General features: G+C 41.7%; 48 protein-coding genes, 6 pseudogenes and 1 CRISPR repeat array (1 of these 55 running past the window's edge). Of the genes and pseudogenes, 27 read left to right on the forward strand and 27 right to left on the reverse strand.

Annotated features, from left to right (window positions below; genetic code table 11):
- Positions 1-74 precede the first annotated feature (74 nt).
- Positions 75-353, forward strand: coding sequence for a hypothetical protein (locus tag V7L12_RS01715; RefSeq protein ID WP_335081553.1), 279 nt, complete (start codon positions 75-77; stop codon positions 351-353).
- Here V7L12_RS01715 and V7L12_RS33070 read toward each other — a convergent pair.
- The 3 genes and pseudogenes from V7L12_RS33070 to V7L12_RS01735 all read right to left on the reverse strand — a co-directional run bounded on the left by V7L12_RS33070 (position 325) and on the right by V7L12_RS01735 (position 4500).
- Positions 325-1200 (reverse strand): annotated as a pseudogene (locus tag V7L12_RS33070) (IS982 family transposase). The gene V7L12_RS01715 and the pseudogene V7L12_RS33070 overlap by 29 nt on opposite strands.
- Before the next feature lie 150 nt (positions 1201-1350).
- Positions 1351-2025: a CRISPR direct-repeat array (repeat unit 36 nt; unit sequence GTTTCAATCCCTAATAGGGATTTTAGTTGATTACGA).
- Between the two features lie 253 nt (positions 2026-2278).
- Positions 2279-3046 carry a circadian clock KaiB family protein gene (locus V7L12_RS01730; RefSeq protein WP_335081558.1) on the reverse strand — a complete coding sequence of 256 codons (768 nt, stop codon included), beginning with the start codon at positions 3044-3046 and terminating at the stop codon, positions 2279-2281.
- A 170-nt stretch (positions 3047-3216) separates the two neighbouring features.
- Positions 3217-4500: a type IV pilus twitching motility protein PilT gene (locus tag V7L12_RS01735; RefSeq protein WP_335081559.1), complete on the reverse strand. Its 1284-nt coding sequence runs from the start codon at positions 4498-4500 to the stop codon at positions 3217-3219.
- Positions 4501-5231: 731 nt separating this feature from the next.
- On the opposite strand from V7L12_RS01735, the gene V7L12_RS01740 reads away from it, so the two are divergent.
- Complete coding sequence (locus tag V7L12_RS01740) at positions 5232-5603, forward strand: hypothetical protein (RefSeq protein ID WP_335081561.1); 372 nt, start codon at positions 5232-5234, stop codon at positions 5601-5603.
- A 261-nt stretch (positions 5604-5864) separates the two neighbouring features.
- Positions 5865-6995, forward strand: a complete 1131-nt coding sequence (wecB, locus tag V7L12_RS01745) for a non-hydrolyzing UDP-N-acetylglucosamine 2-epimerase (RefSeq protein WP_335081563.1) — start codon at positions 5865-5867, stop codon at positions 6993-6995.
- Positions 6996-7220: 225 nt separating this feature from the next.
- On the opposite strand, the gene V7L12_RS01750 is transcribed toward wecB, so the two are convergent.
- The 7 genes and pseudogenes from V7L12_RS01750 to V7L12_RS01780 all read right to left on the reverse strand — a co-directional run bounded on the left by V7L12_RS01750 (position 7221) and on the right by V7L12_RS01780 (position 11263).
- Positions 7221-7811 carry a peptidoglycan-binding protein gene (locus V7L12_RS01750; protein WP_335081565.1) on the reverse strand — a complete coding sequence of 197 codons (591 nt, stop codon included), beginning with the start codon at positions 7809-7811 and terminating at the stop codon, positions 7221-7223.
- 243 nt (positions 7812-8054) lie between these two features.
- Positions 8055-8486, reverse strand: coding sequence for a response regulator (locus tag V7L12_RS01755; RefSeq protein WP_335081567.1), 432 nt, complete (start codon positions 8484-8486; stop codon positions 8055-8057).
- A gap of 209 nt (positions 8487-8695) precedes the next feature.
- Positions 8696-9406 (reverse strand): Crp/Fnr family transcriptional regulator, encoded by a 711-nt coding sequence (locus V7L12_RS01760; RefSeq protein WP_335081569.1) that lies wholly within the window; start codon positions 9404-9406, stop codon positions 8696-8698.
- A gap of 176 nt (positions 9407-9582) precedes the next feature.
- Positions 9583-10328: pseudogene (locus V7L12_RS01765) on the reverse strand (Crp/Fnr family transcriptional regulator).
- 189 nt (positions 10329-10517) lie between these two features.
- The gene (locus V7L12_RS01770; RefSeq protein ID WP_335081571.1) at positions 10518-10715 is read right to left on the reverse strand and encodes a hypothetical protein; all 198 of its coding nucleotides are present in this window, start codon (positions 10713-10715) and stop codon (positions 10518-10520) included.
- A gap of 15 nt (positions 10716-10730) precedes the next feature.
- On the reverse strand, positions 10731-11081 hold the full coding sequence (locus V7L12_RS01775) for a Crp/Fnr family transcriptional regulator (protein ID WP_335081573.1): 351 nt from the start codon (positions 11079-11081) through the stop codon (positions 10731-10733).
- Positions 11081-11263, reverse strand: coding sequence for a hypothetical protein (locus V7L12_RS01780; RefSeq protein WP_335081575.1), 183 nt, complete (start codon positions 11261-11263; stop codon positions 11081-11083). The genes V7L12_RS01775 and V7L12_RS01780 overlap by 1 nt, the downstream gene beginning before the upstream one ends.
- Before the next feature lie 1242 nt (positions 11264-12505).
- Here V7L12_RS01780 and V7L12_RS01785 point away from each other — a divergent pair.
- The 3 genes from V7L12_RS01785 (at position 12506) to V7L12_RS01795 (ending at position 15976) form a co-directional block, all read left to right on the forward strand.
- Positions 12506-13543, forward strand: coding sequence for an NADP(H)-dependent aldo-keto reductase (locus tag V7L12_RS01785; protein ID WP_335081578.1), 1038 nt, complete (start codon positions 12506-12508; stop codon positions 13541-13543).
- Between the two features lie 123 nt (positions 13544-13666).
- Positions 13667-14794 carry an aryl-sulfate sulfotransferase gene (locus V7L12_RS01790; protein WP_335081580.1) on the forward strand — a complete coding sequence of 376 codons (1128 nt, stop codon included), beginning with the start codon at positions 13667-13669 and terminating at the stop codon, positions 14792-14794.
- Positions 14795-15304: 510 nt separating this feature from the next.
- Positions 15305-15976, forward strand: a complete 672-nt coding sequence (locus V7L12_RS01795; RefSeq protein WP_335081583.1) for a glutathione S-transferase family protein — start codon at positions 15305-15307, stop codon at positions 15974-15976.
- A gap of 102 nt (positions 15977-16078) precedes the next feature.
- On the opposite strand, the gene V7L12_RS01800 is transcribed toward V7L12_RS01795, so the two are convergent.
- The 3 genes and pseudogenes from V7L12_RS01800 to V7L12_RS01810 form a co-directional block, all read right to left on the reverse strand.
- Positions 16079-17098, reverse strand: a complete 1020-nt coding sequence (locus V7L12_RS01800) for a zinc-dependent alcohol dehydrogenase family protein (RefSeq protein ID WP_335081585.1) — start codon at positions 17096-17098, stop codon at positions 16079-16081.
- A 177-nt stretch (positions 17099-17275) separates the two neighbouring features.
- Complete coding sequence (locus tag V7L12_RS01805) at positions 17276-18298, reverse strand: tetratricopeptide repeat protein (protein WP_335081587.1); 1023 nt, start codon at positions 18296-18298, stop codon at positions 17276-17278.
- A gap of 442 nt (positions 18299-18740) precedes the next feature.
- Positions 18741-18872 (reverse strand): annotated as a pseudogene (locus tag V7L12_RS01810) (ATP-binding protein); the annotation flags it as partial.
- 278 nt (positions 18873-19150) lie between these two features.
- Here V7L12_RS01810 and V7L12_RS01815 point away from each other — a divergent pair.
- The 4 genes from V7L12_RS01815 (at position 19151) to V7L12_RS01830 (ending at position 24414) form a co-directional block, all read left to right on the forward strand.
- Entirely contained in the window at positions 19151-21031 is a 1881-nt protein-coding gene (locus V7L12_RS01815; protein WP_335081589.1) for an ABC transporter ATP-binding protein, read from the forward strand.
- Between the two features lie 906 nt (positions 21032-21937).
- Complete coding sequence (locus tag V7L12_RS01820) at positions 21938-22174, forward strand: ATP-binding protein (protein WP_335081591.1); 237 nt, start codon at positions 21938-21940, stop codon at positions 22172-22174.
- 307 nt (positions 22175-22481) lie between these two features.
- The gene (locus V7L12_RS01825) at positions 22482-23984 is read left to right on the forward strand and encodes a GAF domain-containing sensor histidine kinase (RefSeq protein WP_335081594.1); all 1503 of its coding nucleotides are present in this window, start codon (positions 22482-22484) and stop codon (positions 23982-23984) included.
- 220 nt (positions 23985-24204) lie between these two features.
- Positions 24205-24414 carry a hypothetical protein gene (locus V7L12_RS01830; RefSeq protein WP_335081596.1) on the forward strand — a complete coding sequence of 70 codons (210 nt, stop codon included), beginning with the start codon at positions 24205-24207 and terminating at the stop codon, positions 24412-24414.
- Positions 24415-24464: 50 nt separating this feature from the next.
- Here the strand turns inward: V7L12_RS01830 and V7L12_RS01835 are convergent, their stop codons facing one another.
- The 3 genes from V7L12_RS01835 to V7L12_RS01845 form a co-directional block, all read right to left on the reverse strand.
- The gene (locus V7L12_RS01835; RefSeq protein WP_335081598.1) at positions 24465-25103 is read right to left on the reverse strand and encodes an acetoacetate decarboxylase family protein; all 639 of its coding nucleotides are present in this window, start codon (positions 25101-25103) and stop codon (positions 24465-24467) included.
- Positions 25104-25237: 134 nt separating this feature from the next.
- Entirely contained in the window at positions 25238-27166 is a 1929-nt protein-coding gene (dnaK, locus tag V7L12_RS01840; RefSeq protein WP_334823839.1) for a molecular chaperone DnaK, read from the reverse strand.
- A gap of 457 nt (positions 27167-27623) precedes the next feature.
- Positions 27624-28442, reverse strand: a complete 819-nt coding sequence (locus V7L12_RS01845; protein WP_335081600.1) for an SDR family oxidoreductase — start codon at positions 28440-28442, stop codon at positions 27624-27626.
- A gap of 188 nt (positions 28443-28630) precedes the next feature.
- Between V7L12_RS01845 and V7L12_RS01850 the strand changes: the two genes are divergently transcribed.
- Together V7L12_RS01850 and V7L12_RS01855 are read left to right on the forward strand one after the other, a co-directional pair.
- A complete protein-coding gene (locus V7L12_RS01850; protein WP_335081602.1) occupies positions 28631-30343 on the forward strand; it encodes an ATP-binding protein in 1713 nt (570 codons plus the stop codon).
- Positions 30344-30541: 198 nt separating this feature from the next.
- A complete protein-coding gene (locus V7L12_RS01855) occupies positions 30542-32083 on the forward strand; it encodes a sensor histidine kinase (protein ID WP_335081604.1) in 1542 nt (513 codons plus the stop codon).
- A gap of 321 nt (positions 32084-32404) precedes the next feature.
- On the opposite strand, the gene V7L12_RS01860 is transcribed toward V7L12_RS01855, so the two are convergent.
- From V7L12_RS01860 to V7L12_RS01880, 5 genes are all read right to left on the reverse strand, one after another.
- Complete coding sequence (locus tag V7L12_RS01860; RefSeq protein WP_335081606.1) at positions 32405-33793, reverse strand: hypothetical protein; 1389 nt, start codon at positions 33791-33793, stop codon at positions 32405-32407.
- Positions 33794-34323: 530 nt separating this feature from the next.
- Positions 34324-35562 carry a M20 family metallopeptidase gene (locus tag V7L12_RS01865; protein ID WP_335081608.1) on the reverse strand — a complete coding sequence of 413 codons (1239 nt, stop codon included), beginning with the start codon at positions 35560-35562 and terminating at the stop codon, positions 34324-34326.
- 235 nt (positions 35563-35797) lie between these two features.
- On the reverse strand, positions 35798-36544 hold the full coding sequence (locus V7L12_RS01870; RefSeq protein ID WP_335081610.1) for a phycoerythrobilin:ferredoxin oxidoreductase: 747 nt from the start codon (positions 36542-36544) through the stop codon (positions 35798-35800).
- 50 nt (positions 36545-36594) lie between these two features.
- A complete protein-coding gene (locus V7L12_RS01875; protein WP_335081612.1) occupies positions 36595-37329 on the reverse strand; it encodes a 15,16-dihydrobiliverdin:ferredoxin oxidoreductase in 735 nt (244 codons plus the stop codon).
- A 219-nt stretch (positions 37330-37548) separates the two neighbouring features.
- Positions 37549-38127 (reverse strand): phycobiliprotein lyase, encoded by a 579-nt coding sequence (locus V7L12_RS01880; protein ID WP_335081614.1) that lies wholly within the window; start codon positions 38125-38127, stop codon positions 37549-37551.
- Positions 38128-38242: 115 nt separating this feature from the next.
- Here V7L12_RS01880 and V7L12_RS01885 point away from each other — a divergent pair, with 115 nt between their 5' ends.
- Positions 38243-39106 carry a pentapeptide repeat-containing protein gene (locus tag V7L12_RS01885; protein WP_335081616.1) on the forward strand — a complete coding sequence of 288 codons (864 nt, stop codon included), beginning with the start codon at positions 38243-38245 and terminating at the stop codon, positions 39104-39106.
- Positions 39107-39228: 122 nt separating this feature from the next.
- Here V7L12_RS01885 and V7L12_RS01890 read toward each other — a convergent pair whose 3' ends face one another.
- Together V7L12_RS01890 and V7L12_RS01895 are read right to left on the reverse strand one after the other, a co-directional pair.
- Positions 39229-39429: a hypothetical protein gene (locus V7L12_RS01890; protein ID WP_322732424.1), complete on the reverse strand. Its 201-nt coding sequence runs from the start codon at positions 39427-39429 to the stop codon at positions 39229-39231.
- Between the two features lie 351 nt (positions 39430-39780).
- Entirely contained in the window at positions 39781-40443 is a 663-nt protein-coding gene (locus tag V7L12_RS01895; protein ID WP_335081619.1) for a HEAT repeat domain-containing protein, read from the reverse strand.
- On the opposite strand from V7L12_RS01895, the gene V7L12_RS01900 reads away from it, so the two are divergent.
- The 12 genes from V7L12_RS01900 to V7L12_RS01955 all read left to right on the forward strand — a co-directional run bounded on the left by V7L12_RS01900 (position 40442) and on the right by V7L12_RS01955 (position 54443).
- Positions 40442-41212 carry a phycobilisome protein gene (locus V7L12_RS01900; protein ID WP_335081620.1) on the forward strand — a complete coding sequence of 257 codons (771 nt, stop codon included), beginning with the start codon at positions 40442-40444 and terminating at the stop codon, positions 41210-41212. The genes V7L12_RS01895 and V7L12_RS01900 overlap by 2 nt on opposite strands.
- A 447-nt stretch (positions 41213-41659) precedes the next feature.
- Entirely contained in the window at positions 41660-42592 is a 933-nt protein-coding gene (locus V7L12_RS01905; RefSeq protein ID WP_335081622.1) for a phycobilisome linker polypeptide, read from the forward strand.
- 474 nt (positions 42593-43066) lie between these two features.
- On the forward strand, positions 43067-43825 hold the full coding sequence (locus V7L12_RS01910) for a phycobilisome rod-core linker polypeptide (protein WP_335081624.1): 759 nt from the start codon (positions 43067-43069) through the stop codon (positions 43823-43825).
- Positions 43826-44034: 209 nt separating this feature from the next.
- Positions 44035-44571, forward strand: a complete 537-nt coding sequence (locus V7L12_RS01915) for a phycobiliprotein lyase (protein ID WP_335081626.1) — start codon at positions 44035-44037, stop codon at positions 44569-44571.
- Positions 44572-44670: 99 nt separating this feature from the next.
- Complete coding sequence (locus V7L12_RS01920; protein WP_335081628.1) at positions 44671-45297, forward strand: chromophore lyase CpcT/CpeT; 627 nt, start codon at positions 44671-44673, stop codon at positions 45295-45297.
- The gene (locus tag V7L12_RS01925; RefSeq protein ID WP_104906295.1) at positions 45291-45629 is read left to right on the forward strand and encodes a CpeR family transcriptional regulator; all 339 of its coding nucleotides are present in this window, start codon (positions 45291-45293) and stop codon (positions 45627-45629) included. The genes V7L12_RS01920 and V7L12_RS01925 overlap by 7 nt, the downstream gene beginning before the upstream one ends.
- 347 nt (positions 45630-45976) lie before the next feature.
- Complete coding sequence (locus V7L12_RS01930; protein WP_335081631.1) at positions 45977-46984, forward strand: phycobilisome rod-core linker polypeptide; 1008 nt, start codon at positions 45977-45979, stop codon at positions 46982-46984.
- A gap of 774 nt (positions 46985-47758) precedes the next feature.
- Positions 47759-48724 carry a hypothetical protein gene (locus tag V7L12_RS01935; RefSeq protein ID WP_335081633.1) on the forward strand — a complete coding sequence of 322 codons (966 nt, stop codon included), beginning with the start codon at positions 47759-47761 and terminating at the stop codon, positions 48722-48724.
- A complete protein-coding gene (locus V7L12_RS01940) occupies positions 48709-49644 on the forward strand; it encodes an AAA family ATPase (RefSeq protein WP_335081634.1) in 936 nt (311 codons plus the stop codon). Before V7L12_RS01935 ends, V7L12_RS01940 begins: the two co-directional genes overlap by 16 nt.
- Before the next feature lie 10 nt (positions 49645-49654).
- A complete protein-coding gene (locus tag V7L12_RS01945; RefSeq protein ID WP_335081636.1) occupies positions 49655-51247 on the forward strand; it encodes a hypothetical protein in 1593 nt (530 codons plus the stop codon).
- Entirely contained in the window at positions 51244-54198 is a 2955-nt protein-coding gene (locus V7L12_RS01950) for a pentapeptide repeat-containing protein (RefSeq protein ID WP_335081638.1), read from the forward strand. Before V7L12_RS01945 ends, V7L12_RS01950 begins: the two co-directional genes overlap by 4 nt.
- Before the next feature lie 47 nt (positions 54199-54245).
- Entirely contained in the window at positions 54246-54443 is a 198-nt protein-coding gene (locus V7L12_RS01955) for a hypothetical protein (RefSeq protein WP_335081640.1), read from the forward strand.
- Positions 54444-54494: 51 nt separating this feature from the next.
- Here the strand turns inward: V7L12_RS01955 and V7L12_RS01960 are convergent.
- A pseudogene (locus V7L12_RS01960) lies at positions 54495-54662 on the reverse strand (transposase family protein); the annotation flags it as partial.
- A 114-nt stretch (positions 54663-54776) separates the two neighbouring features.
- Between V7L12_RS01960 and V7L12_RS01965 the strand changes: the two are divergent.
- Both V7L12_RS01965 and V7L12_RS01970 read left to right on the forward strand, forming a co-directional pair.
- Positions 54777-55271: a helix-turn-helix domain-containing protein gene (locus V7L12_RS01965; protein ID WP_335081642.1), complete on the forward strand. Its 495-nt coding sequence runs from the start codon at positions 54777-54779 to the stop codon at positions 55269-55271.
- Between the two features lie 332 nt (positions 55272-55603).
- On the forward strand, positions 55604-55834 hold the full coding sequence (locus V7L12_RS01970) for a transposase (protein WP_335081644.1): 231 nt from the start codon (positions 55604-55606) through the stop codon (positions 55832-55834).
- A 52-nt stretch (positions 55835-55886) separates the two neighbouring features.
- Here V7L12_RS01970 and V7L12_RS01975 read toward each other — a convergent pair.
- From V7L12_RS01975 to V7L12_RS01985, 3 genes and pseudogenes are all read right to left on the reverse strand, one after another.
- Positions 55887-56367 (reverse strand): annotated as a pseudogene (locus V7L12_RS01975) (transposase); the annotation flags it as partial.
- A gap of 142 nt (positions 56368-56509) precedes the next feature.
- A pseudogene (locus V7L12_RS01980) lies at positions 56510-56935 on the reverse strand (transposase); the annotation flags it as partial.
- A 57-nt stretch (positions 56936-56992) separates the two neighbouring features.
- Positions 56993-57671, reverse strand: partial view of an LLM class flavin-dependent oxidoreductase gene (locus tag V7L12_RS01985; protein ID WP_335081647.1) — the 3' portion only. It continues 377 nt past the right edge of the window; 679 of the gene's 1056 nt are visible here — the last part of the coding sequence; the start codon falls outside the window, past its right edge — the gene reads right to left on this strand; it ends in the stop codon at positions 56993-56995.

The raw sequence follows: 57671 nt of genomic DNA on the forward strand, positions 1-57671 counted from the left end.
ATGTACTTTTTTACCATGCATGCTACTCTCTGATTTTTCAGTAGCTTATCAAAAACAGGGGCTACCAAGCAAAGTTGCCTTGGCAGACTACTAGTGTTACCCGCGAACTGTGGGTAGTTCCCTTACTACACAGTCTCGGATATAACCCTGTTTACACTGCTAAAGCCGAAGTCGTGGAGGGACAAACTTATGCGATTTCTCATCGTGCGGAATTAGGCGAAAACAAACCACCTATCCACATTATTGGTTGTCGAATCAAGATAGATCATCGTCCTCCCAGTGGCACACCCAGGTTATCAGCACACGCACTGGTGCAGGAGTATCTTAACAAGACGGAACATCTGTGGGCATAAATGCTTGTTGGAGAGTAAATGCCAAAATAAATGCTTGGAGTTTCAGTAAAAAGCCTTGCATTGTACAAGCATGAATCGATTTAGGAAAATCACTTGTGATATCACTAAACACGGTTTCGATGTAATGCCGAGTATGTTGATTTAATATATTGATTCCAAGGTAGGTCTTGACGCTTGGAGTTCTTTTTCCGCATGACTTTTAAATAAATATGAAAGAGTTTGTTCCAAGTCATCTTCAACAGTGTAATCTGTATAGGCTGAATCACCATAAACTTCACTGCCAGGTGGTAGATTCACTCGGTTTCGCATTTAAGGCGCGGACATCACGCTTCTCTACCAGGCATAAATACAAATTCAACGGGAATACCATTTTTGGTCGTTAATAACTGCACCCTAACGCCATAGAAATAACGTTTTTTCGATGCTATATAACCCGGAGGCGGAGCGTCTCCGGCTCCGCTCTATACTGCGCCGACTGGATGATTTTTACATTAAAGATCCGAATGTTATCGCAGATGGGTACGGGAAATGAGTCTAAAAGATATTCAGTGGAATCACTAATATCTTTCAGGATCGTTCCCACTTGATGAAACAAATCGTTGATTAACATTGAGACACTGTGTAATCTCCGGTTAAATCGTGAATTTTCTAACATATTCAAGATCAAGCGATGGTCTTTCATATAGCTACAAGCTTTACTATGATTACCATTAAAGAACATCGCCGCGCAGATAGCAGTTGTAATAATTTCTGCATCGTTCATGGCTCGACGAGAATCTTCTTTGTGCCCAATCCCCTTTAACAGGTCGTCCGTGATAGCATATATTGCAATTATTTCGTTTAGCATATAGCCCTCCTAATTTTCTTCTTGGAGGGCATTTTATTGCTTAACTGTCCCAACGCGATCGCCCATTAGAGTAACTAGCAACTTGGGTTAATAGGGATTTTAGTTGATTGCGATTACACATAAGTCAACTTTGGAAGGTTGGTTTATTTGGTTTCAATCCCTAATAGGGATTTTAGTTGATTGCGATCTCAAACTGAAGCCGCCGCCGCCCTTAGTCTGGGGTTTCAATCCCTAATAGGGATTTTAGTTGATTGCGATTCCTGCGGAGTGCCAAACAATGCGGTTAGTGAGTCGTTTCAATCCCTAATAGGGATTTTAGTTGATTGCGATTGGCAAGCTGAAAGGGTTTGTAAAGAAACAGAGGGTTTCAATCCCTAATAGGGATTTTAGTTGATTGCGATGCTAGCCATTCTCGAATTTGTTTATGTCCCTCTTATTTCAATCCCTAATAGGGATTTTAGTTGATTACGATGAGAAAACAAACGGATTTGCAGAATTAAATACAAGTTTCAATCCCTAATAGGGATTTTAGTTGATTACGATTGATAGTAATTTGGAGATATATTTAGAACGTCGTGTTTCAATCCCTAATAGGGATTTTAGTTGATTACGAATGTTTTTGTTGATGAAAATATCGTCAATGGGTGAGTTTCAATCCCTAATAGGGATTTTAGTTGATTACGATAGCTGACATTATCCACAAAGACCACTCCATAAAAGTTTCAATCCCTAATAGGGATTTTAGTTGATTACGAGTATACATCGAGCAATTCATGATAGGGTTCCGCAGTTTCAATCCCTAATAGGGATTTTAGTTGATTACGATGCAGGCGTCTGAAAGCCCTGTGTTATTTGGTTTTCAAGGTTCAATAGCGCGGATGCAAAAATCATAACATAGGCACTGGCAATTGTGCTAACTGTAAATAGCTGAAAGTCAGTTTATATAAGGTGCGCGGATGGTTTCAAGTGCGAAAATTATCAAATCCTTGCAGATACGGCAATCTAACCATTTTTGTAGTTACCCCTTCACCAACACCTACCCATTCGCGCACTTAGCAAAAAAAACTAGTCTGATTACTTAAAATTTTTCCTTAGCAGCTAACATCTGTAAAATCTTTTCTACATGATCCAACTCTCCGACGATTCGCCGAATTGGGTGAGGCCAAACCTTGACAAGGGTAGGGGTTGCAGAAACCTGATTTAGTTCTGCTTGTTCTGGATGACTTAAAACATCAATCACCTTCAAAGTATAAGGGTGTCCGAGCGATCGCTCTAACAATTCGTGTAAATTTTGCAGAATGCGTTCAGTAGAACTGCTATGTCCTGCCACAAACAAGCGGAGAACATAGCCTTGGGTAATGGCTTCTTTTTTTTGTACTATTACTGGTTGGTGATATTTTGGCACAGGTTCAGAAAGGTCTAGACGGACAATTAAATCGTGATCCTCCCAAAGCTGCACAAATGACGAACGATAGGTTGTTAACACCATGCGATCGCACAATCCCTCTTGCCAAGGAGCTGCTTGCCATACTAATTCCCCTGTGCCAAAAATAGCATTAAGCAAAGCTTGATGTCTAATTACAGCCGGATAAGCTTCAGCAAAAGTTCGCACTTGTTGAGTGCGCGGATCTAACCAATTGTCAATAGTTGCAGTATAACAAGGCACTAAAAAGTGTGGTGGCTCTGGTAAATCTAGAATTTCTTGCAAAGCCGAGCACAAATGCAAATGCCATCGACCTTGCTTGCTAGGGTCGATGCAGTAAATTAAATCTCCTCCAGGTGTAAATAGCGCAATGCCTTTAAACAGCTGGGGTGTAGATAGTTTGTTTGTCGTCAAGTTATTCACAGAGGTTAGGAAACTAAAAGTAAAAAATTCTCTCTTTTACCTTTTACCTTAGCTATAACCTCAACCAGGATCGCAAAGATATTTGGGATTAGGTACTGGAAGATCAGGGAGCAGAGGAGGCAGAGGAGCAGGGAAGAAATAACTAATGCCCAATGCCCAATGCCCAATCGTTAAACTCGACCTCGGAGAAACTGTGCCATTTCGTTAGGAGTTGGTGACATTTCCAAAGCAGTTTCTTCAGTAATTCGTCCGTCTTGATAGAGATTGAGCAACGACTGATTCATCGTTATCATGCCGTCAAAGCCAGCTTGTTTCATCAGCTCGCCAATTTCATCATACTTACCGTCTTTGATCCATTCCTTAATCGCCTCAGTATTGATCAGCACATCGTGGAAAGCAGCCCGCTTACCGTCAGTTGTGCGACACAAACCTTGAGCAATTACTGCCACTAAAGACTCAGAAATCGCCACCCGCATTGCATCCTGTTCATCACCAGAATAGAGGTTGAGAATCCGTTCAATGGTTTTGACCGCACTATTGGTGTGCAAAGTTCCCATGACTAAGTGACCAGTCTGAGCGGCTTTTAGGGCAGTGTTAACTGTTTCCTTGTCCCGCATTTCCCCCACCAGAATCAAATCTGGGTCTTCCCGCAAAGCTGCTTTCAAAGCGTTGTCAAATTTCCGGGTATGCATTCCTACTTCCCGCTGTTTGACTAAAGACTTGCGGCTTTGATGGACAAATTCTATCGGGTCTTCAATGGTGATGATATGTTTGGCCATCTCCTTATTAATGTAGTCAATCATCGCTGCCATTGTGGTGGACTTACCAGAACCAGTGGGCCCCGTCACCAAAATTAAACCTTTATGGTGATGACAAATATCCCGAAAAATTGGAGGTAATCTCAACTGTTCCATAGTTAAGATTTTTAGCGGAATCAACCGCAACACCATTGCAGGCCCTTTGAGGGAGCCAAAAACATTAATCCGCACGCGAGCAAATTCGTATTGAGTTGCTCCGTCAAATTCTAAGGATTCTTCAAAGCGCTGAATTTCTCCCTCACTCATCACCTCCCGCAACCAACTCATAAAAGTTTCTTTATCTGTTTCTGGATAATCTCCTGATTGAATTTCTCCTCGGCTGCGAAAGCGGGGTGGTTCACCCACACCCAAGTGCAAGTCAGAATATCCCTGATCGTAAGCTTCTCTGATTAACTTTTCTAAAGTGATTTCTGGACTGCTGTTTTGAGGGCGAACTGAATTAGGTATTGGCGGTGGACTACCCGGACGATGACCTGCAACAGGCGGATTAGTGCCCCTATCCATTGACATATCGAGTGTTTGTGTCATCTGCCGCTGCGTACTAAAGGTTGGGGTTGGTGGTGGTGGCGGCGGCATGGGTGGTAGATTACGTCCGGCAGCAGAGTTAGAATTTAATGGAGACTGTGATTCTGTCATATATCTTCACATTTGGCAGTTAAAAAGATGAATTAACGAGAAGTAAAGTCACTTGCTTTGATGACTTTTGGAGAATGCTTGTCTGCAAGCCTTAGCGGTGATAGAAGGCGATTGAAACTCTAGAACCACGGTCAATCTATTTCATCTCCCTGAATTGGTATCTTTTATTTCCTAAGATTTCACTCCTCAGAATATTTAGATAGATTATTTAACCTATCTAAACTGGTTTAACACACGTAAGGACTCAAAAGACCTCAGGAAATACACATATGTTTAAATGTGTATTTTAATGCTTTAATGTTTGAAGTAAATATTCTCATGGCTTAGATGAGAAATTTATCCCAGACATGGGCACAAATTGCCAGCAATTAACAGCACAAATACTAGCAGATCATTTATTCAGCTTGTCTAGGAATTATGAGAAAGACTACTAATTTTTATAAGAAATGTTAAGTTGAATAGGAGCGATATCATGGGGATCAAGGTTAAAAGCTCATATATTTTAGGTTCTATACCTAAAGGTAGATGCAGTAAACAAGTTTTTTTAATAGATAGAAAATTGATTTTATATCTATAATTATGAAAAATTAACTGTAAACTTTAGTAAACAAATGCTCATTTTTCCAATTAGTTTTTATATACTAAATCTCAACTGAAACAATTCAGTTTACTCGCAAAAAGTGAGATATGACTGAAATTAAAATTTGTTGTGTATTTTAGGAGGAAAAGTCATGGTTTCTGCTCAAAGCTCTAATCAAGGAAAGACCTACTCCTTGTTGATGATTAAAAGCTTTTTAATATGGACTTTTACATTAGCAGTATGTTTGTTGGTTGTGGGTTTTCCACTAGTTGTCTTGATGGCTACGGTCGGATGTCTGTTGTCGATTATCTTGCAATCTGTGATGCCTGTTAGTGCGGTTTTGCTTGTAGCAGGCGCTCTAATAATGTTTAATGTCATGGCAGTTGTATTGGCTGCGGGTGTGCTAACTGTTAAGGGAGTTCATCCTAGTGACGTTAAATGGTTAAGCTGGCTGCATGGAGAGGCAGACCAAATGCAGACTACTGTTTACGCTGCTTGCCCTCTAACTTGTAAGATTAAATAGTTATTACAGGTTAATTAGACAAACAGTGCGTCTGCCCGGTTAAGCCGGGTTTTTTCATGATTTTCATAATTTGAACTTTTAAATAGTTATTACAGGTTAATTAGACAAACAATGCATTTGCCCGGTTAAGCCGGGTTTTTTTATATCTTGTGTGATTTATCCATTAATATTTATGGTTTATGTGAGGATTGACCGTCGACTATTGACCATAGACCATTGACTATAGACCATTGACTATAGATGGTAAATTACAGATGACTAATGATTAATCAAAAACGTGTTTACATTATCTTAGGTACTCGCCCAGAAGCGATTAAACTTGCTCCAGTGATTCAGGTTTTCCAGAAGTCTTCAGAATTTCAGTTGCAAGTAATTCTAACTGGACAGCATCGGGAGATGGTTGAGCAAGTTATGCAACTGTTTAATATCAAGTCTGATTATAACTTGGAAATTATGCAGGTTCAGCAATCTCTAAATGATATTACTTGCCGTAGTTTACAAGGGTTAGAAGCATTATTTAAGGTGGAAAAGCCAGATTTAGTAATCGTGCAGGGAGATACTACCACTGCTTTTGCCGCAGCTTTGGCAGCTTTTTATCAAAAAATTCCTATTGGTCATGTAGAAGCAGGGTTAAGAACTGATGATATCTTCAATCCTTACCCAGAAGAAGCTAATCGCCGATTGATTTCTCAAATTACTCAGTTGCACTTTGCGCCGACTCCTTGGGCTGTGGAAAACTTGCATCGTTCTGGTGTTTTGGGTGAAATTCACATGACGGGCAACACGGTAATTGATGCATTGTTAAATGTCGCTGCAACCCAAGTAGTTTGTAATGTCCCAGGCTTAAACTGGGAATCATATCGGGTTTTGTTAGCAACAGTTCATCGTCGGGAGAATTGGGGAGAACCTCTGTTAGCGATCGCTCAGGCGTTTTTACAAATTTTAGACAAGTTTCCTGATACAGCTTTGCTGCTACCATTACACCGCAATCCGACAGTGCGAGTCCCCTTGCAGGAACTTTTAGGGAATCATCCCCGAATTTTCTTGACAGATCCTCTAGATTATGGCGAATTGGTAGGAGCAATTGGGCGATCGCATCTTTTGCTCACTGACTCTGGTGGCTTACAAGAAGAAGCCCCCAGCTTGGGAAAACCAGTACTAGTTTTGAGAGACACCACCGAAAGACCAGAGGCTGTTGTCGCTGGTACAGCCAAACTTGTTGGCACTACGACTGAGAATATTTTTGCAGCCGCTGCTGAGTTACTCAGTTATTCAGATGCTTATGAAGCGATGGCAAATGCAATCAATCCTTTTGGGGATGGTCATGCAGCAGAGCGCATTTTGCAGATTGTACAAAATTACTTGGGTATTTCATCAGAAACATCTACTTAGGAACTTTTTTCAACAAAATGCAAAATTTCTGTTTTCTAAGGTGCATAAAACCGGGGTAAAAGTCGGTTTTTCACTTTATCAGTTCTTGTGGAGTGAGGTCGTATTGCCCGCCTGATGACGGGCCAGACGTTCTGAAATTTTGATTTCCTGAACTTTTGACTTCTCTCCATTCCACCAGAAAATAGGTAGAACTTGGAAAGGAGATGTTCAAAGGGTTGCTTCTGGCTAAATACCCAGAGCAGATCGAGTTTCGGGGCCTACAACACCATCTACAAGTAGACCTTTACTCGCCTGAAAGCTGCGGACTCGGCTAACAGTTTCTTGACCATAAATTCCATCAATTCTGAGATTACCCAAAGCTGTTTGAACGTCTCTGACGAGCAGACCTTTAGAACCAGGGGTAAGAATTATCGAACCGCCAACACCACCGGGTCTAGTTACAGGACGATTGTTAGGTCTATCACCAATCCATCGGGCAAAAACGTATCTACCTGTAAAAAGTCTGGCAAAACCGTTTTCATATCGTTCAATTGCTGGAAGTGTTGCGCCATTTGGTACGCAGTCCACATAGGAGTAGTTGGTGCTTGGACCTGAACGGACACGTAAACAACTGCCGTTAGTCTTTACATAAGCAGCCGAACTCATTTGAATTTGGGTTACAGCAGCAAATAATACACCGACACCAGCTAAAGCTAACCAAGCTGAAGATTTAAGCAGTTTTTTCCAATTGAATCGAGGTTGAGGGAGATTATACTTAGTGTTTCCAGATGCTTCTTCTTGAGCAATAAACATGTGAGAATAAGCAAGATATTCCATAATGCGCTCCTTTATATGAAAAAATGAGTACTTGCAGAGAATCACTTGGTTGTTCTCTGTATTTATTCTTAGTATATTTTATATCACTACCTTTGAATAAATTTTTACTACTAGCGAAATTAATAAAAAATAAAATTAGTCAAAAGATTCCTGAGAAAAAGCATCGCCTGATGATTTAGGATAAAAATCACCAGGCGTTGGCATACACCGTCGTAGAAATTGTATTTTTACAATAAATAAAATTTAGTTAAAGCTTTCTTGCTTACTGGTTTTTGCCTTGTTGCATTCCAATATCTCAAGCCTATTGTCGATTCCAATTAAATTAGCAACCATAAAAGCTAATTCGTCTAAGTCTATAGGCTTACACCGATATATATCATAACCTACTAATAATGCAATATCACGGTCTTCTTCATAAGCAGATGCCGTCAAAGCAATAGCTGGAAGCTCTCTCCCTCGCTTTGCTTCCAGATTTCTGGCCTTCAAGAGCAGTGAGTAACCGTCTTCATCTGGTAAATAAATGTCACTAATTAGGATGTCTGGTTTAAAAAATGACATTATTTCTATAGCCTTCCCTGCTGAAGCAGCAGTGATAATCTCTGCTCCACCTAATTTAAACAGGTAGGTAAGTAATGTTCTTGTATCAAAATCGTCATCAACAACCAGCAATCGCACACCTTTAAAAGAAAGACATCGATTGATTATACATATTCTTACCACTCTGTAGCTCAAGTACTTGAAGTAGTAATCACATCAAAAGTCACATATTTGTAAGCGCTATTTGATGTCTACTTAACTAAATCTTAAAGGAACTAACTAGCAAGCGTCTGTCCGGTTTCAGACATATAATAACTTAAAATTATTTATTGGCGATCGCACCTTGGCTAATTCCCTAGCAACCGAGCAAATTCGTTTTGGATGACTCGATAACACTCGCAGGAAGTTGCTAACAAATCCTCTCGGTTGAGAATGCTAATATGACCACGGTGGTAGCGAATCATTCCGGTTCGGCTCAGGATATTAGCCGCTACTGTCACACCGGAGCGCCGTACACCTAGCATCTGGGCGATAAATTCTTGTGTGAGCGGAAAATCCTCTGATTCTAGACGGTCAGAGATTGTCAGTAGCCAACGAGCCAGTCGCTCCTCTAGGGTATGAAAACGGTTGCAGGCACATCCTTGCGCCAATTCAGTGTATGCAGCTTGTACATAACGCAGCAGCAGCTTTTGAATAGCTCCGCCCTGATTGAACTCGGTTTTAAGTACACCTGCATCCATCTGCATAGCAGCACTTGAAACCTGCACAAATGCTTTTGTGATTGTTGTATTGCCTCCTAAAATTACTGGGATACCTAGCATCCCTTCATTGCTCACTATCCCAACTTCCACCATCGAGTCATCTTCCATACTACTGACACTAGAAACTACTGCGTGTTGGGGAAAATAGACGTGTGCAATCGGTTCATTTGGTTCGTAAATGACTTGCCGAGTCGAAAGCGAAACCGACTTCAGGTGTGGAACAAGACGCTCATAATCACTAGTTGACAAAGCCGCGAGTAACTTATTTACTTGTGGCTTAAGAGTGTTTTTGCTCACTGAACATTAAAAGAGGAATTTGCTCAAAATACTTTAAATCAAGTGAGTTTTGCGAGTCTGTTCGGTTTCGCACACATATAGCAAAGTGCTGAGTGCTGAGTGCTGAGTAAAAACCCAGTTTTGTCAAGGCTTTGAGCGAGCAACACTGTCTTAACATTAGTGACTACGGCTATAACTCAAAAAAATTTTTCGGCTGGCTTACTGGGCTTCATGCCTAGTAAGCGAGCAAATTCGTTTTGTATGACTCGATAACACTCGCAGGAAGTTGCTTCCAAATCCTCTCGGTTCAGGATGCTAATATGACCGATAGCTGATCATTCCGGCTCGGCTGAGGGTGCTAGCCGCAACTGTAACGCCAGAACGACGTACACCTAGCTAGCATCTGGGAGAGAAATTCTTGCGTGAGCCGAAAATCTTCTGATTCTAAACGGTCAGAGACTGTCAGTAACCAGCGAGCCAGCCGTTCTTCTAAGGTATGCAGACGGTTGCAGGCAGTTCCTTGCGCCAGTTCAGAGTATAGAGCTTGTACGTAGGACAGCAGCAGGGTTTGAAGCGCTCCGCCCCGATTGAACTCGCCTTTAAGTACATCTGCATTCATTCGCATAGCAGCACCCGAAACTTGCACAAACGCTGTTGTGGTTGTGGTCTTGTCTCCTAAAATTACCGGGATACCCACCATGCCTTGATTGCTCACTATACCAGCTTCCACAGTCGAACCATCTTCCATAGTGGTGACTATAGAAACCGCTCCCTGATCAGGAAAATAGACCTGTGCGATCGGTTCGCCTGCTTGGTAAAGAATTTGCGAAACTTCGAGCGAAACTAGCTTTAGATGGGGGACAAGACGCTGATAATCACTGGCTGGCAGAGCTGCGAACAGCTTATTTGATGGTTGCTCAAAGAGATTTTTATCTAATGACATTACAAACCACTCTCCTTAAAGTAGGTGACTCTAGAAAAGCCAACTCAGAGCACAAGGAAAGGATTTAAAGATCAGATCCTAATGTCAAAAGGTGTATTCGCTAAAGAAATACGAAGACAATCTAAAAAAGTTTAAATGAACACACTTGTTTGGGTCTGTGCGGTATCGTACACAGAAGCTTAAAAAAAGTTATTTTCGTCGTTTATTGGGCAATAAGCCCAATAAACGAATAGATTCCTCTTCTAGTATCTGATAACATTCACAGGAAGTTTTTTCTAAAACCTCTCGATTCAGGATCTTAATCTGACCACGGTGGTAGGCGATCATTCCAGCTTGGCTCAGGGTGCTAGCTGTTTCGGTGACACCAGCGCTATTTACACCCAGCATCTGTGAGATAAATTCTTAGGTGAGCGGAAATTCCTTTGATTCCAGACGGTCAGAGATTGTCAGCAGCCAACGAGCCAGCCGCTCCTCTAGCTGATGAAGACGGTTGCACCCAGATTCTTGTACTATTTGAGTGTATACACCTTGGACATATCGCAGTAGCAAGCTTTGAAGCACTGTACCCCGATTGAACTCGCTTCTGAATATATCTGCATCGATTTGTATGGCAGTATCTGGAATCTGCACAAATGCTGTTGTGATTGTGGTGTTGTTTCCTAAAATTACGGGCATACCCACCATGCCTTCATTACTCACTAAACCAACTTCTGCTGTGGAGCCATCTTCCATAGTGGTGACTATAGAAACCACTAAACCACTGCTTTATTAGGAAAATAGACCTCTGTGATCGGTTCACCTGTTTGGTAAAGGACTTGCCGATTTGACAGCGGAACCAGCTTCATGTGGGGAATAAGACGCTGATAATCACTGGCTGGCAAAGCTGCAAGCAACTTATTTGCTGGTTGCTCAAGGGCATTTTTGTCCAATGACATTGGAATTCTCCTGAATATAGGCGTCTCTAGAAAGAGCAACTCCAGGCATAAGGAGAAAAATCAAGAATCTAATCCTAATGTCAAAAGGTGTAATCCCTAAAAAAAGTTGCAATAAGAGTTTTTTATACTTCTATTTATAGATATAACATAACTAAATTATTTAATCCAAAATAAAGGGCATTGCTGATTAAGAATACAAATTTGTTTCACGCAGAGGCGCACACACACAGAGAATAAGAGTTGAAAATACCTGATTTTTGCATTTCATATCTAAATTCAGCAACCCCAGATAAATTATTAATATGCCGCTTTGTAACTGCAATTGAATGTATCAAAAATGTCATAATCATCTCAGCAAACATTTTAAGTTCACAATATAATTCTATTTAATTGTTACTTAAATCAGATTGCTATAGATATGAGTATCGTTGTCAGCGATCGCAGGTTTTCAGTGCGTTAGGCTAACGTGGTAACATACCTTACGCCTTAGAGGATGTTTGAAAAGTGTTTGACTGTGATTTTAATCACCCCTTGTAAAGAGGGGAAACTAGAAAATTCAGTTCCCTCCCCTTTATAAGGGGAGGGTTAGGGTGGGGTAAAAAAATATTTGATACATCAACTATGACTTTTCAAACAACCTCTTAAATCATATTGTCATAGACATGAGTATCGTTGTCAGCGATCGCAGCAAAAATTCCTGGTTATGCAAGTCATTAAAACCCTAAATCTTTGTCATTGCTATCAGTTGTTGTAAACTCTCGCAGGTAAGTTTGGTATATTTTGATACCGTGAGTACAAGCTACTTAGAGCTAAGTATATTAATATGAACATTTATTAAGCCTTAGTTCTAGAAGAATATTAAGATTTTTTGATATACTACGGTAACTTTAACAAGTTACTGTAGTATAAATTTAGGCTAAAACAGTCTATTTCACAAATACCCAATAAAAGCAAGTATTTTCTACTACAATTTTATAATTTTTATTACTCCAAACTAGCTTACTTATCTGCTTCATACTATGCAATAATAAACAACTGTACCCATAAAATACGATTTGTCTATCGATTTTTAGTAGTACTTACAAATTAATATTTGTATTTGCTGAAAAATTTATATTGGCTAAGTGCCGAACCCAGTGTTGTTTGAAGCTAATTTACTTAAAAATAATAGCGCCCTTGACAAAATGCAAAATTTCCAACAAAAATATCACTGTTGAATTGAGTGAATAACAACGCAGAAATATGAAGTATAACCAACTTGGCAAGAGTGACTTAAAAGTTTCCGAAATTTGTCTGGGAACTATGACTTATGGACAGCAAAATACCATTGAAGAAGCCCACGAGCAGCTAGATTATTCTATTGCCCAAGGAGTCAACTTTATTGATGCGGCTGAGATGTACCCTGTCCCACCAAGTGGCGAAACTTATGGATTAACTGAAACTTACATTGGGGAATGGTTAAAGCGTCAACAAAGAGATCAACTTATTATAGCTACTAAAATTGCTGGCCCTGGTCGAGGCTTTAAATGGGTTCGTGGTGGTGCCAAAGCAATTGACCGTGATAATATCAAACAAGCTGTAGACGATAGTCTAAAAAGATTACAGACAGACTATATTGATTTATATCAAATCCACTGGCCCGACCGCTACGTGCCACGATTTGGGCAAACGGTATTCGATCCGAATCAGGTGGAAAAAACGATTCCCATTCCTGAACAGCTAGCAGTATTTGCCGATGTAATTAAGGCAGGGAAAATTCGCTATATCGGTTTGAGTAATGAAACACCTTGGGGAGTCGCCCAGTTTAGTAACGCTGCTAAACAGTTAGGATTGCCCAAAGTTGTTTCGATTCAAAATGCTTACAACTTGCTAAATCGAGTTTTTGACGGAGCCTTAGCAGAAGCAGTTTATCAAGAAGAAATTGGGTTATTAGCTTATAGTCCTTTGGCGTTTGGTTTCTTGACTGGCAAATACCTAAACGGCAAACCAGAGAAAGCCAGAGTCAGTTTGTTTGAAAATTTTGGTCAGCGTTATTTAAAACCAAAAGTAGGTCAAGCAGTAGCAGCTTATGTGGAAATTGCCAAGCGTTATCAACTGAGTCCAGCGCATCTGGCTTTAGCATTTGTGCGGAGTCGTTGGTTTGTGCCTAGCACAATTATTGGTGCTACGACACTCGAACAACTCAAAGAGAATCTGGAAAGTATAAATGTAGTTCTCAACAAAGACATTTTGGAAGAATTGGATACAGTTCATGCTCAGTCGCCAAACCCAGCACCATAAGAGTTCTGAGTAGTGAGTGCTGAGTGCTGAGTAGTGAGTGTGAATTGTTCAGAAACGAGTAGAGATAAGCGATGCACTCTGTTCTAGTTCTTAGATTCAAAACTAGATATTTAGCAGGTAAATATGACTTTTACAGCAATATCAATTGACCAAAATACTATTCGTCGTCGGGGTACTGGTTTAAAGGCTTACAATCCCGAAAAAGTATTTAAAGGATACACACTTTTCACACCTCTGACAGGTCAAGGTGAAGTCTACCTTCTGAACTTGGAAGGAGAAGTAGTACACCAGTGGAATCTGCCTTATCCACCAGGGTTATACGGTTATCTCTTGCCCAATGGCAACCTTTTTTATAACGGAAAGACTCCACCAGAAGAACCACTACGTTTTGCTTTATGGGCTGCATTCAAAAGTGGCGTTGTTTTAGAAGCAGATCCCAAGGGAAATATTATCTGGGAATATAAGCATCCAGATCATCATCACGATGGACGCAGACTAGCCAATGGCAACACAATTATACTGGCCATTGAAAAGATACCTCAGTCTTTGGTTCCTCGAATCAAAGGTGGCGTACCAGGTACAGAACCAGATGGTGATATCTATGCTGATGTGCTTTATGAGGTAACTCCAGCAGGTGAAATTGTTTGGACTTGGCACGCCCACGAACACCTCGATTCAGATATATTTACGATTACACCCCAGGATCATCGACATGAATGGACTCATGGAAATACTGTAGGTGAACTCGCTGATGGCAACATTATAGTGAGCTTTCGTAATATCTCCACAGTTGTGATTGTCGATCGCAAAACTGGAGAAATCATCTGGACGCTAGGCGATGACGTGCTAGCACAGCAGCACTTCCCAAACGAACTAGCTAACGGTAACATCTTGATTTTCGATAATGGCGCACATCGCCGTAACATTGCTCTCAATTTCTCGCGTGTGATTGAGGTAAACCGCCAAACGAAAGAGATAGTTTGGGAATACACCGACAACCCGCCCCAAAATTTCTTCAGTGCTTATATATCAGGAGCGCAACGTTTAGCCAATGGCAATACCTTGATTACAGAAGGTGCTTATGGTCGAATATTCGAGGTGACAGTTACAGGGGAAATTGTTTGGGAATACATCAATCCCCACTTTGCATCTCGGAATATTCCAGGTGAGAAGTCGCCGGTAACTCGTGGAGAGCAAAATACAGTCTTCCGCGCCTTCCGTTATGCAGCTGAAGAAATACCCTGGCTGTAGGAGAAGGTAGGGGGGTAGAGGAGCAAGCAGGGGGAGCAGAGGGGCAGGGGAGTGGAGTTCAAAGACTCATTCACGAGTATTAAAGACTCGTCAGCGAGTATCAAAGACTCATTCACGAGTATCAAACACTCATTCACGAGTATTAAAGACTCGTCAGCGAGTATCAAAGACTCATTCACAAGTATTAAAGACTCGTCAGCGAGTATCAAAGACTCATTCACGAGTATCAAAGACTCGTCAGCGAGTATCAAAGACTCATTCACGAGTATTAAAGACTCGTCAGCGAGTATCAAAGACTCATTCACGAGTATCAAAGACTCGTCAGCGAGTATCAAAGACTCATTCACGAGTATCAAAGACTCGTCAGCGAGTTATCAAAGACTCATCCTTTATTCCCCATGCCCAATGCCCAATGCCCAATGCCCAATGCCCATTTAAGATTTGGGATTTTGAATTCAAATTCAATTCCCAATGCCGATTAACAAGTCCTATTTACTAAGGAATTTAAACATGGCTGAAATTAAAGTATACAGTGCAGTTGTTTGCCCTTATGCTCACCGTACCCGCTTGGTACTCCAAGAGAAAGGCATCGACTTCGATTTGATTGAGATTGACTTGCAAAATAAGCCTGAAGGATTTACCAAAGTTTCCCCCTATGGGAAAGTACCTGCAATAACTCATGGCGATAACCGAGTTTGGGAGTCAGCAGTAATTAACGAGTATCTCGATGAGGTATTTCCCAATCCACCACTGTTACCCAGCAGCCCCATTGATAGGGCACAGGCTCGCATCTGGATCGATTTTGCTAACACTAGGTTTGTTCCTGCTTTTTCTACCCTGCTGCGGAGTTCAGATCCCGAAAAACAAGAGGAAGTTAAACAGGAACTATCTAAACATCTGGAATTCATTGAAAACGAAGGTTTAGCAAAGCTATCTGGAGAAGGCCCTTACTGGTTTGGTGAATCCATTAGTTTGGTCGATTTCACCTATTTCCCCTGGTTTGAGCGCTGGGCTGCACTCAAGGAGTATCGCGGCTTTGGGATACCAGAGCAATTTACCCGTGTACGCCAGTGGAAACATGCTTTGAAAGAGCGTGAATCTGTGAAAGCGATCGCTCACTCTAAAGAATTCTACATCGAGCGATATGCTAAATTCGCTGCGCCTACTCTCGCTGCTGTTTAAACGTAATTCATAACTATGTTTCAAGTGGGAATTTAAACCCCACTTGAAACATAAAATTAAACTTTTTAAAATTACGAATTACGTTAGCGCAGCGTTAGCGAGTCATCGAGCGTCATTACGAATTACGACTTTACCGAAGTGAGCCGCACTTTTGAGATAATGATAAGCTTCCCGTGCTTCAGCGAAGGGGAAAACTCGATCAATAATTGGTTTGATTTGATGCTGTTGCATTGTCTGATTCATCACCTCAAACATTTCTCGACTACCAACATAAATTCCCTGAACTGTTAAACTCTTAAAAAGTATTGGCATGGGGTCAATTTCACTTCCTCTACCTGATAATACGCCAATGTAGCTAATACGTCCTCCAATGCGAACAGCTTGTAGTGATTTTGGCACAGTACCTGCACCGCCTACGTCAACTACATGATCTACACCTGTGCGATTCGTTAATTGGTAAACTTGCTTTTCCCAATCTGGCGTTGTTTTGTAATTGATTGTCTCGTCAGCACCAAGCTGTTTCGCTCGTGCCAATTTCTCATCACTACTGGAAGTAATAATAACTTTAGCACCATGTATCTTGGCAAACTGGAGAGCAAAAATCGAAACGCCCCCAGTACCGAGTAATAAAACACTATCACCCGCGCCAATATTGCCTTTTGTTACAAGTCCATGCCAAGCTGTGACTGCTGCACAGGGTAAAGTTGCGCCTTCAATGTAGGATAGGTAATCAGGTAATATTACTAAACCATCTTGGTGTAATAAGACATACTCAGCCAGCATTCCATCGATACCGCCTCCGAGATCGGATTTCATTTTCTCTTTGCTTAAAGAGCCATAAATCCAGTCTTGGAAGAAAATACCAGCCACGCGATCACCTATTTTTACCCTTGTCACACCTTCCCCCACCGCCACAACTTCTCCCGCACCGTCAGACATGGGAATTAACGGATATTTCTGTCCAGCACCGTAAGCTCCTTCAATAACCAGTAGATCCCGATAATTTAAGGATGTTGCTTTGACTTGAATCAGAACTTGTCCAGGTGCGGGTTTTGGTTCAGGGCGATCGACTAATGCCAGGGCATCAATCCCGGCGTTGCTTTGAATTTCGTAAGCTTTCATAGATGTCCTTGTTCTAGCTACAACTTTGGTATTGTAGCTAGGGTAAAAAAGAATCTAGAGACGTAGCAAGTGCTACGTCTCTACAAGGCTTCTGGATAACGCATATTTAATTTCACTAGTAGGGTTGCCCTCATCCCCTAACCCCTTCTCCCAATATGGGAGAAGGGGAAGTGGACGCTACAGAGAATCTATGAACTGGTGTACTTTTTCTAAAAGTGGCTGATATTCAATTTGCTCTGCTAACTCTTGGGCATTTTGGAAGCACGATCGCGCCATTTTTTTGCGTTTCGTGGTGGCGTAAAGGTTTCCCATATTCAGCAAAGTTGAAATTTCTCCGAGATTATCGCCCAGTTCTTGATAAATCACAATGGCTTGCTTGTAGAACTTCATTGCTTGGCGATGCTCTGCCAGGGTGCTGTAGGTAAAACCAATGTTATGAAGGGTTGTTGCTTCACCAGAGCGATCGCTGATTGCTCGACGTGTCAAAAGAACTTGATAGTAGAGCAACAGCGCTTGTTTCGGTTGTCCTAAATCATGATACACAGAAGCAATATTGTTCAAGGTCGTTGCTTCTGCAAGCAAATTCTTCACAGCTCGTTGAATTGGCAGTGCTGCTTGAAAAAATTCTAGCGCTTGCTCAAGCTTGCCTAAGACATTGTAGGCAAATCCAATGCCATTGAGCGTTGTTGCTTCACCAGAAAAGTCACCTAATAATCGCCGCATCCTCAAAATTTGGTGTTGTAGCAACAGTGCCCGTTTTGGTTCTCCTAAACGCGTATAAATTAGTGCGACATCATTGAGAGTAGAAACTTCACTTTGAGTATCTTGCGATCGCCTAAAGATTGGCAGAGCTTTGTCAAAATATTCCAACGCTTGCGAAAAGCGTCCAAGACGGCTGTAGGTAGAACCTAGATTGCTAAGTGCAGTTGCCTGTGCTGGGGTGTTGCCAATTTCAATAGCAACCGAAAGCGCCTGATAAAAGCGCTCTAATGCTTTTTGAGGTTGCCTACAACTGAGGTGAGCTAAACCGAGGTCGTTTAATGTATAACCTTCTCTGGCTCGGTCTGGAATTGCTCTAGCCAAGTGTAAATTTTTGGTTGCAAGATCGAGAGATTCTTGAAATTTCCCCCGTTGGTAGTAGCGGTTTGCTTCGTCACGACGTTGTTCCCATTCTTTGACTTGATTTAAAGGTTGCGTCATCTGACCTCAGTTGCATTCTGCGATAAGTAGGTAGGACATCTCTTGGGAATGAACCCCTCTTAGGTTTCCCAAATTTTAACCTCAATCTTCTATCTTTAGATATAAGACGTAAACAGATAAGTATGCTATTTTTTCATACTTACAGGAATATTTATGAAGCAATTAATACAATTACTGTAGGGGCGCATAGCAGTGCATTGGTGTCGACTTAAGCTCAAACCTTCGTCGCACATACGCTTTACCCCTCCCCTTGCCAAGGGGAGGGGAGGTTTTGCCTCAGCAAAGCCGGGGTGGGGTGACTGCAGACTAATTGATAATTGAGTAAGTTTGCTCTAACGTCATTACAAGGTTTTTACGTTAAGTTGACACCAATGATAGCAGTGCGCCCTCGTATTCCCGATTTCTTTCAAAAGTTGGGAATCTTGTTGTTACATCGCTATTTTCAACTCAACCGTTGCCGCAACCACAAGCCCAGTAAAGGCAATGCCAGTTGATAACCTTGCTCGGCATTATAAATCAAACCTTTGGGCTGTAACCCAGTCAGGGCAGCCTGAAGGCTTCCAGCCCTTGAAAGTTCTTATGTTTAGCAGTTGGTTCGCCAATGATTCTGTGGGCTGCGGTTGTGAATCGTTTTGAGCCGCCAAATTAAATTAAACAGTGGCAATATTTCTGGGTAGGGGACTAATAGTTTTAAGATTGCAAAATGTAAAGGGAATCATCCAAATCTTGAGGAATATAGGGTCTTAGTAGTAGTCTTGCAGTTTCTATCTCAGGCATGGTATCAGAGTAGGAAGATAAACGCTACTTTAAACAAGCGTGTTTTTTTCCAAACATTAATATAATGCTCTTACTATGAGCATCTACCAATCTCTCAAAAAATCTTATACACCAGATCGTCGGCGTGAAAATGACTGGCGGTTATTTTTGCGTTTGGTGCCTTATGCCCGTCGTAACGGACGGCTACTGGCGCTGTCGATGTGCCTACTTGTACCGATCGCACTAGCTAATGCCGTACAACCTTTCTTGATTGGCCAAGTAATTTCCCTGATTCGTAACGAACCAAGCACTTACGAATTTTTCAGGAATCGTCCCTTCTCGCAAGGGCTAAATATCCTAGAGGGATTATTGGTAATTGCGATCGCAATCCAATTGATGTTGACAGGTTTCCAAGGTTATATAGTCCAAAAGCTAGGGCAACAAATCACCGCAGCAATTCGCCAAGACTTATTTCAGCATGTAACATCTCTAGCAGTGCGCTTTTTTGACCGCACACCCGTAGGTAAATTAATTACCAGAATCACCAGCGATGTGGAAGTGTTAGGCGATGTCTTTTCTACTGGGGCAGTTGGCATTATATCCGATTTGTTTTTAATGCTGGTGACTTTGAGTTTAATGTTTTCCATCCAGTGGCAACTTTCTTGCTTGCTGGTATTGATGCTGTTACCAACTAGCTGGGTAATTGTTTTCATTCAAAAACAGTACCGCAATGCCAATTACAAAGGGCGAGAAGAACTTTCGACCCTGAATTCACAGCTACAAGAAAATGTGCTTGGTATTAATGTCGTGCAGTTGTTCCGTAGAGAAAAATTTAATGCCGAATTGTTTCGTGCTACGAACAGCCACTACACTCAGCAAATGGATAAAACTATCTTTTATGATTCATTTGTTTCAGCAACCTTAGAATGGGTTGGACTGATTGCGATCGCAGGTGTTTTGTGCGTCGGTGGTTGGTTACTGTTGGAAAAAAACTTGACTTTCGGGACTTTATCTACATTTGTATTGTATGCCCAGCGATTATTTGACCCTTTAAGGGCTTTTGCGGAAAAATTTACAGTAATTCAAGCTGGTTTCACTGCCATTGAACGCGTAGGCGATATATTAGATGAACCGATAGAAATTCGCGATCGCGCCAATGTCCGCTTCTCAATATTTGATGCAAAATTTGGTTACATCGACGAAATCCTGGCAAATCTAGAATCCCCAAACCTCACTTCTCCCCCAGAACTGGGAGAGATTCGTTTTGATCACGTCTGGTTTGCTTACAAAAATGATGATTACGTAATTAAAGACTTAGATTTCACCATTCATCCTGGTGAAAAAATTGCATTAGTTGGCCCCACTGGTGCAGGTAAAACTTCGATTATCCGGCTTTTGTGCCGCCTCTACGAACCCACTCAAGGACGCATTCTCATAGATGGCGTAGACATTCGGGAAGTACCACAAGCAGAACTGCGGCGCTACATGGCAGTAATTTTACAAGAAGGCTTTTTGTTTGCTGGCGATGTTAAAAGCAACATTTCTTTAGGAGATGGCTACACCATTGAACAGATTCAACAAGCAGCCGAAGAAACCAACATTGCCCAGTTTATAGAAGAATTACCCCAAGGTTATGATACTCAACTTCGAGAACGGGGCACAAATATTTCTAGTGGTCAAAAGCAACTTTTAGCCTTTGCGCGGGCTGCCATTCGCAATCCACAAATTTTGGTACTAGATGAGGCTACCGCTAGTTTGGATGTTGGTACAGAAGCTTCAGTTCAAGAAGCATTAAACCAGCTTTTGCTTAGACGTACCGCCATTATTATTGCTCACCGCTTGTCTACAATTCGCAATGTAGACCGGATTTTTGTTCTCAAGCGTGGCGAATTAATCGAACAGGGAAGTCATGAACAACTACTGCAACAGGGAGGGCTTTACGCTACTTTACATAACTTACAAATGTTGGGAAGTTAGGGGAGAGCTAAATAATTAAACTATACTACTCCCCAATCCCCAGTCCCGCTCTCAGCCTCTAAATACCTAACAATTGCTGTAATTATAGAAATGACTGAAAAAGAAAAATTTTGCGGAATATGTAACAGGGTTTGTGCTGACAATAAAGAAAAGCCTTGTTGTGAGGTAGTTAATGAAACTGGATTTACAAAAGTTTTATCAGGCTTGCAACCCTAGCAAGACCTTAGCCGTAGAAAATGCCGAGGATCGAAAGTACTAGAACCTATCCCACTAATAATATCTGTCCTACAAAGCTTAAGCTTATTGAGAACGAAAAACCAAAAATCAAGGTTTTCAAGCACATTTATGAAAAGAAGTAGGGATTTTTAGAATAGTGGGGTAGGTTCATGAAAAGATAGTCAGATAAAGGAAGCGCTGAGTTAGCAGCGCAGTTAGGAAATTGGTAGGTTTATAGAATAATGCTATTATGGGGCAACTAACTGTATAGATTGAGCCAAAAGCAGGAGTTAACAGTAGTAGCTTCTATGGCTGTTAACTCCTCAATTCATGGCACTTATCAAGAATATCAACTCTGATTGAGGTACACGAGCAAGAAGGAAGCATCAAAGCCCATCCGATACATTTGCAATTGTGCCCGAATTTTGGGGTGGGGAAGTATGGTTATTGGCTGGTCAAATGTCCACCAATGGATCACAAAATAATTCTAGACTTACATTCATACATACAATTAAATAAGGGTATCGGTCAACCCGAAACCTTGACTACTACTGATATACATACTAAAACATCTTACAACCGTAGTGTTACTGAGTCAATTACACTGCAATTTTCCAGTAAAATTTTAATTTTGAAGCAGAACAAGGGAACTCTAGGTAAGAGTTGATTTTTGTTGCATCTAGTATCATTATGGCTTCTCAGAATCAAGGCTCAGATTTGCCGCTAATGGAGGAACAGCACCACAAGCAACACCTCCCACGAATTGAAATCTCTACCAAGCGCCAAAACAACGATTTGGTGGTTGTCCGCATTGCTGATAACGGCTTTGGTATTGCACCTGAAATTCTAGAAAGAATTTTTGAGGCGTTCTTTACCACTAAACCTAGAGGTGTTGGCACTGGGTTAGGACTTTCAATTAGTTATTAAATTGTAGTTGACAAACACCGAGACCAACTCACTTGTAAATCTCAGGTGGCTAGTGGTACAGAAATCATCATTTCCCTCCCCATTCACTTACAAATAGTTAAAGTATGACCCTAGTTAAACCACATATCTAGTTGAAGCACCAGCTAGAAATTTACTTTTTCACGAAAGGTTTAGGTAGTTTTCATAAATCTTTTTCAAACTTTATACTAGCCTAGTTGTTGATGAGTTGAAACTCTTATTACAAATCGTGTTCCTGCCCAATAAATACTTAGAATAAGCCAGTTCTTAGCCTGTATAATTACTAAAAATGGAAGCACTCAAAGCAGCACAATCTCAGAGGATTGTCGCTATCACCGTTGAAAAAATCCGTCAATCTCTTGACTTAGAATGTATTTTTCAGACAACCACTCAAGAAATTAGGCAATTGTTTAATTCTGACCGCGTAATTTTATATCGTTTCAATCGAGATTGGAGTGGAACAGTTGTCTCTGAATCTTTAGCACAAGGGTGGTTGCCTCTAATTCAGCAGCAAGTGCATCAACCAGAATTAGTAGAAAATGTCAGTGAATGTAGCTTGAAAAATTTATCTATTCCTCCAATTGCAGATACTTATTTACAAGATACACAGGGAGGGCGCTTTTCTCAAAATGAAACTTATCGTGTTTGTGACGATGTTTACAGTGCTGGCTTTAGTAAGTGCTACCTGAAAATTTTAGAGCAATGCCAGGCAAGAGCTTACGTGATTACTGCTATTTATCAAAGTCAACAACTTTGGGGACTGCTAGCAGTTTACCAAAACGATGCACCTCGAAAATGGCAAACAGATCAAGTATATATACTTAGCCAAATTGCTTCTCAGCTAGGTGTAGCATTACAGCAAGCAGAATTACTCAAACAAACTCAAAGTCAGAAAGAAGAACTCGCCGCAACTCTCAAAGACTTACAGCAGGCTCAAGCTCAGTTAATTCAAAATGAGAAAATGGTCAGTTTGGGGCAATTAGTAGCTGGAATTGCCCATGAAATTAACAACCCAGTTAGCTTTATTTACGGTAATCTAAAATCGGCTGATGAATACACCCAAAATTTATTTTCACTATTAGATATCTACCAAAGACATTATCCCCAATCAGTCAAGGCAATTGAGGAATTTACAAATCTCATTGAACTAGATTTTTTAAGGTCAGACTTTCCCAAATTATTCAAATCGATGCTCATGGGGGCAGAGCGGATTCGAGATATTGTTCTTTCCCTGCGGACTTTTTCACGCTTAGACGAAGCTTCAATGAAAGCAGTTGATATTAATGAGGGAATTGATAGTACGATAATGATCATTCAAAGCCGCCTCAACCCTCCTAACCAGCGCCTGCAAATTGAAGTGATCAAAGAATACGGTAGCCTCCCCTTAGTTGAATGTTATCCTGGGCAGTTAAACCAAGTATTTCTGAATATTTTAGTGAATGCACTCGATGCTTTAGAAGATTCAGCAGTTAAAGGTCGGTGGACAACAAAAAAATACAATAAAATGGATAATCCCCGAATTTATATTCGCTCCCAATTACTAGAACCAGATCAAGTCACTATTAGCATTGCCGACAATGGGCTAGGAATACCAGAAGAGACTTTAAAGCAAATATTTAATCCCTTTTTTACGACCAAGCCTGTTGGACAAGGTACAGGGATGGGACTGGCTATTAGTTACCAAATTATCACACAAAAACATGGCGGTTCTTTAGAATGCATTTCGCAGCCAGGAGTTGGTGCTGAGTTTATTATTCGTATTCCCCTGATTCAACTTGTGTCAAATTTCTAACGCTTGATATCATCTCCCCACCTTTTCAACAAAGAGGCAGTTCTTTAAGGCGTTGTTGCATGAACCTATCCCACTAATAATATCGGCAAAGATTCCAAAAGTCTGGCAACTTTAACCAGCGACGAGCCTGTTACCAGTGTCACCTTCAGCCCCGATGGCAAAATAATAGCCTGCCTCAGCTAGCGCTGAAAAAGTTAAATTCTGGAGTATAGATGGCAGTTTGGTAACAACTTGTGAGCGCTTTGGCAGTCAGAATGTGAGTTTTAGTCCAGATGCTAAGAGTATTGCCAGCGGTGGTGATAGAGTTTCAGTTTGGAATTTTGACATAAATGAACTTGTCAAGCGCGGTTGTGACGTAGCGCATGATTATCTGAAGAATAACCCAAAAGCAGAGAGCGATCGCCATATCTGTGACGACATCTACAAATAAAAGTGAAAGCTCAACGTGTCTTATTTTGAGTCAAATAAAACACCTTTAAATTAATCTAAAATTGATTGACCTACCACTTTTGGCGCATCAACCCGCAAACTCATCTGCTCACAGCGCACAGTTAACCAAGGTTGACCCAAACCTATTCCAGAAAAAGGACTTTCAGCAGGGATTTCTAACTTAGAACCAATCAAACCCAACACAGACTCAAATTCAGCAGGGAATATCAGCAAATCACTACCCTTGACGCTGAAACTAGAGGCACTTAACCACTGTCTCCATGCCAAGCTTTGTTGATTATACTTAAGACTACACAATTTCCGGTTTTCCTGATGCACAGTAACATAGTTTCCTTGTTCCCAGGTAAACTTAGCTAGTTCCTTTGGTAGTCCCCAAATTTCTTGACCACCAGCCACCGAATCAGCATTATCTACATAAATATGGGAAATCCAAGCGCCGATTTTCCTCTGGTAATTAATCAAAGCTGGGACAACAATTAACTCACTATACTCCAGTACTGAGCCTGACCCGTAATTAGATAAATACACGCTACCGAGGGTTTTACCAGGCCATACAGAAATAATTTCTAACTCTAAGGGAATCAAAGGGCGCACTTGGTCAATATTTACCAAATGCAGAGTTTGGATAGCATAACCTTGAAGTGTCCAAGGTGCTTGTGGATATGGCATAAGAGATTAACCCGACTTTATATAACTCCTAATTTCTAACCCCTAACTCCTTAAAAAAAATCCCTACTCAGGCATTTGCCTGAGTGGGTAATATGAGGTCGAACAAAACAATCTTCCCAAAAGAAGTAGAGGAATTATTTGCTCTCTGTAAAATCAGCGTCAATCACATCGTCGCCGTTACTAGAACTAGAGGAACTGCTACTATCTTGAGGTTCACCACCAGATGTAGCACCCGCACCAGCACCGGAACTGGCACTAGCACCGGCTTGTTGATAGATGTTGCTACCAACAGCGAATAACGCTTGTTGCAATTCTGGGGTGAGCTTCTTGATTTGCTCATCATCTTCTTTAGCAACTGCTTCCCGCACTTCTTTCACTAAACCTTCGACTTTAGTCTTGTCAGCATCGGGAACTTTATCGCCCAAATCTTGTAACTGCTTTTCAGCTTGGTATGCCAAGGAGTCAGCTTGGTTCTTGCGTTCAATCTTCTCACGCCGCTCTTTGTCAGATGAAGCGTTCTGTTCAGCTTCTCTCACCATCCGGTCAACGTCATTTTTATCCAGGGTAGAAGCGCCGGTTATGCTGATGGACTGTTCTTTACCAGTACCTTTGTCCTTAGCGGTGACGTTAAGGATACCGTTAGCGTCAATGTCGAAGACCACTTCAATTTGAGGGACGCCACGTGGTGCAGGAGGAATACCATCGAGGCGGAAGGTTCCCAAGCTCTTGTTATCGTTAGAGAATTCGCGTTCACCTTGGAGAACGTGAATTTCTACGTTGGTTTGTCCATCCACAGCGGTGGAGAAGACTTCCGATTTCTTGGTGGGAATTGTGGTGTTGCGGGGGATAATTTTGGTCATCACGCCGCCCAATGTTTCCACACCCAAAGATAGAGGTGTCACATCTAACAGCAAGATGCCAGTTACATCACCAGCCAGTACCCCGGCTTGAATGGCTGCACCAACTGCTACAACTTCATCAGGGTTAACGCTTTGGTTGGGGTCTTTACCCAATACCTGCTTCACAATCTGGTGAACTGCGGGAATCCGCGTAGAACCACCAACTAACACCACTTCATCAATATCGCCTTTGTTTAACTTGGCATCTCGGAGGGCGTTTTCCACAGGAATACGACAACGGTCAATTAAGTCAGAGCAAAGTTCTTCAAACTGAGCGCGAGTCAGGGTTGTATCTAGGTGTTTGGGCCCATCCTGGGTAGCGGTGATAAATGGTAGGTTAATTTCTGCTTGGCTGACGCTAGAAAGCTCAATTTTGGCTTTTTCTGCGGCTTCCGTCAGACGTTGTAAAGCTTGCTTGTCTTTCCGCAGGTCAATACCTTCGGCTTTCTTGAACTTCTCAGCTAAGAAGTCAACTATTTTTTTGTCAAAGTCGTCACCACCAAGGTGGGTATCACCAGATGTGGCTAGTACTTCAAAAACTCCGTCTCCTACTTCCAGCACAGATACGTCGAAAGTACCACCACCAAGGTCAAATACGAGAATGGTTTCGTTACTCTTCTTGTCAAACCCGTATGCCAGAGAAGCAGCGGTAGGCTCGTTGATAATCCGTAAAACTTCAATCCCGGCAATTTTACCAGCGTCTTTTGTTGCTTGTCGCTGGGAGTCGTTGAAGTATGCGGGAACGGTGATTACAGCTTGGGTTACGGTTTCACCCAGGTATTTGCTGGCATCTTCAACTAGTTTGCGAAGAACTTTTGCAGAAATTTCTTCAGGAGCAAATGGTTTACCAGCTATTGGACAATCTAATTTGACATTGCCGTTGCTGCTGAGAACTTTGTAAGAAACTTCCGTAGCTTCGTTACTAACTTCATCGTAGCGGCGACCGATAAAGCGTTTGACTGAGTAAAACGTATTTTCGGGGTTCATCACCGCTTGGCGTTTGGCGATTTGGCCAACCAAGTTGTCGCCATTTTTCGCAAATGCGACTACTGATGGCGTTGTCCGAAAACCTTCAGCATTAGCAATTACTGTGGGTTTACCACCTTCCATCACTGCCACGCAGGAGTTCGTTGTTCCTAAGTCAATTCCAACTACTTTTGCCATTTTAGGTGCTGGCTCCGTATAACTACAAATGAATGAATGAGAATATAAAGCACTAAATTTTGAACTAACAGGGTCAAGAAATCAGCCAGTTCAGCATGAATACCTTTGATTTGGCTTTCCTGGGGTTAAAACTCCAGACTATGCTGATATATATACTGAAGCTTAGTGGTAGCCAGTCCATGAAGGGTGGTTTCCCGAACCTTACTTGGGACGGTTAAACTAACTAAATTGTGTTTTTAGTTGGTTCATGGATTAATTTGTCTTCACTCTGTCTAATGTAGAAGAATTAATACTTTCAGTAATTAGGGTGAACCGTAACGTCCGAGTGGTGTTTGCCGTCTTTTGAGGCAATAAACTACAGAAGCAGTGAGGATTGGGGATTGGGCATGGGGCATGGGGCATGAGGCATGGGGAGAGAATAATAACTCAGCACTGGCTCAACCCTAGCTATCCGCAGTTACTCAATCTCAGAAAAAAGAGTTTCCCAGTCAATCACAGGTGGTCTTTGCCCTTGGTTGACTATTTCAAAAATTTTCCTAGAGCTACTTGGCTGAAAAAGGCATTCTACACAAGCGTTTGCGACATCAATCCGGCTGGCATCACCCGAAAGTGTATCCCCAGTGCCTATGACTACACCGTATTTACCCCCAGTTTTCGCCTTAAGGAGGGTGTTGAGGTCGTATGAGGTATAGGGGCCGTCAATGAGGCGTCCTGGGCGGATAATGGTGTAGGGTAATCCTGAATTAATAATGGACTCTTCGCCTTTTTGTTTGGCATCCAACACCCCAAAACCATTAAGAATACTAAAAGGAAACTGATTTTTACGGAGAATTCCACAAGAAGAGACGAAAACGAATCGCTTCAAATTCTGGGGTGCTGCTGCTACTAGATTGCTGACACCTTGAGCATCAATCTTTGCCGGACTATTCTTTGCTTTTGCTTCACTAGATTTGGGATTAAGGAAAATAATTCCCCATTCAATCAAGTTCGGGGGTTGGTCAAACTCCCATCGTGCAGAGGGAAAGGCAGTAGTTCCAGTACAATTTATGATGTGGGTAACACCTGACATTGCAGCTGGCAGTGTAGCTGGCTGACGGATGTCACCAACGGCAATTTCCACTCTTTGGTTAAACATCTCTTCAGCTTTTGTGGCATTGCGTGTCAGGACACGAACTTTCACGCCCTTTTCTAGTAACTTGCCTACCACCAGTTGTCCGACTCCACCAGTAGCACCAGCAACTAGTACCAAATCTTCAACTGAATCAAAAGAAGTCATAAAGTGCTTTTAAGATAGTCTATTGCTAATCTACCTAAAAAAATGCGATCGCCTACCGAGATTAAAAATTTTGCTGATGGCTGTTGACTCTGTAGCTTACAGGCTGACAACTGGGAATTTTAAGATTAGGGGAAATTCCCCAAAACTAAATCAGCACAGTAGCCAGCACTTGAGGTTTCGAGGAAGCAATGAAAATTAGTCAAAAATTAATTTCGGGTATTATAGGAATGGCTATTCTCTCAGGAACTATTGGTGCGATTAGTGCCAATCAGCAAATGAACATAGCTAAGTATCTTGCTCAACAAGAGGCTGAAGAAGTTGCTGGACTACTCGGATATTTTGTAAGTCATGAGCTTGAGTCCCAGAAGATGCGATCGCCAGATCAGATGCTAGCCCAGTTGCAAGAGAATGTTCAAGCACTACACAAGCAACGTCAGCGCGATCTGGAGATTGTAGACCGCAATAAAATCATTCTGGCAGATGTAGTTCCAGAAGACATCGGTACGCGATTAGATCACGATCTCAATAATGAAGTTGGTAAAACTATTCAAGATGGCATACCAAGAACATATATTGAGACCAGTTCTGAATACCCAAAGGGGATTCAATTGATTGCTGTTGCTTTTAAGACTAGTAACGGTGAAACGATTGGTGCAGTAATTTTGGAATATACACCACTTTATAAAGCAGCACTAGCAACAGCCCATAAAAATATTGTTTTCACGTCGGTTATTAGTTTGGCATGTAGCATCTTTGCATTAGCAGTAAGTTATCTGCTCTCCAGAAGCATCTCAAAACCGATTAATCAACTCCAGCAAGCTGTGATGAATCTGGCTAAAGGTAAACTGGATACCAGAGTTAATATTCGCTCCCAGGATGAGATTGGCGAGTTAGCTAGCTCGTTCAACAAAATGGCAGACGACCTCCAATATTCTAGAGATGAGTTGGTTAATGCTAACGAACAATTACGAGACGAAATTAGCGAACGTCTACAGGCAGAAGCAGAACTTCAGCAAGTTTTGAAAGACCTAAAAAAAACCCAAATCCAATTAATTCAATCGGAAAAAATGTCGAGTCTGGGTCAACTAGTAGCGGGAGTTGCACATGAAATCAACAATCCAGTTAATTTTATCTACGGCAACCTGCAATACACTGATGATTACACTCAACAGTTGCTGCTGTTAATTAAGCTTTATCAAAATTATTATCCTAACCCAGCGCCAGAAATAAAAAATGCTAATGAAGAAGCAGATATTGAGTACCTAACAGAAGATTTGCCTAAAATGTTAACCTCAATGAAGATGGGGGCCAAACGCATTCGGGAAATTGTTCTCAGTCTCCGAATCTTCTCTCGTTTGGATGAAGCTGAGTTCAAAACGGCTGATTTACATGAAGGAATCGACAGTACTCTGTTAATTTTACAACACCGACTCAAGTCCCAAAATAATCGCTCCGAGATTAAAGTAGTCAAAGAATATGGTGAAATACTTCAAATTCAATGTTTTGCTGGGCAACTGAATCAGGTATTTATGAACCTCTTGGCAAATGCAATCGATGCTTTAGAAGATGCTTTCCAAAAAAAACTTTGTCCAAATCCCTTGATTCGCATTTCTTCTGAACAGGTAAATGAAAATGCGATTATTCGGATTGCTGATAATGGGGTAGGAATTCCAGAAGAAATTCAGTCGCGTTTATTCGACCCTTTTTTCACCACGAAAGCAGTTGGGAAGGGGACTGGTATGGGACTATCAATAAGTTACCAGATAATTACTGACAAGCATGGTGGATCTTTGCAATGTATTTCATCACCTGGACAAGGTGCAGAGTTTGTAATTACAATCCCAATTCGAGTAGCGAAACCAGCACAATTATCAATTTGCGATCGCCACGCCTATCGGTAAAAGTCAGTCCAATGTTTTTCACCCCCTAAGTGCGTAGGCATAGCCCGTCGTAGACATCGCAGTTAGAGGGGAATTGCCCCTGAATTGTTCGGTTCTACCACTGTCACCAGTATACAAATAGCTATAACCTCTTAGATAGTAGTGATAATGTCTAACCCAGACGCTGTTAGTCGCTCTTGAATTAAGGGGTGAAAGCCTGTGTACCAATGGATATTGCCAAGCCTGAGCGAAATCTTGGCTGAAAATCAATCAAGTGTGGCAGAATGTTCACCTGCTAAAGCAGAGCAGCAGTGGCGTATCAGCCTCGCAGCGACAGAACATTTGCTATTAAATACTTTAGCAGACCTTTCAGTTGACACAACCCAAGGATTAGTTTTAGCTGCACCAGCACCCTTATTTAGTCAACCCAAATTGACTCAAAGTCTGCAAACAGTAACTTTTACAGCAAAACCATTTAACCCCTTGGCGCTGATGCCATTTCAGATGCCGGGTGCAATCGCGTCTGTAAATGAAGAGATTGCTCCCCATGAATCGGTACTTCCTTTACTATCTGCCGATCCTCTAGGTGCAGAACAGTTTTGCTTAGTTTTTACAGATAAATTTAGATTAGTGCTGGTTTTAGCAACCCACAAAAACGGTAAAAAAACCTTTTCATTTTCTTTTGAGCCAGAGATAGTACAGCAGACTTGGCGATCGCTAGGGGCACGGGTAATGCTGGCTAATCCAGAATTTTTCGCCCGCTTGGACGCATTAGTAGAACAGTATTCTCCGGTAGCACCAGACTACCGGATGATGATTCACTTTAGTCAGTTATTGCTTCAGGAATTCACAGAACCAGAAGAGACTAGAGACTCTTTACTAGGAACTGGAGACAAGGGGGACAAGGAGAACAACCCATGCCCAATGCCCATTACCCCTTATCCCCAGAGGGGACCCCACCTTCCCCAATCCCCAATCCCCAATGCCCATTACCCCTTATCCCCAGAGGGGACCCCACCTTCCCCAAATCCTGATGTAGAATTGCTCCAAGCCTTCGCTCACGAAGTCCGCACACCTTTAACAACTATTCGCACCATGACTCGTCTGCTATTAAAGCGGCGAGACTTGGATGCTAGCGTGATCAATCGTTTAAAAATTATCGATCATGAGTGTACCGAGCAAATTGACCGCATGGAATTGCTGTTTAAGGCCGCAGAACTAGAAACTACTGCCTCAGCAAAATCGTCAAAAACTCAACTCACGCCGATGTCTTTAGATCAAGTGTTGCAGCAGAGCATTCCCCGTTGGGAACAAGCAGCGCATCGGCGGAACTTAACTTTAAATGTTGTTTTACCCCAGCAACTACCGACAGTGGTAAGTAATCCCACCATGCTGGATCAAGTTCTTACTGGTTTGATGGAAAATTTTACTCGCAGCTTACCCGCTGGCAGCCATATTCAAGTACAAGTTATCCCAGCTGGAGATCAACTGAAGTTACAATTATCGCCGCAATTCCGGTGCAAAGATTCAAATAAAGCCGCCATACCTGCAACACCACCAATTCGCAAGGCTCTAGGTCAACTGCTGATGTTCCAACCAGAAACAGGTACGATTAGTTTGAATATCGCTGCAACCAAGCATTTGTTTCAGGCGATCGGTGGTAAGCTGATTGTGCGTCAACGTCCACACTATGGGGAAGTGATGACGATTTTCCTGCCTTTAGAAGTTAGTAATAAACAGAAACCGACAGTCAAGAATTAGAAATATGAGTGAAAAAGTAATGTAGAAACGTAGCAGTGCTACGTCTCTACAAGTTTTCAGGTAACGTATAATTGATTTCACTAGATGTTTATTTTAAATGCGCTTACCTGATATCATGTCCGGCTAATTAGTTATAATTCCTGAATCTATGCAGAAAGCCCAAAAACCCCTCTCCTGTGCACCTCTGCCCCTCTGCGGTCTTAATGATAAGTGCTTTAACCGGACACGATATGATTGGTTTTCACCTTAAGTTAACACCAATGCACAGATGTAAAACATCCTCTTATGGCTTATAGCCTGATTCTGTCCGAAGTATTGTAATTAATCAACAATAGTAAAATCAGTGGCGATTAGAGTGGGAGTACTTGATGCAAATGTTGCGAATAGACCTCCTTGGGGATCTGCCAGACTAGAACCGGAACCAAATCCAGGTGTTGCACCATTTGCGTTATAAAACAGGCTACGAGTCCCGGTACTGTAAACAATATTGGCAGTACTTGTTTCAGCAGCTGCGTTAGTACTGACAGTAGCAAAGATAAAACCAGAAGAACCTAAAACAGTAAAAGTATCTCTCGATAGTTCGATTGTGTCCGTATTACCTGCAACTCTTTGGAAGTCGTTGATTATATCTACTCCGAGGTCATCAATCGTAAATGCTGAACCAGTGTCAAATATAAACCTATCGTTGCCTGCTCCCCCAAATAAATCGTCCTTGCCACTATCTCCTTGAAGGATATCGTCGCCGCCTTGTCCTCGTAGAACATCGTTGCCACTACTGCCAAGGAGAGTATCATTACCGTTTGCTCCGTATAGGTTGTCATCAGAACTGCCCCCATCAAATATGTCTTGACCACTCCCACCATAAATGACATCAAAACCTGCTCCTCCATCAACAAAATGGTTGCCAGGAACACCAAAGAGGTCAATAGTGTCGTTACCCGCCAGGGCAAAAACAACCTGATTGCCAGGCGTAATTACATCAGAGCCTTTAATGTCTTCATCGCCGCCGGTTCCCTCAATGGTTATTACGGCATTTGCTTTAGCGATCGCAAATTTTATGACATCAGCCACATTCTCGCTATTACTATCAAGAGTTGTCACAATACCCCGACCTAAACTGCTAACCAGCCCGTCGTAAGTACTTTTAACATCACTGGTAGGTAGAAAAACAGGAATAATATCATTTGCGATCAGAGCCGTCTGTACTTGTGCAATATCTGGATAATCTTCATTAGGATCGATTACGCCATCTCCGTTATTAGCCACAGTGATAACAGTCGGATCGGCCGCAGCACCATCCCCTGCAACGTGATAGGTCGCATCGGTAGCTAGGAAAACTAAACGCTTTGAGCCTACTCTGTAACCGATACTAGTATCTAAGGCAGCGTGTAAAAGTGCCTCTAATTGTGATTCCGGGCCGTCATTCCCGCCACCAACAACAAAATTACTGACTGCTGTCTTGACTTGTCCTGCATCAGTGGTTAAAAAGACCTCTTTTTGATAAACATAATCACCAGGCTCACCTAAATACGATACTGGTTTATCCTTGAAAGAGGCTAGACCAAATTGAAGATTATTACCAAAAATCGGAGCTAAATAAGGGCTGGTTAATCGGTTTACTACCGCAGAAAGTAAAACCTTCAGTCTGGGGAAGTCATCAAAATACGATCCAGTCAAGTCTTGTAGAAAAACGATGTCATTTGTGGGCATACAGTTAGTATCTAAGTAAAGTAAATTTTTCTCCTTAGCCTTAGTATTACAAGTTATGTGACAATAAGTCAAGCAATCTGCTTGATATAAAAATATGTAAAAAAAAACTACCAAATACAGATGTAGGTAAATAAAGTTTTGACACTATAGCGCTAGAATCCACTACCAGAAAGCATTCTGACTCTTTTTTAACCCGCAAGTGCGATCGCTCTTTAGCTGGGAAAATCAACTTATGACGACATCGGGATAAAACAGGCACAGAGTAAAAATTAATAGCGTATTACACTGGTGAAACGACATCCCGAAAAAAGTTATTTTTTGGCTTTAGAAGAATTAAACGACATCTCCCTCAAAAAAAGGGACTAAGAAAAAGCTACCAACACTCGATTAGCGAATTTTTTCAAAAAATCACCAACCCTAACTCTCTTTAATAAACTTACCCCAAACTCCTGCTAAGAAGAGGTTTTGAGGTTTTGGGTAGGTTTAAAAACCCTATTAAATCCCGTCGTCGGGAATAATTATCCTATTATTTAAGTTGAAACAAAGTACTTTTCCACGCATCTAACAAAGATTTCCACACCCATTGCCAAGGCGGTTTCGTCAAAATCAAACCGGGGATGATGATGGGGATATGCTAAGTCTTTCGCGGGGTTAGCAGAACCTAGAAAGAAATAACAACCAGGAACCTCTTCTAAGAAAAATGACATATCTTCAGCAGCCATAGTTTGGCATTCTGGCACAATCCCCACAGGAGTTTCTACAACTTCTTCTGCTACAGATCGCACTAGTTCTGCTATTTTTATATCATTAATTACTGGTGGATAAAGTGACCAATATTCTAAATCATAATTTGCACCATGACTCTGACAAATTCCAGCAATAATCTGCTCGACACGCTGGTTAAAAAAGCCTTTCAAACTAGGATTAAAATACCTGACAGTAGCACTCATTCTCGCTATATCAGCAATCACATTACGTTTGGTTCCAGCGTGAAGTTCGCCCACTGTCACTACTGCTGAATCAATGGGATTAACATTCCGAGCGACAATGGTTTGCAAAGCATTGACGATTTGGGCAGCAACAACAACGGAGTCAACAGTTTGATGGGGTAGTGCGCCGTGTCCACCTTTGCCCAAAATTGTGCAGTTAAAGCACTCCACAGCTGCCATTAATGCCCCAGCACGTACACCCACTGTTCCTAAAGGCAAATTATTCCACAAGTGCAAACCAATAATCGCGTCAACATCTGGATTTTTCAGAACTCCAGCTTCAATCATCGGCTTTGCACCTCCTGGTGATTCTTCTGCTGGCTGAAAGATAATTTTCACGATACCAGAGAAGTCTTGGCGATGCTGCTGGAGATAATAAGCTGTACCTAAAGCGATCGCTGTATGTCCATCATGTCCACAAGCGTGCATCACTCCATCATGCTGCGATTTGTACGGCACTTCGTTGAGTTCTTGGATTGGCAAAGCATCCATATCCGCGCGAATCGCTAAAACTTGGGGATTCAGGAGCCGCGAGTCGGGAAGTTTGTTGCCTTTGATGGTGGCAACAATGCCAGTATGGGCAATGCCAGTTTGATGCTCAATTCCCCATTCTTGCAGCTTTTGTGATACAAATTCAGCAGTCAGTTTTTCTTGAAAACCCAACTCTGGTTGTTGATGCAATCGCCGCCGCCACTCTACTAACTGCGGTTGCAATGAGCGGAGCGAAAGTCGAATGCGAGATAGATCGACAGAAGAGGGATTGGGAAAGGTGGAAACCATTATGAAGACAAACTAGTTTAAGTACAGTTAATACCAATTTGAAAAAAGAATGCAACACATATATATATAAGACCTCTTCCCAACCTTTTCCAAGGCATTGGAAAAGGTGCGCGTCAGCATATCATATCGCAAACATTTTTGGAATTGGTATAATTTAGATTCTTTTCCCAGTTTAACGTGACTTGAACGAGTCTTTATTGACACTCTACTCAGCACTGAGTCGGTCAAAAAGTTTCTAGTTAATAGCTGTTAATTTTCTCTCTAGGTCAAATAAAAATCCGTGGATATACTCCTCAGTCCATTCCGCACCATAGAAGCGTTTAAACATCCCTCGCGCTGGGTCTTTTTCAGCCCGATATCGTAAGTATCGCAGTTGGGCTTGCTCAATGGCTACTAAATTTTGGGAATCTGTTACAGGTTCTGCCTGCTCTACGAAATCGAGATAAGCTTTCAAATAGTCTTTGAAAGCGGCAAACACCTGAGTTTCTACTACAGCTGTTTCTTGGGGACGAGTCCACAGAAAAGCGGGAGAGAAAAATGGCTGTGCTTCTTCTGGAAAATCTCCTCCCCAAGACAGATGTTGTTGGTGGGTGTGGAAAATGGGCAGAATTGGTTCAGTATATTTTGCCTGATATGCTAGATCGTCCCGAAATAGGGGCTGCATATCCAAAGCAATTAGATGTCCTCCTGGCAATGTCACCAAATCTGCCCCAAAAAATGGTAAATCGTAGTTGAGGCGGGGAAAAATCACAAAATTCAGCACTTGCAGCGAATTGCCACCCTGCACGTGAGCTGCACGAATTTGCCGCAATTTTGAAGTTTGAAAGGCATAACTGGTGGTGACAACCTCTTCCTGGTTCTTTCCCTTGCCCACAACAGCACTCTTGGACTCAAATCCAGTGGGGATAGGATAGGGCTGTAAATCCAAACGCGATCGCATATAGGCGATCGCATAATCGAGAAATGGCTGATAGAGTGTCACGTCGCTTTACTCCAAATTCAAAATTCAAAATTCATAATCCCCAATCATGGTTATCTTTTGCTGCCACTAACTGCTAGGGGAACAGCATCTTCAAATAAGAATTCATGGAGAAAGCGCTCTGCCCATTCATGACCAAAGTAACTGCTAAACAAACCAGATGCTGGATCGCGGTCTGCACTATATTGGTCATAGTCTTTTTGGGCTTTGACAATCCGCTGGATATCTTCAGGGTCTTGGAGTGGTTTGGCATCTGCTAACATTTGCCAATACAAGTTTAAATAATCCTGAAAAGCTTCAAAGACTCGCGTTGCCACTGTTTCAGGGTCGGTTTTGGCAAACAATAGGTATTTAGAAAAATACTGGTTGGCATCGTAAAACTTCATTTCTAAATTTTGCGCCAAATCCGGGTATTTATCATGCAAAGATTTCAGCGGAACTATATATTTTTTTTGATAATCTTCATCCTGAAACAAAGGCTGAAAATCAAGCACAATCAGATTTTTGACTTTACCAAAGGATAAAAAATCAATCCCTAACAAAGGTAAATCGTAGTGATGACTCGGATAAATCACGCTGTTAAAAATTTGAGCGCTTTCCCCAGCATCAATGTAGGTATAGCGAATTTTTCGCAACTCTTGAGATTGGTAACACCAACTGCGAATAGTTGCTGGGTTTCTGCCGCGATCGCTAACTTTGAATTCCAAACCAGGGGGAATGACCCTACTTTGTAAATCAAACCGCTGAAATAGCTCTTTTTCTAAAAATTCCAGGAAAGGCTTATACATGGAGCATGATTATATTAACCCTTGCATGAAAATAAGTGATGGCAATCATGTACGTCTCATTTATGAGAAACAAAGCAACATTCCTTAATGGGGCATTGGGAATTGGGCATTGAGCATTGGGCACAAGAGCCAGAGGTGCAGAGGGGCAGAGGGGAAAAACTTACTGCAACTCTTCTCTCCTGCTCCCCTGCTCCCCGCTCCCCCGCTCCCCACTCTCCACTAACGCCTAGCATGATTCAGACTGATCATTTGCTCCAAGACTTCTTGGGAAACACAGCGACGCTCGGAACAATAAGTCATCAAGTTGATTCCGTTCATCATTCGCACGGTACTGACTCTGACACGAAAATCATCCGTAACAAACCAACAACGTTCCTGACCTTGATTGTTGTCATAGTCAGTATCAATCGTCAGCACTCCATCATCAGCAAACCGATATCGGCTCACAACTGGAATGCTCTCAACATAGCCTTGGTTGCGAATCAGTTTTCCAGAACGCCTCGTTTCGTCGGGAACATCAACCAAAATCGCAGCATTATCAGTATTCGGTAGCCTGGTATCTAGGTTAGCCTGCCATGCAAAGCTAGCACCGCTTGTTGCTTTACTAGGGTCTATCCCTTGGGCTTTACAAACTTCTTGGACTTTCGGATCGTCCTTTTCCATAACTTTTATAATCAAATTTGACTCCCCCGACTCATCCGCCGCCGAGTCAAAATGATGAACGGCGCGTTCCGTAAACCATGTACCTTCACTTTTACGGAAGAAGTCGATCATTGTCAAAGGCGGTATTATATGCATCTGTTTTGAAACCTCGTTTGATCAAATTTTGGCGTTATTAATCCTGAGTGATGAGATGAAGTCCCGATTTAGCTAAAGTGTAGAATAACTCCAAAAGTGATATTTTAATCAGCTGATGACAAATAGTGAAATTCAACTTATTACTAGCGATGCCTACGGCAACGGCTTTACCGAACGCCCCAGTCCAACTCCAGAAATCTTGACAGCCCTCAAAAAAGGAATCCCTGTAGATTCGGTAGATTTGTACCAATTCAATCTAAAGGAAGTCGATTTCCGCCAAGCTAATTTGAGTAAAGCCAAGCTACTAGGAGCCGATCTCAGTGAGGTGGTATTAAGTAATGTCGATTTGAGTGGGGCTGATTTGCGAGGCGCTAATCTGCGAGGAGCCGATTTGAGTGGCGCTAATTTACAGGGAGCCTATTTAAACCGTGCTGACCTCCAACAAGCAAATCTCAGTGGTGCAAATTTGGAGGGAGCCAAACTCCAAGTAGCGCGTTATGATTCACAAACGAAATGGCCCCAAGAATATAACTACAAAACATCTGGAGCGGTAGGACCGGGTGCTAATCTCAATGGTGCTTTTCTCAATACAGCTTCTTTACGAAATGCAGATTTACAAAGTGCTAATCTGCGTGGAGCCTACCTAAGTGGCGCTGACTTGACAGGAGCCAATTTGCAAGGTGCGGCTTTGAGTGGTGCCGATCTGACAAAAGCTTATTTGACAGGGGCTTGCTTACGAAATGCTCGATTAACTGGAGCCGATTTGCGGGATACAGACTTGCGAGCAACCGATCTCAGTGATGCAGAGATGGAGCATCTTCTAAGTATCGCTGGGGCAGATTTTACTCTTGCTCAAGGACTGACAGAAGCAACTAAAGCCATGCTTTCCAGCCGTCCACATTCAGAACTCGATGTTTGGAACGCCTATACCCGCACAACAACTCGTGAAAGTTTGAGTGCTAGACCGCGCCAATTTTAAATTTTAGATGCAAGCTGCACTCCTTGTGAGCGAAATAAATCCAAAATCCAATTTGCGTTTCCAGCGAACTAAAGGTGCGACCCAAAATCTAAAATTGTTTGACCAGTTGCTCTGTAGTGAACTTACAACGGCTGCCAGTTCTTTTTCAGGAGCGCTAAAAATGTCGCGTATCCTTCGGAAAAACCGGGTGGATCGGGTAGAACATATTGTGGAAATTCTTTATACGATCGCCAAGGTTCCGAAGCATTATGCCGCAAATATAAAGCAGATTCTGAGGAACCTGGTAGTCGCCAAGTCATTTGACCAGCTTGTATATCAGTCACAAATGCCTCCTCATCTAGAAAAAATTGATCTTTTCTTTCAGATTTTGGCAGATTAACCGGATATTTTAGTCAAATTTAAGGTAAAATATTGTGTTAGTTATTTATCAAATAAATTTTATAAGAAGAATTTAAAACTCAGGAGTCAGAATTTAGTATGAATTTGGAGTCCCACTGGAGTAATAAATATTTGTTTAAAACCAAGCCGAATTGTGGGCGAAAGCAAATTCAAACATTATCGCCTTAAAACTCTATCCCTTAAGAGCGGGGCGGTGTGCGAACATGGGTGGAGTATTCTGAATTCTGACTCCTGACTTCTGACTTCTTTTTCTTATTCCGAACAAACCCACGCCGCTATTGTGGCAACAGGTCTTCTAAAGCAGCTCCGACAACTCGGTGATCCTCATCCTGTCTGAGTTGGTTCAGGGCTGCTTTGGCTTCTGGTTCGTCAAATCGTTTGAGAGCATAGCTAACTCGCACGCGCATCCGCCAAGATTCATCATTTACCAACGTTAGTATTTGGCATAATGCCGCAGTATGTTGGCTAGAATTAGCCAGTAAGCCAAGTGCATCAACAGAAGATTCCCGAACTGTGAAATCCTCATCTTTTAAACCCTGAACGCATATATCAAATAGTTCTTCAGGGCAATCCATTTCAGCGATCGCAGCCAAAATGCTCCGCCTAACTAGCCAGTGGTTATCCTGATAATATGCCAAAACTAGATGGGAAACTGCGACTCTGCCAAATAGCGATAAAGAATTTGCCGCCTCAGCCCGCACGTTGGGGGTATCATCAAATTTCATAATTTGCATCAAAGCCGCAAAAGATTCCGCTGATTGTTGATTACCCAAACCCCTGGCTACAAAAGAACGCACCAAAAATTCTGAGTCATGAAGTTTACTTGTGAGCAGAGGAACTGCAACTTCTGATTCATAATCATTGAGGGCTGCGATCGCCTTCAAACGATAGTGAAAATCTGGGTTCTTCAGTTCAGTTTGGATTTTATGGATTTCCATGAGTGCATTTGGTACAGCTATTCTTTACTTTATTTTACAGATGTCAGCAAATGGCAATCGCATTCTCAGAAGATTGAATCTAAGGGGATTGGGCATTGGGCATGAGTTATCCTCCTTGTCCCCTTGTCTCCCTTGTCCCCTGCTCCCCACCCCAATGCCTAATCCCCATACCCTATCCCCTAAATCAATGACTCAATTAAGCGAAACCGTTAAAGAATTAATCGCCAAAGCTAGAATTGTCAGCTTTGCTGAGTGGGAACAGTCCCATCCAAAAGCAGCGATTGAAATATTTCAAGCTGCGGATGATGCTTTTCGGTATCTGAGCGACGAAGATTTATTGCAGATTATAAGCTTGTCACCGGATAATTCAGCCTTGATTCCTGTTGCTGTGTTATTACGCGATCGCGCAGCCGAAATCATTGATGAATCTAGGGAACAAGTTTTGGCAACTTATCCCGAAATTATCCAGCCTGGAGGCGGTCTTTATCCACCTGAACGCGCCCAAGCTTGCTGGCGAGATTTTTGGCATTTTCTTCGCTGTATTACTTATGGCATAGCAGGTGGCCACACTGAATATACAAATCCCACAGGACTGCACTATATGAATTTGCTCTATCAGGAATTACAAGTTCCATTGGATGCAATGGTTTTAGGCTTAAAAAGCATCAAGGCTGCTAGTTTGAAACGCTGCCAAGCCGATCAGCAGCAAACTCTTGCTCCCTATTTTGACCATTTAATCAGCCAACTGGCTACTTTCCAAATTCGATAACGTTAAGTGGGCATGAATAATTAAAGGTTGCTAGTCGGGGCTGAAGCTCTTACTAACAGACAATCTTAATTAATTTTACGTTGCGTAATATAGTTGGATTTATTCTTGCCCACTTACCCTGATAAACTTGGGTGACTCAGCACGATTAATACTCTGGCTTAAGGGAATGGCACAATACCATCACTTGCATCCCAATTGCAAATCAAATACTAAAAAAAAGCTGAATTTTCTCTAAAGTATTATTTAACTTAATAAATTTTAATAAATATGGTTTCAGCATCGTATCACAATATGTAAAAGCAAACGATGCAAAAACTTGAAATCATCACGACTAATAAGGATTTAAAGTCTCTATGTCCCCTACCTCGTCACCATGATGTAAAGTTTTTTAACATTTGCTGAATATCTTTCTCATAAAATTTAGTTGTTAACTAGGAGATAGTTTGAATGGCTTTTGGACCAGCATCACGATTAGGGGTCGCTCTGTTTGAAGACACCGATCCCATTGATCTGTGGCCAAGTCGCTCTAATGAGGATGTTGAAACCGTAATTATAAATGTCTATAAGCAAGTTCTAGGTAACGCTTATGTAATGGAAAGTGAGCGGCTTTCCATTGCTGAATCCCAACTAAAACGGGGTGAAATTAGCGTTCGCGGGTTTGTGCGTCAAGTCGGGAAGTCGGAACTTTACCGTTCGCGGTTTTTTGATAGCACCACTCGCTATCGGGCGATTGAATTAAATTTTAGACATTTCCTTGGTCGTGCGCCATTGGATTTAGAAGAAACGCGTACACACAGCACTATTCTGGATACAAAGGGCTTTGAGGGTGAGATTGATTCTTATCTAGACAGCGACGAATATCAAGAAACTTTTGGGGAAAGCATGGGCTTTGAGGGTGAGATTGATTCTTATCTAGACAGCGACGAATATCAAGAAACTTTTGGGGAAAGCATTGTCCCTTATATTCGGGGCTACAAAACCGAAGCTATCCAGAATTTGGTTCAGTTTACCCACTTATTCCAACTGGTACGTGGTTCCTCTAGCAGCAGCCTGAAAGGTGACTTAGCTGGCAAACAACCAAAATTAAACAGTCTGCTAATTCAAAGCACGCCTACCCCTGTGGTTTCACCAGCCAGCAAGGGTGCTGCATTCCGCAATCCAACATCTACTCCTCGCACTCGTCAAGGTGTGGGATCTGGTGATGATGGTAAGGTCTACCGGATTGAAGTCACTGGCTACAAGGCAAATGTGGTAAATAACATTTCCAAATTTCGCCGCAGTAACCAAGTCTTTTTCGTGCCATACAATAAGTTTTCACAAGAGTATCAGCGGATTCACCAACAGGGCGGTACGATCGCCAGTATTACCCCTGTCAACTAAAGAATAGAAATTGGGGATTAGAGATTAGGGATTGAGAAATAATTCCGCTGTATTCAGTCTCTATTCTTTAATCCCCAGTGTTGATCGTTCTAGGATTTACGCAAAACTACACGCGCTTAGAGGCAATACCCTATGGTAAGCCGCAACTCTTGGAGACTCTTTGCATAGCTTGCTTGTTTTAAAGAGTATGGGTTTATATAAATTGCCCTTACCTGAAAATCATTCTTTGCGGCTGTTATTTGCGTAAATCCTGATTGATCAAAAGTTAGCCAAAGCGATCACTAATCTGGAGTTTGACCAATTCCGCCGTCAGTTGTGATATAAGAACACATTTAATACACTTTCACAAACTAAAGTTTTACAAAAGCTAGTCAGTAGCAAAAATAACTGACAATTGATGGGAAATTCTACCCCTTTATAAAGGTAGAATGCTCGGAAATTTAATTTAATTAGCGTTTTTGAGGAGATACCTCAATGTCACTTTGGGCTATTGATTCACCTACTGTTGAGCTGCGTCTGAACACCAGCGAAAGTGAATTACAAACACTAATTCGAGCAGTTTACAAACATGTTTTGGGTAATGCTCACTTGTTGGAAAGTGAACGACTAGCCACTGCTGAATCACAATTGCGCGATCGCAAAATCAGCGTCCGCGAATTTGTCAACGCCGTTGCGAAATCAGAGATTTATCAATCCCTGTTTTTCAACTCTTCTTCCCAGTATCGGTTCATTGAACTGAACTTCAAACACCTGCTAGGGCGTCCTCCTGCCGATCAAGCAGAAATTTCCGAACACGTCCGCATCTACAACGAACAGGGCTATGATGCTGAGATCGACTCCTATATCGATAGCAACGAATATCAGCAGAATTTTGGCGAGAATATTGTTCCCTATGTTCGCAGCACAAGCTCCCAAATCGGAATTAAAAATGTTACCTTTAACCGCACCTTTAGCTTAGTAAGAGGATTCGCTAGCAGTGATAGCGAGCGCAAAGCCAAACTGATCGGCGATATCGGTTCTAATTTACCCACATCCATCAAGGCTCCCGCGGCTGGTTCTAGTGTCAGCAGCACCGACAAACGCTTTTTGATTAAGGTTGTCAAAGGTGCAGGTAATCTCCGTACTCGTCTGGGCAACCTGGAATATATAGTTAACTACAACCAACTGTCTGGACAAGTGCAAAACATTCATCGGACAGGCGGCAAAATTCTCAGTATTACTGAAGTTGCTTAGATTTGTCTAAGTAGGAGGCTGAGGACTGGGGACAAGGGGACAAAAGAAAACTCCTAACTTCTAACTCTTAACTCCAAACTACTAACTCAGCACTCCTAAATGCGGTTGTGGTCAAGGAGGCTAGCTAGCATATAGACTGGGAGAATAACTTTCTTTTTTGCCAAGATATCTCTTGGATTTTAAGCTACTTTTTTAAAATCACTTTTCTAATGGAAATTACTGAATTTTTTGAACTTTCAATTGGACGATGGCGATCGCAGCGAAGCGCCCATCATTTAGCATTTGCCCATTTTGAAGAAGTATTGTCTAACATTGACATTGAGTCTCTATCCACCAACGATCCAGCAGTGGTAGCAATCTGTCAATTGTATAACACTGAACCCGCCAGTATTACTCACCCCTTTCGCATGACTTGGGAAGGTGAGTCAGACTGGGACGATAAACCAATCTCTGGCAGTACTGTGCTAGTACCAATTCCCGATGTCGAAAATCCTTCTAGAGGAAAACTCCTGCGGGACAAAGGGTACGCTGAAACAATTCCAGCAGTGGCTAAATATCATCTGAGTGACGATGGTATTTTTACCCTGCTAACAGAGTATGAACTCGCTGCTGCTGAGGAGCGAATTTGGTTTGCTAACCCGAATCTCCGATTTCGGGTAGCGATGATTAAAACCAGTGATGGTAAAGGTGTGACAACAGCTTCTTTTTCTTCAGAGATTCGCTCTTTGTCAAGTTCAACCAATTAGCAAATATCAGGTTAAAACAGAAAAGGATACAAGCTCCTAAATTTATTTATGGGGATTGTAATGTCTGAATTTTGAATTTTGAATTTGGAGCGAAGCGACGTGACGATAGCGCCCAGCGAATCTAGCACCAATAGCGATTTGCTCACCTTAGCCTGTTGGATGGCAGGAGATTTTAGCAACTACAAGCAATCTTTTGCAAATCCGCAACTTTACGCCCACATTCACATTTTTTTCCGTCCTTTACCGATTGATTTTTTTTCTGGCATCGGTTTCTATTCTGAACAAGCTTATGACCACGATTTATGGACACCCTATCGTCAGGGAGTACATAGACTAGTCGATTGGGGCGATCGCATTTATATCGAAAATTACAGCTTGAAAGACCAGATGCTTTATGCCGGTGCAGCTCGTGAATTAGATATCCTCAAAACCATCACCCCAGAAAGCATCGAACGGCGTTATCACTGTTCAATGGTTTTCCAACGAGAAGGTGAAATGTTTCGAGGTAGTGTGGAACCAGGCAATCAATGTCTGATTAAACGCAATGGATGCCAGACATATCTTGTCAGCGAAGTAGAAATAACCGAGCGTACTTGGATAAGTCTAGATAAAGGTATGGATATTGAAACCCACAAGCAAATATGGGGATCTACTGCTGGTCCATTACAATTTGAAAAACGGGAAAGTTTTGCTGATGAATTACGTGCGGTGAGCGCATTATGTTGATTCAGTTTGAATCTGTTAAAACCAAAATGTTGCCTCCACTGGCTGAAAAAAAGATGCGCTGCTGGATTCGCAGCCGCCATTTGATTTGTTCGGGTAACTTTTTTATATTCGAGACATTAGAATATACAACGATTGAGAGATTTTCTGAATGCGTTACTTCTTTAGGAGGGACAGTAATATCCGTTGACCCGGTTAATAAAATTTGGATGGGCGATCATCGCCAAGTTATTTTATATCAGGCAAAAGCTAGTTTACATACACCTCATCATACTTTGAAACAATACTGGATAAAATACGGTGGTTTCTACACTAGATTTGATGAGCGTGCTTGAGAGTTATTATCCTGTGGAAATTCTTCTGACAGGCGTCTACACTTCAATTCAAAATTAAGTTTTTGAATTTTAAATGCTCCCCAAGGGGGGTGACGGCTAATTGTTAATGTCTAATTGCTAATTTTTTATCATGATTAGCTGTTAGTTATTAACAGTTAGCCGTCTAAGTTTGTTAGAAAATGTAACTAAAAAATTCCCCAAAAGTTGATAAGTTAATATCAGTAATCAGTAATTAGTAAATCTTAAGTAGGGCCCGTTATGGCTTTGCGATTTAGTATTGCCACCCTATTACAGAAATTTTATTTTTACTTGATAAATTAGTTACTCTTACCCACAATAACCCAACTATGCAAATCTTCATAGACGACGAAACCAGACGACGCCAATATCAAGCATTTCCCCAAACAGCACCCATCGAACTGTGGACTACTGCTTCAGTTGATGACATTGAAATTGTAATTCGGGCAGTTTATCGGCAAGTGTTGGGTAATGCCTACATCATGGAAAGTGAGCGGCTCATAGTTCCAGAATCCCAACTCAAGCAAGGCATAATCGATGTCCGTGAGTTTGTGCGTCAAGTTGCCAAATCAGAGTTATATCGCTCCAGATTTTTTGATAACGTTTATCGCTACCGGGCAATTGAACTGAACTTTAAGCACCTGCTGGGTCGCGCTCCCGATGATTACTCCGAGACTAAACATCACAGCAACATTCTCGATGAGAAAGGTTTTGAGGCGGATATTGATTCTTATCTTGATAGCGACGAGTATCTAGATGCCTTTGGCGAGAACATAGTGCCATATTATCGGGGTTATAAAACTCAAACGGGCAAAAAGATATTGGAATTTACCAATATGTTACAACTGGTGCGGAGCAACTCTAGCAGTGATAAAAACTTAGCGACGAATAATGAACCTCAATTGGTGCGATCGCTAATTACCAACGCTCCTTACGGTAGGCAGAAACTCACCGATATTAGTGCTTTACTTGCTGAAGTATTCAAGGCAAAGCCAGAAACTGCTGCTCCAGTTAATCCGTTTATTGCAGCTCACACAGCAGCTGAACAAGGCTTGCAGCAAAAGATTCAAGACCAAGAAAGCCAGATTGCAACTTTGCAACAACAATTAGCAGACTTACGACCGTTTGCCAGCATCGGGACAACAAAATTTAGTAGTAGTTGGGAGTCTTCCAGTTCCGTGACTAGCACAGGTGAATATACATCTTTGCAACAGCAAGCTGACGCCCAAGAAAAACAGATTGCAGCTTTGCAAGAGCAAGTTGCTGATTCCCGACGGTCTGCCACAATTGGAGAAGCCCGTTTGAACAAGTGGCGCAGTCGCGTTTTTAATGGCTAATTTCTCTACTGTTTAGTTTTATCGGGTGGGTTAGGCAAGTTTAACTCACCCAGCCCTCTCAACGCGAACAAATGAACTACTTTAGTAAAATTTGAAACTCTTTCCCAGGATGGAATATACGGAAAATTATTTTGAAAATCCTTGATTTGACTTGAAACCTATATCAATAATCTAACACTCTTGATAATAAGCAGACTCAACTTCAAACCCTACCTATAGGGCTTGTATCTTATTATGTAAGGATTTTATGACTTGTGTGTAGATCGTAGGTTTACCGGAGAGAGAGATGCATAAGCAGGTTCGCATGGGTTAAACCCCTAATTCGATATAGCAGAGCATACAGATATTAACTCTAACTATCTAGATATATTAGATACCTAAATATAAAAATACTTATAAATCAAGATATCTTGAATTGCGAATATCAAGGTGTTTTGGTGGCTTTAAGCACCGAAGACTAGCAAGGTAGTTTTGGTCAAGAGATGCGATCAATCATCGCCTTAAGAGACAAAAATATTTCTATACTATATCTGTAACTGGTAAATTAAGGAATCTTGGTGTCAAGCATTCAAAAAATGAAATCTTGAATTTCTCATACTTCCTACCTCCTACCTGTTACACAAAATTATCACTTTTTCGCCTTGCTTATCGAAAGAAATGACATCTAGCAAAAGAGGTATGTTTCAACTATTTAAACAAAATGCATAACCAGATTGTCGCACCGACCTCTGGATATTTGTCTTAAGTAAAGATTATTTACTCAAAAATAACTGGATGTCCTCCGATCAGCGCCTAGAACAGAAACGCCAGATATTACAAAAGCAGTATGATCTAGTAGCCGAGAAGTTAAACAGGCTACGTCTTGATTATGCGATCGTGACAGATGTTCTCATTCGCTTTGAACGAGAAAAGCAGATTGAGCAGACCGAGGGAGAACTGAAGGAATTAGAACAGCAGCTTTATTATCTGGAACAATCTGTATCTAGTGAACGGCTATATCATGCTTTGTTGAAATTAGGCTATCGCAAACAAACACGAGAATTCCGCAAGTTTATTGAGGTTCACTCCACAGCAGCCTTTCTAATCCACGGTTCACCAGACTATGGTCAACGCTGGCTGTTAAATAGGTTAGTAGTACAACATATTCCCAGCATCATCACAGGGAAAATTGTGCGAATTTACCTCAGTCGCATTTCCCGCAGGAGTGACATTAATGCTTTGTGGCGTGAATTGGGCGATCGAGTCGATCTAGGCAGACAAAGCACAATTCCCGAAATTGCTGACCGAGTTTATCAATTGTGGCAAACTCAGAACGTTCTGCTAATTTTCTACGATGTCAATTGCTTACCAGAAGCTTTTATACATGAACTTATCCGGCATTTTTGGCTACCTTTGGCGACAAAAGTAAACAAAGCTACCCTGCAAACTAGTCAATTCAAATTATTAATGTTCCTAGTTGACTATGACGGCTGTGCAGGTAGTTGGAATGTTCCTTTTGCAGAAGATCAAAACTCTTGGAAGCTACCTGAGATTACCGAATTTTCTGAGGCTGAACTGACTAATTGGCTAGAGCATGAGGAGGATACACTGCCAACTAAACTGATAAGCCAAATAGATCAAACAATACAGATAATACTGAAAAACAGTGATAATGGAATTCCAGAACCCACATTTGGCGAAATTTGTCGCCTTTCTGACTGTAATTGGTATGAACAAGAGGAAAAATGGTTAAGACTGTAGGTAGACAATTTTTGGAATATACAGGTCAAGTTCAGCCCCAGTTAGGAGAAAGAGGGGCGAATGGACAGCTTTTATATCCTTATTTACCTAGTCCAGAACTTGTAGAAGCGGTGAACTTGGCGATTTATTTAGAACGACCATTACTGTTGAAGGGTGAACCAGGGTGTGGGAAAACACTGTTAGCGAATGCTGTAGCCTACGAACTAGGTTTAAATTTAGAAGCTTGGTACGTCAAATCCACCAGTCGGGCACAGGATGGTTTGTATACCTATGATACCGTTGGGCGTTTACGAGATGCCCAACTTGCAGCTTCTAATAGCCTGAGTGCAGAACAAATCCAGCAAATTTATAACCCAGCTAACTATTTGCGCTGGGGCCCTTTGGGAAAAGCATTTCGAGGGGAAAATTTGAGTGTCGTACTAATTGATGAAATTGATAAAGCTGATATTGATTTTCCCAATGACCTACTGCTGGAACTGGATCAAAAACGATTTATTGTTGAGGAAACGGGTGATGAGATTAAAGCAAAAGTAGCGCCAATAGTTTTGATCACCAGCAATGATGAGAAGGATTTACCAGATGCTTTCTTACGGCGGTGCTTGTTTCACTATGTCGAATTTCCTGACAATGAACGGCTTAGAGAAATCATTTGCAACATTTTTCCAGATATCTCTCCAAAATTAGTTGATAAAGCTGTGGCGCGTTTTCTGGAACTGCGGAAAATTATTGCAGAAAGCAGAGGGGAGATGGGTAAAAATGTTAGCACCAGTGAACTGATCGACTGGTTTAAAGTGCTAAAAAGAAATCCTCAAGATAAAATTTTGGGGCAATTAGATGGGAAGCTACCGTTTTTGGGCGTATTACTAAAAAACTGGGTGGATCATCAACGCTATTTAGCATATCTCAAAAACCGAGGGTGAATATTTTAGTATGAGCGAAGACTCAAACTTGCAACTACCCCTACTAAACTTATTTGACCGACTGCGAAAAGCAGGACTGCCACTGGGTATTGATGAGTATAAACTAGCGCTACGTGCCCTCCAGTCTGGTTATGGCATTCAAGACCATGAAGCCCTAGCTCGGCTATGCCGCACCTTGTGGGTTAAATCAGAAGAAGACAAGCTACTGTTTAACTATCACTTTGAGCAAGTCATGGATGAGGAAGCTCAATCTTTTGCTGAACCAGAACCGATCCAAAGTCTGCCCAAGGTGGAACCGCAGAAAAAGAAACAACTCATCAAATTACCTCGACTTTCACCAACTCGTCGCATAGTTTGGGGCGGTACTCTGTTGCTAATTGCCGGAGTAGGTCTTTGGCTAGTCAGACCCCAATCCAAGAAATGTCCTTACTTCACTAGTGTGTCACCCATAATACCAGTCAGAGTAAATCAAGACTACAGTTATGAAGTAAAAGCTTGTAAGGCAAATGAAAACGATCGACTGAAGATTACAGCCTTAAAAAATCCACCCTGGCTAAAGTTAAAAGACGGTGGAGATGGAACAGCTACGCTGAAAGGCAAACCAGTGAGTCAGACGTTTGAAAACATTCAAGTAAAGCTACAAGTCACCGATGCATCTGGCAGCATAAAAGACACCCAGTCATTCAAGATTAATGTTTTATCAGAGGATAGTCCTGATATACAACAACTAATATACCTGGCGATCGCTGGTGCTGTTGCCTTTCTAGTCTGGTCAGGAGGATACTTTATTACCAGATACTGGCTAGAACGGATTGCCAAATCGAGGGTAAAGGAAATAACCCCATCGCCTGAATCTACCTCCACACCTACCCCATCGCCTAAAGAACAAAAGGCACAGCCGGAAGATGTGGTACAGGTTGTGCGGGCAGTACGGCAAACTACTAGGATTGAAACAGGTGAGTACTTTCCGATTACTCGTCGGCAGATGAAGCAGAGTTGGCGCTACCTGCGGCGCTTTGTGCGAGACGGCCCTGCCACAGAACTCGACATAGAAGCCACTGTTAAGCAGTTTGTTCGTCAGGGAGTATTGCTCCAGACTGTTTTGATGCCCCGTAGAGTTAATCGGGCACAGTTGCTGCTGTTGATGGATCGGGACGGCTCAATGATCCCATTCCATGAACTATCTCGTCGCCTCGCAGAAACAGCTGCCCAAGGTGGACGTTTAGCAAAAGCCGATGTTTACTATTTTCACAACTGTTCTGATAAATATATCTACCAAGACCCTAGTTGTTGTGAGGCTAAACTATTAACTGATATCCTTGCTAACTACTCAAATAGTGCAGGTGTACTAATTTTTAGTGATGCAGGGGCAGCCCGTGGCGGTTGTAATCAAGAACGCATTGATCTGACTCAACAATTTTTGCAGCAACTTAAACAGAGAGTACGCTATATTGCATGGCTTAATCCCATGCCCAAATCCCGTTGGGACAGCACAAGCGCTGATGAAATCGCCTCTTTAGTGCCGATGTTTGAGTTAAGCCGTCAGGGATTGCAAGGGGCGATTAGTGTTCTGCGTGGTAAATTCACTCCCTATCGCTTATGAGACAAACAGTTGCCATTGGCCGAATAGAATCGTTTGAAAAACGCTTTCGTAAGCCTCATCTCTACTTGGCTTACCATGCGGCTTTTCCCCTGGCTCTTACCCCAGATTTACTGTATCGTTTATGGGCTAACTTTCAGCAAGATATTTACGGTGAATTGCTCAATATTCCTTGGGAGGCGGTAGCAGACCTTTTGCTCTCTAGCTTATGTGAAGAGGTGGGGCATGAACTTTACGAAATGGATAGTGCGGTACGAAATGAACTTTTGACACGTTTAAAAGCTGACGAAAAGTTCTACAACGCAAATTTAAAACAAGACCGAATTCTGCAACTGTCTGACTTTTTACTAGAATACGTTGACCGTCAACTTCAGAGCGAAGATTTAGATGTTCGAGACTTTGCCGAGGCTCAACATTGGACAGCACTAGCGTATGCTAAACCTGGCAAGGCAGTAGAGCAAATCGCACGGGCATTTAGTCAACTCCAAGCAACAGCCTCAGAATTCAATTCCACAGACAAGACAGAAATCCTTCGCCTCGCTTCTTTGGTGGAAACCTTTGCTGAACCTTTAGCTGAGGCGCAGTTGGAACCATTATTAGTTTACACCCGTGCAATGGCAAGCTTTTCTCGTGGCGATATCAAGGGTGCTACTGCTCAACTTAGTAAAATTGCTGAAGCAGGCAAGCTGGAAATTGCTGGACAAGAGTTGCCCATTCCTGAACAAATTAAAGAAAATTTTGGTAAGCCAAGTTTACCTATCGGGAAAGATTTTAGTAGTCAAAAGTTAAAAGGTCGGTCTTTCAAAGGTCAGGATTTAACCGGAGCAAACTTTAGCTATGCTGATTTGCAAGGGGCAAACTTTACTAATGCCCGACTTGTGGGGGCTAATTTCAGCTATGCAAAAACAGGGTTGCAACGTCACTGGGCATTTGCATTGATGTTGTGTTGTTTCCTGCTGTTAATACTATCGGCAACTGCTGCATCACTGATTGGTACTGTGTGGGCAGCAATCATAGATAGTGAAATACAAAAATCTCAAATAAAGACTACAGTTATCACCACAGGGATACTAATATTAGTAATATTTGCAATAATTTGCATTTCTAATATTGGTAAAAACTGGCAATTTATATTACAGCAAAGTTTAGTAGTAACACTGTTGTTATCTCCAATATCACTGCTCCTTGCTATCCTGCTATCCTTTGCCTTCAGGACTCTCACGTTACGCACAAATACTGACAGTTGGATAAGTATTGTAATTTACATATTCAGTGCTATCGGGTTCAGCCTTTGTAGTTTTTGGACTATTCACAAGGGTGTAGGTAAAGCTTGGGTTGCTGCTGCTCTGGCTTTAGTAGGATCGGCTTGCCTGACTTTAGGGATTTTTTTTGGGATTATATCTCAAAGTTTGCTACAAAGAATACAAATTGGAGTGTCTTTAGTAGCGGTAGGGGTTACTGTTAGTTTAGCTTTTGCTTTTGCCTATTTCTATCAAAATCACTCGTTAAAAAGTCAGTTAGAAAGTAGAGAAACTGATAATAGGCTAGGTATTTTAGGCATTAACTCTAGATGGATAAGATTCCCTTGGCTAATAGCCATTATTGTAGCTATCGCTTTGGGAGTTAGCCAATTTTTCGGCAAAGTCGATATAACTATTGGTCTGAATTTATGTGGAATTGCTCTAATTTGGGCCTTATCTCTGGTATACGAAACTGCTCGTACTAGAGCAACACTAGCGAGGATGTTTGGTTTAGCTTTATTGTTTTCTGGAATTGTTGCAATTTTAGTCTTAGGTATTGTATTTGTAGTAACTTCAAATACTTTTACTGCAAGTGAACAGGCTATGAGACTAGCACTTGTTCTGCCAACAGCTTTAATTGTGGCGATGTTTTTGATATTAGCTGGATCAGCTAACCTTTCTGGTGCGATCACTGGAATTATCTTTGTAGCAGTTGCAGTTGCTGCATTTTTTACCTTAGGTTGGGTTTACAGTATAGCAAGTTCGCCATACAAGGAATTATTTTCGAACATAGCTGCTTTTGAAATTCTAGTCTTAGGTATAGTTACGGCTTTAGCTACAGCAGTAATTATGGCTATTGGCATCACGATCGCTTGGGTAGAGTCAGGTAATCGGGTATTAGCTTTAATTTGGGGCGTAGTCTTGGCATTAATTACACTAGTGATAACAGTAGTAACTATAGACTTTTTAAAGGCTTCATCTCTAGTAATTGCAGGGACTATTGTTACAGCTTTAGCAACTATCCAACTGGGTGCTTACATCGCTTGGCAGGCTCTTGCAGAAAATGTCAAGTTTATCTCGGTTCGCAATTTTGCTCTTGCCTTTGCAGGCGCAGGTGGTACGAATTTTTTCAATGCTGATTTGACTGATGCTAACTTTTCCCAAGCCACTCTCAAATGTGCCAACTTCCAGCAAGCCAAACTTAAAGGTACACGCTGGTTCCAGGTAAATCAACTTGAGCTTGCCTCTGGCGGTGACAGTTATTTACGATATCCTTCAGTACAAAGGTTATTGGTCAGTGGTAATGGACAAAACCAAAACTTTGATGGTTTAGATTTGCGAGGAATTAATCTGCGGGGAGCAAACCTGGCTGATGCAAGTTTTTTGAATACAGACTTGAGTGAAGCAGACTTGCAAGGAGCTAACCTTTCACGGGTAAAGCTGATTAATACTCGGCTCAATGGAGCTAATTTGGCGATCGCTCAACTTACTGGTGCTTTGATTTACAACTGTGAACTGACACCAAAAACAAAATTAGCAGGGGTAGAGTGCGATTACATCTACACGCAACTACCTACCAACGATAACCCCGATCCAGGTCGTAAACCGGAAGTAAACGGTAGGATATTTAAACCAGGTGAGTTGGCTGAGGTATTGATGAGTTTATATTCTACACAATTAATTGGCCACGAAGGCGATCGCAGCAGAAATTAGAAAAACTTCAAGCAGAATGGGATCTGTGCTATCAAAAATTATCTAAGTTGCGTCACGCTTCAGCATCTGAGACTGATGCAGCTAATAAGTTTCAATTAGAACAGCAAATTTTTGATGAAAAAGCGAAACTGGCATATCTAGAGAATGAAATAGACTTATCCAAAAATGGTAAATATATACAGCAAAGGCATTTCAGCGATTACAAGGGAATGTACGATGCCTGCGGTGGGCTGCGCCTACGCTAAATTAGATATACGAAATGAATAGGGGTTTGAGCATAAATTACGGCTAATTTATCAGTTTAGGGGCAAAAATATTGGTAGAAATAATCGGAATAAATTAATATCACTTGTTTTTCCTAAGTTTCCAATATAAATTTCAACAATATCTTCTCCATTGGGCAACACAATAAACTGGTTTTTCAGGGTATGCATTTTTTTCTTGCCAGAGTAATGCTGTTTTTGATCTTGATAGTCTAGAGGTCATTAAGATAGCTTGTTCTGCACTAATACCAATTCTGTATGAAGATGCGCCAAACTATGCCAAACTTCTAAACGGGTGCATTTAGTGATTTTGTTATGAGTCGTACATTCCAAATCGAGATTTCAGAAAGCCAAGAAGAATTGGAGAAAGCTCTCAGACATGCCACAGAAGCAAGCAGCAAAGAAAGATTGCAAATGCTTTATTGGCTCAAGAGCGGCCAAGTGAGCAGCAGGCGATCGCTAGCAGAACGTTTAGGACGCGATGAAGCAACCATAAGTCGTTGGGTGAGAAAGTACAAAGATGAAGGACGAAGGGGCTTGCTCGAAGTCAAACATGCACCAGGGAAAGTTCCGCTCATCAGTGGTTCAGACTTAGAACGCTTAAAACAGCAGTTGCAAGAATCATCTGGGTTTCAAAGCTATGGTGAAATTCAACAATGGCTCAAGAGTGAATTAGGGCTTTCACTGGCTTACAAAACGGTTTATGAAGTTGTTCGCAACCGTTTAGGTGCGAAGTTGAAAGTGCCTCGTCCTCAAAGCACTAAACAACACCCACAAAGTCTATCTCACTTTAAAAAAAACTTCCTCTAGCATTCAAATTCTTGCAGGAGGAAAATGGAAGTGGGGAAGAGATTAAGGTACTTGTGTCAAGACGAAACACGTTTAGGATTAAAGACAATTGCAGGACGTTTAATTACGGCTAGAGGGGTTAAACCTGTAGGCTTAAGCCAGTGGCAACGGCAGAATTTTTATTTATATGGTGTTGTCGAACCGCTGAGTGGATACAGCTTTTTCTATGAGTTTCCCTACCTCAATGGAGATTGTTTCCAACGTTTTTTGGAATTACTGTCTGCTGACCTTGGGGATGATATCGCAGTCATACAGTTCGACCAAGGGTCATTTCACAAAGCTAAAGCTCTCGATTGTCAGATAATATTATCCCTATTTTTCAACCTCCTCACTCTCCCGAACTCAATCCGATTGAACGTTTTTGGGAATTTCTCAAATCGAAACTGCAATGGGAAAGTTGTAAAACCCTCGTGCAACTACAGCAGAAGTTAACTGATGTACTAAAAACAATTACACCTGAAATGATTGCTTCTCTCACTTCTTACGACTTTATTCTTGAAGCTTTATTTAGCGCAGCTTCATAAAGAAATGGTATAAGTAGGTGGGCGGAAAAAATTACAAGTATGTAACGAAACGTTAAGCAATGGGATTAGAGTTAAATTTCACACGTTGTGTACGGTAACTTCCTTTTTCTCCCCTAGTTTCAACACCATTAATTACGGCATAAGCAAGGTCTAATTCATCATCAAATGTTTGCCCTAAGAGTTCATCTTTTTTCAGATGTTGCCACTCTAATTCAATGGGATTCATTTCGGAACAATATTTGGGCAAAAAGAAGATGTACAAACCTATGCTCTCCCATTTAGACCAGAGTTTTTGTACTTCTTTGCATCGGTGTATAGGCCCGTTATCCTGGACAATTACCCTAGTACATCCCGTTCTTTGGGTATCAGCAGCTTCTTGCTCCATTATTTGGATATAAGACTTGCGGTTAACACCCCCGATTACTAGACCGTAAACAAAACGTAATTATTGGTTGAAGAAACCCAATAATACTTAATCTACGACCACGACGTTTTGTTTGCTCTATACGTTTCTGCTCACCTGTGAAGTAATAACCCAAGTTGCGGGTTATCAAATTTTAGATTTTTTTGCATCCGTCGTATTCATGCGATCGCCATCACAAGTTGACAGTTGCGCTACGCACAACTGTCAACTTGGACTCAATCAAAAATCTCATTTAAAGTAATATATTTAACTCATTCAATGAATGCTTGTTGGAGGGTAAATGAAAAAATAAATACTTCAACCTTCAGTAAAAACCCTTCATAAGTAACCGCATGAATGAATTTTGGGAAAACACCTGTGATCCTACTGAAGACGGTTTCAATATAATGTCGAGTCGATTGTTTAATATATTGATTCCAGGGTAGGTCTTGACGCTTGGAATTCTTCTTACACATTACTTTCAAAAATATTTGACTACTTTCTTCCAGATCATTCTCAACGGTATAATCGGTATAGGCTGAATCAGCATATACTTCACTACTAGGTGGTAAATTTAACGGCAAGGCGTTGAGCGCACGTACATCGGAAGCGCTGCCAGGCATAAATACAAATTCGACCGGGATACCGCTTTTAGTCGTTAATAACTGAACTCGAACCCCGTAGAAATATCGTTTTTTTAGTGAAGCAGCTCATCACAAATTACCAACCGTTGGAAGGGCGCATTCAGTCAACAACTAAGCAACTTTTTGCAAGTGTTGCACGCGAGGCATAACTTCTTGGGCAAAACGTGTCATCTCCCGGACAAAGGGATTAAATTGCAGCATGAAAGTATCGATACCTGCATCAACGAAAGCTGCAACGCGAGTTGCAACTGTATCATAGCTGCCAACCAATCCTGCGGCTGTGCCACCATTGCCGCCAACAGCTGGATTTTTGGCGAACAGTTGGAACATGACGGCTTCTGTGTCAACTCCTTTAGCAACACTTAACTTATATTGTTCTTCCAACTTTTGCAGTGCCATGAGTCGTTCTAGTTCTGCTTGCGCTTCTTCGTCTGTAGTCCGGGCAATGACAAAGGCTGACAGACCAAAGCGGACTGGTTGGGCTAGGAAACGTGGTCGATCCAAAACTTGTTTAATTACTTTGCGGACATCTTCAATCGGCTGACCGTTGATGAAATAAACATCGGCTTGTTGGGCTGCTAAAATTTGTGCTGGGTCTGATGCTCCTCCCAAATAGATACGAGGATAGGGTTGAGCAATAGAGAAGGGTCGAAGGCTCAAATCTTGGATTTTGAAATATTCACCCTCGAAGTTCACCCTCTCACCGCTCCACAAAGCTCTAATAACCTGCAACCATTCACCAGAATAGCAATAACGTTCATCATGGGGAGGGAAGGGGATATTAATACGC

The sequence above is a fragment of the Nostoc sp. genome (assembly GCF_036918245.1).
GTDB lineage: Bacteria > Cyanobacteriota > Cyanobacteriia > Cyanobacteriales > Nostocaceae > Nostoc.

Coding starts and splice junctions, on each gene's coding strand:
- V7L12_RS01735 (WP_335081559.1), bottom strand. CDS start 4,500: ATGACAGAATCACAGTCTCCATTAAATTCTAACTCTGCTGCCGGACGT.
- V7L12_RS01740 (WP_335081561.1), top strand. CDS start 5,232: ATGGTTTCTGCTCAAAGCTCTAATCAAGGAAAGACCTACTCCTTGTTG.
- wecB (WP_335081563.1), top strand. CDS start 5,865: ATGATTAATCAAAAACGTGTTTACATTATCTTAGGTACTCGCCCAGAA.
- V7L12_RS01750 (WP_335081565.1), bottom strand. CDS start 7,811: ATGGAATATCTTGCTTATTCTCACATGTTTATTGCTCAAGAAGAAGCA.
- V7L12_RS01770 (WP_335081571.1), bottom strand. CDS start 10,715: ATGCTGGGTGTAAATAGCGCTGGTGTCACCGAAACAGCTAGCACCCTG.
- V7L12_RS01780 (WP_335081575.1), bottom strand. CDS start 11,263: ATGTCATTGGACAAAAATGCCCTTGAGCAACCAGCAAATAAGTTGCTT.
- V7L12_RS01785 (WP_335081578.1), top strand. CDS start 12,506: ATGAAGTATAACCAACTTGGCAAGAGTGACTTAAAAGTTTCCGAAATT.
- V7L12_RS01790 (WP_335081580.1), top strand. CDS start 13,667: ATGACTTTTACAGCAATATCAATTGACCAAAATACTATTCGTCGTCGG.
- V7L12_RS01795 (WP_335081583.1), top strand. CDS start 15,305: ATGGCTGAAATTAAAGTATACAGTGCAGTTGTTTGCCCTTATGCTCAC.
- V7L12_RS01800 (WP_335081585.1), bottom strand. CDS start 17,098: ATGAAAGCTTACGAAATTCAAAGCAACGCCGGGATTGATGCCCTGGCA.
- V7L12_RS01805 (WP_335081587.1), bottom strand. CDS start 18,298: ATGACGCAACCTTTAAATCAAGTCAAAGAATGGGAACAACGTCGTGAC.
- V7L12_RS01815 (WP_335081589.1), top strand. CDS start 19,151: ATGAGCATCTACCAATCTCTCAAAAAATCTTATACACCAGATCGTCGG.
- V7L12_RS01820 (WP_335081591.1), top strand. CDS start 21,938: ATGGCTTCTCAGAATCAAGGCTCAGATTTGCCGCTAATGGAGGAACAG.
- V7L12_RS01825 (WP_335081594.1), top strand. CDS start 22,482: ATGGAAGCACTCAAAGCAGCACAATCTCAGAGGATTGTCGCTATCACC.
- V7L12_RS01835 (WP_335081598.1), bottom strand. CDS start 25,103: ATGCCATATCCACAAGCACCTTGGACACTTCAAGGTTATGCTATCCAA.
- dnaK (WP_334823839.1), bottom strand. CDS start 27,166: ATGGCAAAAGTAGTTGGAATTGACTTAGGAACAACGAACTCCTGCGTG.
- V7L12_RS01845 (WP_335081600.1), bottom strand. CDS start 28,442: ATGACTTCTTTTGATTCAGTTGAAGATTTGGTACTAGTTGCTGGTGCT.
- V7L12_RS01850 (WP_335081602.1), top strand. CDS start 28,631: ATGAAAATTAGTCAAAAATTAATTTCGGGTATTATAGGAATGGCTATT.
- V7L12_RS01860 (WP_335081606.1), bottom strand. CDS start 33,793: ATGCCCACAAATGACATCGTTTTTCTACAAGACTTGACTGGATCGTAT.
- V7L12_RS01865 (WP_335081608.1), bottom strand. CDS start 35,562: ATGGTTTCCACCTTTCCCAATCCCTCTTCTGTCGATCTATCTCGCATT.
- V7L12_RS01875 (WP_335081612.1), bottom strand. CDS start 37,329: ATGTATAAGCCTTTCCTGGAATTTTTAGAAAAAGAGCTATTTCAGCGG.
- V7L12_RS01880 (WP_335081614.1), bottom strand. CDS start 38,127: ATGCATATAATACCGCCTTTGACAATGATCGACTTCTTCCGTAAAAGT.
- V7L12_RS01885 (WP_335081616.1), top strand. CDS start 38,243: ATGACAAATAGTGAAATTCAACTTATTACTAGCGATGCCTACGGCAAC.
- V7L12_RS01900 (WP_335081620.1), top strand. CDS start 40,442: ATGAGTGCATTTGGTACAGCTATTCTTTACTTTATTTTACAGATGTCA.
- V7L12_RS01895 (WP_335081619.1), bottom strand. CDS start 40,443: ATGGAAATCCATAAAATCCAAACTGAACTGAAGAACCCAGATTTTCAC.
- V7L12_RS01905 (WP_335081622.1), top strand. CDS start 41,660: ATGGCTTTTGGACCAGCATCACGATTAGGGGTCGCTCTGTTTGAAGAC.
- V7L12_RS01910 (WP_335081624.1), top strand. CDS start 43,067: ATGTCACTTTGGGCTATTGATTCACCTACTGTTGAGCTGCGTCTGAAC.
- V7L12_RS01915 (WP_335081626.1), top strand. CDS start 44,035: ATGGAAATTACTGAATTTTTTGAACTTTCAATTGGACGATGGCGATCG.
- V7L12_RS01925 (WP_104906295.1), top strand. CDS start 45,291: ATGTTGATTCAGTTTGAATCTGTTAAAACCAAAATGTTGCCTCCACTG.
- V7L12_RS01930 (WP_335081631.1), top strand. CDS start 45,977: ATGCAAATCTTCATAGACGACGAAACCAGACGACGCCAATATCAAGCA.
- V7L12_RS01935 (WP_335081633.1), top strand. CDS start 47,759: ATGTCCTCCGATCAGCGCCTAGAACAGAAACGCCAGATATTACAAAAG.
- V7L12_RS01940 (WP_335081634.1), top strand. CDS start 48,709: ATGGTTAAGACTGTAGGTAGACAATTTTTGGAATATACAGGTCAAGTT.
- V7L12_RS01945 (WP_335081636.1), top strand. CDS start 49,655: ATGAGCGAAGACTCAAACTTGCAACTACCCCTACTAAACTTATTTGAC.
- V7L12_RS01950 (WP_335081638.1), top strand. CDS start 51,244: ATGAGACAAACAGTTGCCATTGGCCGAATAGAATCGTTTGAAAAACGC.
- V7L12_RS01965 (WP_335081642.1), top strand. CDS start 54,777: ATGAGTCGTACATTCCAAATCGAGATTTCAGAAAGCCAAGAAGAATTG.